This is a genomic window from Streptomyces sp. NRRL F-2664, assembly GCF_000719345.1.
Lineage (GTDB): Bacteria > Actinomycetota > Actinomycetes > Streptomycetales > Streptomycetaceae > Streptomyces.
Genome location: NZ_JOFX01000028.1, coordinates 1 through 55,427, shown reverse-complemented (window position 1 = coordinate 55,427; position 55,427 = coordinate 1). Strand labels below are relative to the sequence as shown.

Genomic DNA, 55,427 nt, shown 5'->3' with positions numbered 1-55,427 from the left:
GGGGCCCGGGACCGGGGGCTTCCCCCTCTTCAACCACCCGTTCCCGGTGCGCCGTGCGAGCCGCCCCTACGTGCTGGTGGGCAGCCGCGCGCAGTGGTCGCCCCGGGACCTGTGGGTGAGCGCGGTGGACGCGGACGGCACGCCGCGGCCGCTGTTCCCGCACGGCCGGCCGCCGGCGGCGGACCACTTCGGCGGTCCGGCCGTGGAGATCGCGCAGTCCCTGGTGTACGCCGGGTCCGTCTACGAGCCGCACGCGCGTCGCCCGGGCAGCTGCTACGTCGTACGGCGCTCCCTGGACGGCGCGGTGCTGTGGGAGCACCGCGGCGACCACCGGGCGATCGCCCTCGACTCGGACGGGAAGGACGTCTACGCCGCCGACGTCTCCGGGGCCCTGACGGTCCTGGACGCCGGGACGGGCGCGGTGCGCCGACGCATGGCCCTCGCCGTCGACGGGGTCCCGACCTGCGCGCTCTCCCTCGCCGTGTCGCCGCAGAAGCGGTTGCTGGTCGGGACGGTCGACGGACGCGTCGTGGAGTACGAGGGGGACCGCCCCCGACCGGCATGACGGGTTCAGGCGGCCTGCGGGCCGCGGAACGTGCGCCTGAAGGCATTCGGCGTGGTGCCCAGGGTCCGCAGGAAGTGGTGGCGCAGAGCGGCCGCGTTGCCGAAGCCGGAGCGGCCGGCGATCGCGTCGACCGTGTCGTCGGTGGACTCCAGCAACTCCTGGGCCAGCAGGACCCGCTGGCGCAGGACCCACTGGTACGGGGTGGTACCGGTCTCCTGGAGGAAGCGGCGGGCGAAGGTGCGCGGTGACATGTGCGCGCGTTCCGCCAGCTGCTCGACGGTGATCTCCTCCGCCAGGTGGCGCCCCATCCACCCGATCACCTCGCCCACCGTGTCGCAGGACGTGCGCGGCAGCGGCCGCTGGATGTACTGCGCCTGCCCGCCGTCCCGGTGGGGCGGTACGACCATCCGGCGCGCGATGCTGTTGGCGACCTCGGCGCCGTGCTCCTGGCGGACCACGTGCAGGCAGGCGTCGATGCCCGAGGCGGTGCCCGCGGAAGTGATCACCGGGCCCTCGTCGACGTAGAGCACGTCCGCGTCGACCCGGGCCCGCGGGAAGCGTCGCGCCAGGGCCGGGGCGTGCATCCAGTGCGTGGTGCAGCGCCGGCCGTCCAACAGGCCCGCCGCGCCGAGCACATAGGCACCGCTGCACACGCTGAGGACCCGTGCACCGCGCCCGACGGCGCGGCGCAGCGCGGCCAGGAGCGGCTCCGGATAGGTGCGCTGCGCGGCGTTGCGGAAGGCGGGCACGCAGATCAGGTCGGCGCTCTCCAGCCGTTCCGGCCCGTGGGCGGGAGAGAGGGCGAAACCGGTTCCCGCCATGGTCAGGGGGCCGTCCTCCGCAGCGCAGACGGCGTAGTCGTACACCGGGAGCCCATGGTCGCTGCGGTCGGTCCCGAAGACCTCGCAGAAGATCCCGAACTCGAAGGGGGCCACTTCGTCGAGGAGGGCCACGGCCACAGTGGTCAGCATGCCCCCAGTGTGGCAGTAATTCGCTCTTTCATGACAGTCCTGCCAGTGGCCGGGTGGCCCGGACGGGGGGACAGTGGAGACATGAACACGTTCCTGAGCTTCCTCGCCGTCCTCGCCCTCGCCGCCCTGCTGCTCGCCCCCAGCCTGTACGGGTTCCGGCACGAGCGGCGGATCGACCGGCAGCTGCGGGCGGTCGAGAACCGGCTCGTATGGCTGCCGCGGCAGAAGGCGGGCGGCATGCCGCCCACCCCGCAGCACGGGCACGGCCCCCGGACCGCCGGCTGGCGCCGGGGACGCCTGGCCCACTGAGCGGAGCCGGTCTGCGGACCGCCCCGGAACGCGAGGAGCCGGGACGCGATCGACTCGCGTCCCGGCTCCCGGTGCACCCGGTGCGACCGGCGGACTAGAAGTCCTCGTCCAGGTCGACCGTGCCCTCGACCGCGACCTGGTAGGCCGACGGGCGGCGCTCGAAGAAGTTCGTGAGCTCCTGGACGCCCTGCAGCTCCATGAACGAGAACGGGTTCTGCGAGCCGTACACGGTCGGGAAGCCGAGACGGACCAGACGCTGGTCCGCGACGCACTCCAGGTACTCGCGCATCGACTCGGTGTTCATGCCCGGCAGGCCTTCGCCGCACAGGTCGCGGCCGAACTGCAGCTCGGCCTCCACCGCCTCCTTCAGCATGTCGGTGACCTGCTGGCGAAGCTCGTCGTCGAAGAGTTCGGGCTCCTCCTTGCGGACGGTGTCCACGACCTCGAAGGCGAAGTTCATGTGCATGGTCTCGTCACGGAACACCCAGTTGGTGCCGGTGGCCAGGCCGTGCAGCAGGCCGCGCGAGCGGAACCAGTACACGTACGCGAAGGCGCCGTAGAAGAACAGGCCCTCGATGCACGCGGCGAAGCAGATCAGGTTCAGCAGGAAGCGGCGGCGGTCGGCCTTCGTCTCCAGCCGGTCGATCTTCTCGACCGAGTCCATCCACTTGAAGCAGAACTGCGCCTTCTCGCGGATGGAGGGGATGTTCTCCACCGCGTCGAAGGCCGCCGCGCGGTCCTCCGGGTCGGGCAGGTAGGTGTCGAGCAGCGTCAGGTAGAACTGGACGTGCACGGCCTCCTCGAACAGCTGGCGCGACAGGTACAGGCGCGCCTCCGGGGAGTTGATGTGCTTGTACAGCGTCAGCACCAGGTTGTTCGCGACGATCGAGTCGCCCGTCGCGAAGAACGCGACCAGGCGGCCGATCATGTGCTGCTCGGCGGGCGTCAGCTTCGCGAGGTCGGCGACGTCCGAGTGGAGGTCGACCTCCTCGACGGTCCAGGTGTTCTTGATCGCGTCCCGGTAGCGCTCGTAGAAGTCCGGGTAGCGCATCGGGCGGAGCGTGAGCTCGAAGCCCGGGTCCAGGAGGTTCTTGACCTCGGAGGTGTCGGCACGAAGTGCCGTCGTCGAGGGGCGGTGGTCGGGTGACGGGTGGGCGGAGCTCATTACTGGCAGGCCTCGCAGGACTCGGGGTTCTCAAGGGAGCAGGCCAGCGCCTCGGCGTCGACGGCCTGCGGGAGCGCCACCGGAGCGGCGGTGGCGGCCTGGGCAGCACGGGCGATCTTCGTCGCCGGGCGCGAGCGCAGGTAGTAGGTGGTCTTCAGACCCTGCTTCCAGGCGTACGCGTACATCGAGCTGAGCTTGCCGATGGTGGGCGTCTCCAGGAACAGGTTCAGCGACTGCGACTGGTCCAGGAACGGCGTACGGGCCGCCGCCATGTCGATCAGACCGCGCTGCGGGATCTCCCACGCCGTGCGGTACAGCTCGCGCACCTCGGCCGGGATCCAGCCGAAGCCCTGCACCGAGCCCGAGGAGTCGCGCAGCGCCTCACGGGTCTGGGCGTCCCACACGCCGAGCTGCTTCAGCTCCTCCACCAGGTAGCCGTTCACCTGGAGGAACTCGCCCGACAGGGTCTCGCGCTTGAACAGGTTGGACACCTGCGGCTCGATGCACTCGTACACGCCGGCGATCGAGGCGATCGTCGCCGTCGGGGCGATGGCGAGGAGCAGGGAGTTGCGCATGCCGCTCTCGGCGACGCGGGCGCGCAGCGCGTCCCAGCGCTCCGGCCAGTTCAGCTCGACGTCGTAGTGGTCCGGGTGCAGGACGCCGCGCGCGGTGCGGGTCTGCTCCCAGGCCGGCAGCGGGCCGCTGCGCTCGGCGAGGTCGCACGAGGCCTCGTACGCGGCCAGCATGATGCGCTCGGAGAGCTTGGTGGACAGGGCCTTCGCCTCGGGGGAGTCGAAGGGCAGCTTCAGCTTGAAGAAGACGTCCTGGAGGCCCATCGCGCCCAGGCCCACCGGACGCCAGCGGGCGTTGGAGCGGCCGGCCTGCTCGGTCGGGTAGAAGTTGATGTCCACCACGCGGTCGAGGAAGGTGACGGCCGTGCGGACGGTCTCGTCCAGGCGCTCCCAGTCGATGTCGCCGTCCACCACGAAGGCGCCGAGGTTGACCGAGCCGAGGTTGCAGACGGCCGTCTCGCCGTCGTTCGTGACCTCGATGATCTCGGTGCACAGGTTCGAGGAGTGCACGACGGTGCCCGGCTCGGCGGTCTGGTTCGCCGTGCGGTTGGAGGCGTCCTTGAAGGTCATCCAGCCCTGGCCGGTCTGCGCGAGGGTGCGCATCATCCGGCCGTACAGGTCACGGGCGGGCATGGTCTTGCGGGCCAGGCCGTCGGCCTCGGCCTTGCGGTAGGCGGCGTCGAACGCGTCGCCCCACAGGTCGACCAGCTCGGGCACGTCGGCCGGGGAGAACAGCGACCACTCGGCGTCGGCGTTCACGCGGCGCATGAACTCGTCCGGGACCCAGTGGGCGAGGTTCAGGTTGTGGGTGCGGCGCTGGTCCTCACCGGTGTTGTCGCGGAGCTCCAGGAATTCCTCGATGTCCGCGTGCCAGGTTTCCAGGTAGACGGCGGCGGCGCCCTTGCGGCGGCCGCCCTGGTTCACGGCGGCGACGGACGCGTCCAGGGTCTTCAGGAACGGCACGATGCCGTTGGAGTGGCCGTTGGTGCCGCGGATCAGCGAACCTCGGGCGCGGATGCGGGAGTACGACAGGCCGATGCCGCCCGCGTGCTTCGACAGGCGCGCGACCTGGTGGTAGCGGTCGTAGATCGAGTCGAGCTCGTCCAGCGGGGAGTCCAGCAGGTAGCAGGACGACATCTGCGGGTGCCGGGTGCCGGAGTTGAAGAGGGTGGGGGAGGAGGGCAGGTAGTCGAGGCGGCTCATCAGCCGGTACAGCGACGCCACCTCCTCGACGGCCTGGACGCTCTCGTCCGCGGCGAGGCCGCAGGCCACGCGCAGCATGAAATACTGCGGGGTCTCGATGACCTGACGCGTGATGGGGTGGCGCAGCAGGTAGCGGCTGTGCAGGGTGCGCAGGCCGAAGAAGCCGAAGCGGTCGTCGGCGCCCTCGGCGAGGGTGTGCTCGACCAGGGCGTCCAGGCGGCTCGCGTGCGTGCGCACGAACGCGGCGGTGCGGTCGGCGATGAGGCCCTCGCGGTGGCCGACCTCGACGGAGGCGGAGAAGGAGGTGGAGCCCTGGCTCGCGGCCTCGTCGCGTACGGCCAGCGTCAGCAGGCGGGCGGCGAGCTTGGAGTACGCGGGGTCCTCGGAGATGAGCCCGGCGGCGGACTCGGTGGCCAGACCGCGCAGTTCGGCCTCGTCGGCGGCGGAGCTGCGGCCGCGGAGCGCGGCGGCGGCGACGCGGCCGGGGTCGGTGTCGGGGAGGTCCGCCGTCAGTTCGGTGAGGGTACGCAGCAGCGCGGCCCCCGGGCCCTCGGTGTTGTCGCCAGAAACGGACTCGGCGCGCGGTGCGGAAGGCGCGATGGTCACGGCGGGAGCTCTCCCTCGCTCGGCCCGGTCGTCTGCGGGCGGGCGCGGGCGCATGCAGGCGTGGCAGGAACGGGCACACCGCATGGCGTCCACCGGCCCAACCGCGAGGCCCGGACGTGTCGGCACCCGGGTCGGTCGATCCGGGCGCGCTGACGGCAGGTCATCGGACTTGGTGTCCGGTTGCCGGACACTTCATACCGTTGCGGGACAGTTCCGGATTCCCACCGGATTCCCCTGCGGCGACAGCAGGCATGAGCATACATGTGGGGGCGGCCTTGTGCGGCAACCCCCACATGTAGTGTCGGCGCGGCTACAGCTTGAGTCGGTACGTGAGGAGTTTCAGGCCCTCGATGGGCGCCCAGTCCCGCTCCGGACTGCGGACGAAGCCCAGGCGGGCGTAGATCCGGTGGGCGCTCGTCATGCTGCGCTGGGTGGACAGGACGACACCCGTGACGCCCTCGACGGCCCGTGCGCGCTCGATGCACGCCCGCACCAGGGCCTCCCCCGCTCCCCGGCCCCGGGCCGCGTGCGCCACGGCCAGCATGCGGAACTCGGCCTCGTCGGGGCCGGCGATGTCGGCGAGCGGGCTGCCGGGTGCGGCGAACGTCACCCCGCCCAGCACCCGCCCGTCGCGCTCGGCGACGAGCACCTCGGCCTGCGCGGCCCGGCCGGCCACGTCGCGCAGCACGGTCAGGTACGCGTCGTCCTCGTTGAAGTCCAGGTGCCCGTCGGCGAGGTAGGCCTGCGCCGTGATCTCGCCCAGCGTCTCGTAGTCGGCGGGCACCGCCGTCCTGATCACCATGTCCATGCGGTCGAGTGTGCAGGACGTCGGTCGGCGCCCGGCGCTATCGTCGGAGGCAGCAGCACCGTCGAGGAAGGTGAGCGAGGCATGACCGTGATGACCGACAGGCCCCACATGCCGACCGAGGACTTCGAGGCCGTCGCGCGCATAGCCGCCAGAGAGGTCGAAGGTCTGCGGCTGGAGTTCATCGACGGGGTCATCAGGAGCAAGGCAGTGCCGGACGGAGATCACGACCGCATCGTTCTGTGGCTCGCACGCATCTGCATGCAGCACCGGCCCGAGCTGTGGCTTCACGTGGAGCGGGGGTTGGCTGTGGGGGACTACCGCTCGGGTCGCGCCCGTCCCGATGCCGCTCTCGCGGTCGATGACGCGTTTGTCGGCCAGGGCGAGTGGGCCGACCCCGCTCCGGTCCTGATGGTCGTAGAGGTCACCTCGTACGACACCGATACGGACCGGCGTGACCGCGTGGAGAAGCCCCTCGCCTACGCCCAGACGGGCATCCCTGTATACCTGCTCATCGACCGGGAGGCATGCGACGTGACCGTGTTCAGCGAACCGGACGGCCGCAGGTATGCGAACACCCGTACGGTGGAGTTCGGGAACGACGTTGAGCTCCCCGATCCGGTCAACGTCACTCTCCAGACCGAGGTCCTCAAGGACTGGGTGCGCTGAGGAACGCCGGAGGGCCCCGCCGCAGGACGCGGCGGGGCCCTCCGGATGTGTCAGCAGCAGCGGAAGCCCTCGCGGGGGTCCGCCTCGCGGGCGTCCGTGCGGGCGCGCTCGAAGGCGCGCCGGGTGAGGACCTCCGCGTCCGGGTCGTGCGAGCGGGCGTGGGCCACGTACCGGTCGTAGGCGGCCTCCCCGGAGAACTCCCGTACGTAGAACCTCGCCCGGGCCAGCGCGCGGCGCACGCCGGTCACGCCACCGGCTCCTTGACCTGCCCGCCCCCGGCACCGCGCTCCGCCGCGGCCGCGAGCTGCGCCCGCTCCTCGGCGGTGGCGATCAGGCCGGCGGGGGCCACGATCTTCGACTCGGTCCACGGGACCTCGGACAGGGTGGCCGAGCCGGGGTCGCGGACGGCCTTCACGCAGGTGCGCAGGGCGTCCGCGAGGACCACGATGATCAGGACCGCGAAGAGGGCGCACAGCACGCCGTCGACCGTGGCGTTGGTGACGATCGTGTGCATGTCGTCCATGCTCTTCGCGGGCGCCAGCACCTTGTCGGCGTCGATGCCCGCCTGGTACTTGTCGCGCTGGGCGAAGAAGCCGACCTTCACGTCCTCGGAGAAGACCTTCTGGTAGCTGGCGGTGAGCGTCACCGTGGCGTCCCAGACGAGCGGGACGCCCGTCACCCAGGCCCATTTCAGCCGGCCGGACTTGACCAGCAGCGTGGTGCACACGGCCAGGGCCACCGCGGCGAGCAGCTGGTTGGCGATACCGAAGAGCGGGAAGAGCTGGTTGATGCCGCCCAGCGGGTCCTTGATGCCGACCCACAGGAAGTAGCCCCACGCGCCCACCACGATCGCGCTCGCGAACCACACGCCGGGCTTCCAGCTCACGTCCTTGAAGGACTTGTGGACGTTGCCGAGGGTGTCCTGGAGCATGAACCGGCCCACGCGGGTGCCCGCGTCGAGCGTCGTCAGGATGAAGAGCGCCTCGAACATGATCGCGAAGTGGTACCAGAAGGCCTTCATCCCGGCGCCCCCGACGACGGAGGAGAAGATCTCCGCCATCCCGAGTGCGAAGGTCGGCGCACCGCCGGTGCGGGACAGCAGGCTGGCCTCCTCGACGTCCTTGGCGGCCTGGGTGAGCGCCTCGGGCGAGATGGCGAAGCCGAAGTTCGTCACCGCCTGCGAGGCGGACTCGACCGTGGTGCCGATGACACCGCCGGGGGAGTTGACCGCGAAGAAGAGGCCGGGCTCGATGATGCAGGCCGCGATGATCGCCATGACGGCGACGAACGACTCGGTCAGCATGGCGCCGTAGCCGATCATGCGGACCTGGGTCTCCTTCTGGATCATCTTCGGGGTGGTGCCCGAGGAGACCAGGGCGTGGAAGCCGGACAGCGCACCGCACGCGATGGTGATGAAGACGAACGGGAACATCGATCCGGCGAAGACCGGGCCGTCGCCGCGGGCCGCGAAGTCGGTGATCGCGGGCATCTTCAGCGTCGGCATCGCGACGACCACGCCGATCGCGAGGAGCGCTATGGTGCCGATCTTCATGAAGGTGGAGAGGTAGTCGCGCGGTGCGAGGAGCATCCACACCGGCAGGACCGATGCCAGGAAGCCGTACACCACCATCCAGATGACCAGCGTCTCCTTCTCCAGGGTGAAGGTCCCGGCGAGGGAGGACTCCGCGACCCAACCGCCCGCGACGATGGCGAGCAGCAGCAGCGCGACACCGATGAGGGAGACCTCGGTGACCCGGCCCGGCCGCAGGACGCGCAGGTAGAAGCCCATGAAGACGGCGATCGGGATGGTCATGCCGATGGAGAAGACGCCCCAGGGGGAGTGTGCGAGGGCGTTGACGATGACCAGGGCCAGCACCGCCAGCAGGATGATCATGATGGCGAACACGGCGACCAGGGCGGCGGCCCCGCCCACGGGGCCGATCTCGTCCCGCGCCATCTGGCCGAGCGAACGGCCGTCGCGGCGGGTGGAGAAGAACAGCGTCACCATGTCCTGGACGGCGCCGGCGAAGATCACGCCCGCGACGATCCAGATGGTCCCGGGCAGGTAGCCCATCTGCGCGGCGAGGACGGGGCCGACGAGCGGACCGGCCCCGGCGACGGCGGCGAAGTGGTGGCCGAAGAGCACCCGGCGGTCGGTGGGGTGGAAGTCGACACCGTTGTCGAGGCGTTCGGCTGGGGTGGCACGGGTCGCGTCGACCTTCAGCACGCGCTGCGCGATGAAGCGGGCGTAGAAGCGGTAGCCGATCGCGTACGAGCCCAGCGCGGCGGCGAGCAGCCAGGCCGCGGAGATCTCCTCGCCGCGCGAGAGCGCCAGCACGCCCCAGCCGAGGGCGCCGACGAGTGCGACGAGCACCCACACGGCGATGGACTTCGGGGAGGGCGAGCCCGAGGGGGTTCCCGGACTCGCCGTGTCCCGTTGTGTCCCTGTTGCTTCCGGTTCGGGCATGATCCTGGTCCCCTCGTCGATCATCTGCGTAAGCAGGCGGAATCTACGGGGGATTGCCTGGTGAACGTAAGACCCCGTCCGCATTCCGGTCCCGGAATTCCGGTGCGCGGGGCGGGCGTGCGGGGGTCAGGCGGCGGGGCGCTTGAGCCTGGCGACGAACTTGTAGCGGTCGCCGCGGTACACCGACCGCACCCATTCCACCGGTTCGCCGTCGGCGTCCAGGGAGTGCCGGGAGAGCATCAGCATCGGCAGCCCGACGTCGGTGCCGAGCAGGCCGGCCTCGCGCGGCGTGGCCAGGGAGGTCTCGATGGTCTCCTCGGCCTCGGCGAGGTGGACGTCGTACACCTCGGCGAGGGCGGTGTAGAGCGAGGTGTACTTGGCGAGCGAGCGGCGCAGCGCCGGAAAGCGCTTGGCCGACAGGTGGGTGGTCTCGATGGCCATCGGCTCGCCGCTGGCCAGTCGCAGCCGTTCGATGCGCAGGACCCGCCCACCGGTGTTGATCTTGAGTAGTCCGGCGAGGGTGTCGTCGGCGGTCACGTAGCCGATGTCGAGGAGCTGCGAGGTCGGCTCCAGGCCCTGTGCGCGCATGTCCTCCGTGTAGGAGGTCAGTTGCAGGGCCTGTGAGACCTTGGGCTTGGCGACGAAGGTGCCCTTGCCCTGGATGCGTTCCAGCCGTCCCTCGACGACCAGTTCCTGGAGGGCCTGGCGGACCGTGGTGCGCGAGGTGTCGAATTCGGCCGCGAGCGTGCGCTCGGGCGGCACCGGGGTGCCGGGCGGCATGGTCTCGGTCATGTCGAGCAAGTGCCGCTTGAGTCGGTAGTACTTGGGTACACGTGCCGTGCGAGTCGCCGCCCCGCCGTCCGGCTCCGTGAGCGCCCCTTCGGTGGCCATCGCCGCCCGCCTTCCCGACTCCAGTTTCGCTGCCGTCACCGGCTCCTCCGATATGTGCGGTCACATGGTGACACGAGTGGGGGTACAGGCCTTCTCTCTCCCCAGGTGTCGGTCCGATAACGGACCGGGCACCCGCTCATTAGACCCTTGACACCCCTAAAGGTCTAGGCCAAGCTCCAGCTACTGGTCTACACCAATATGGATCAGATCCCAGCCCCACGGCAGTACTTCGCGTATGTCACCGCGGCGGGCAAGGGAAGTGCAGGCAGGCATCCCTGAGGAGGGTGGCGTGAAGCGCAAGCTCATCGCGGCGGTCGGTGTCGCGGGCATGATGGTCGGACTCGCGGCGTGTGGCAATGGGGACGACGACAAGGCCAAGGCCGACGCGGGTCCCAAGGAGATCACCGTCTGGGTCATGGACGGCTCCGCGCCGAAGGCCTGGATCGACGAGGTCAACAAGGAGTTCTCGGCCAAGCACCCCGGTGTCACGGTCAAGGTCGAGGAGCAGAAGTGGACCGGCATCCAGGAGAAGGTCACCACGGCCCTCTCCGAGAACAACCCTCCGGACGTCCTTGAGCTCGGCAACACCCAGACCGCCGGCTACGCGGTCACCGGCGGCCTCGCCGACCTGACCAAGGACAAGGCCGCGCTCGGCGCCGACGCCTGGCAGAAGAGCATGCTCGCCTCGGCCGAGGTCGACGGCAAGCTCTACTCCGCTCCCTGGTACGCCGCCAACCGCGTGGTCGTCTACGACAAGAAGGCCTTCGCCAAGGCCGGCGTGACCCCGCCCACCACCCGCGACGAGTGGATCGCCGGCCTGGAGAAGCTGAAGGCGGCCGACCCGGCCACCCAGCCCATCTACCTCCCCGGCCAGAGCTGGTACGTCCTCGCCGGTCTCATCTGGGACGAGGGCGGCGACCTCGCCGTCAAGGACGGCAGCAAGTGGAAGGGCGGCCTCGGCACCCCGCAGGCCGGCGCCGCGATGGAGTTCTACAAGAAGCTCCAGTCCTACTCCACCGCCCCCAAGGACAAGGACGAGGCCAACCCGCAGCAGTCCACCGACATCGTCCCCAAGGGCGGCGTCGCCTCCTGGATCGGCCTCGGCTGGGAGGCCGGCGGTGCCGAGAAGGCCCTGAAGGACGCGGGCAAGGAAGCCGACTTCGGCTACTTCCCGATCCCGGGCAAGACCGCCGACAAGACCAGCACCGTCTTCCTCGGCGGCTCGAACCTCGCCGTGGCCGAGCGTTCCAAGAACAAGGAGCTCGCCAAGGAGTGGCTGGCCCTCGCCGCCGGCAAGGACCAGATGACCAAGTACGCCGCCGAGACCAAGGGCGCGCTGCTCCCGAACCAGGCCGCCGCCAACTTCACCCCCGCCGCGGGCTCCTTCGCCGAGGCCATGGGCAAGGCCGGCGTCAACGGCAGGATCACCCCGGTCACCGCGGGCTGGGCGAACGTCGAGACCGAGCCGAACCCCATCAAGGAGTTCATGACCAAGGTCCTGAAGGGCGAGGACGCGGCCAAGGCCGGCGCCGAGGCGGACGCGGAGATCGCCAAGCGCATCAACAAGTAGTCGCCGCCCCCGCAGTACCCGCAGTACCCGCACGACCCAGCAGTGTGCACGCACCGGGGGGTGCGGCAGGTGCCCGGACACCCGCCGCGCCCCCGGTCGCGCATTTGACTCCACAGTCAACCGCGAGGAAGCCAAGCCATGACCGTGCACTCCCAGGGAGCGGTGACCAGCGCTCCACAGGACGCACCACCGAAGTCCGCCGGACTGCCCCAGACGCCGGCCCCAGCAACCGGCCCCGGCCCCAGGCCGCCTCGCGGGGGCGGGAAGTCGCTCCCCACCGGGTGGCTGCCCTACCTGCTGGTCGCGCCCGCGGTGCTGGCCCTCGCGACACTCCTGCTGTACCCGCTGATCAAGAACGTGATCCTGTCCCTCCAGGACATCAACAAGGTCGAGTTCATCCAGCGGAAGTACCCCTTCGCCGGCTTCGACAACTACACCGAACTCCTCGGCGACGCGGACTTCTGGACCGTCGTGGTCCGCAGCTTCGCCTTCACCCTGGCCAACGTCGCGCTGATCATGGTGCTCGGCAGCCTCATCGGCATCCTGCTGAACAGGCTCGGCAAGAAGATGCGCCTGGTCCTCTCCATGGCGCTGGTGATGGCCTGGGCCATGCCGATCGTCGCCTCTGTGCAGGTCTTCCGGTGGCTGTTCGACGAGCAGTTCGGCGTCATGAACTGGGTCATGCGCACCGCCGGCTTCTCCGGCTATGAACAGCACAACTGGATGGAGACCGGCCTCTCCACCATGGTGATCGTCACGATCCTGGTGGTCTGGGGCTCCATCCCCTTCGTCGCCCTCAACATGTACGCCGGCCTCACCACCGTCGGCGCCGAACTGTACGAGGCCGCCCGCATGGACGGGGCCAACGGCTGGCAGACCTTCTGGAAGATCGTCTTCCCGAATCTCAAGCCCTTCTTCCTCATCACCACCTTCCTTGAGGTGATCTGGGTGTTCAAGGCCTTCACCCAGGTCTACGCGATGAACAAGGGCGGCCCGGACCGCGCCTCCGAGATCCTGCCGGTCTTCGCCTACGTCGAGGGCCAGAGCCAGGCCCACTACGGCCTCGCCGCCGCGATCTCCGTCCTGACGATCGTCATCCTCGTGGTCGTCATGTCCTTCTACTTCCGCCTGATCCTGAAGCAGGAGGAGGAGCAGTGAGCACCAGCACCGCCCCGAAGCCCGCGGCTGCCGCGCGGCCCGCACAGCAGCTCCGCACCCGCCGACCGGTGCGCCCGGCGGCCGTGGCCAAGAACCTCGGCGCCGTACTGCTGGCCCTGGTCTTCGTCTTCCCCGTCTACTGGATGTTCTCCTCGGCCCTCAAGCCGTCCGACCGGATGCTCACGAAGGACCCCGTCTTCGTCTTCACTCCGACGCTGGACAACTTCGGCAAGGCCACCGGGGTCGAGAACTTCTGGACGTACGTCACCAACAGCGTCCTGGTCACCGTCGGCGCCGTCCTGCTGGCCCTGCTCGTCGCCCTCGCCGCGAGCTTCGCCATCGCCCGGATGAGGTTCAAGGGCCGCAAGGGCCTCGTCCTCACCGTGATGATGGCCCAGATGGCCCCGTGGGAGGTCATGGTCATCGCGATGTACATGATCGCCCGCGACGGCGAGATGCTGAACAGCCTCCCGCTGCTCACCGCGATCTACTTCGTGATGATCCTCCCCTTCACCATCTGGACCCTGCGCGGCTTCATCGCCGCCGTCCCGGTGACCCTGGAGGAAGCCGCCCAGATCGACGGCTGCACCCGCGGCCAGGCCTTCCGCAAGGTGATCTTCCCGCTGCTGGCCCCCGGCCTGATGTCCACCTCGCTCTTCGGCTTCATCACCGCCTGGAACGAGTTCGCCATGGTCCTGATCCTCAACAAGGACAAGACCGCGCAGACCCTGCCGCTGTGGCTGACCGAGTTCATGTCCGCCTTCGGCAACGACTGGGGCGCCACCATGGCCGCCTCCTCGCTCTTCGCGGTCCCGGTCCTGCTGATCTTCATCTTCCTCCAGCGCAAGGCCGTCGGCGGCATGACCGCCGGCGCCGTGAAGGGATGACGCCCTCATGACCGTCCTTGCGCACCGCGCCACCGCCTCCGACGAGGTGACCCGCGACGCCCTCGCCGTCCTCCAGCCCGGCTTCGAGGGCACCACCGCCCCCGCCTGGCTGCTCCGCAGGATCGGCGAAGGCCTCACCTCCGTGGGCCTGTTCGGCCGCAACATCGCCTCGCCCGAGCAGCTCGCCGCGCTCACCGCGCAGCTGCGCGCCGAACGCGACGACGTGCTCGTCGCCATCGACGAGGAGGGCGGCGACGTCACCCGCCTGGAGGTCCGGGACGGCTCGTCCTTCCCCGGCAACCTGGCCCTCGGCGCCGTCGACGACACCGGCCTGACCCGGGCCGTCGCCCACGAGCTCGGCCGCCGCCTCGCCGAGTGCGGGGTCAACCTCAACTGGGCTCCCTCCGCCGACGTCAACTCCGACCCGGACAACCCGGTCATCGGCGTCCGCTCCTTCGGCGCCGACACCCACCTCGCCGCCCGGCACACCGCCGCCTACGTCGAGGGCCTCCAGGCCGCCGGCGTCGCCGCCTGCACCAAGCACTTCCCCGGCCACGGCGACACCAACGTCGACTCCCACCACGCCCTCCCGCGCATCGACGTCGACCTCGACACCCTGGCCGTACGGGAGCTCGTACCGTTCAGGGCCGCCATCGAGGCCGGGACGAAGGCCGTGATGAGCGCGCACATCCTCGTGCCCGCACTCGACCCGACCCGGCCGGCCACGCTCAGCCCGCAGATCCTGACCGGCCTGCTGCGCAAGGAACTCGGCTACGAGGGCCTCATCGTCACCGACGGCATGGAGATGCACGCCATCGCCGGGACCTACGGGATCGAACGCGGCTCGGTCCTCGCCATCGCGGCGGGCGCCGACGCCATCTGCGTCGGCGGCGGACTCGCCGACGAGGCCACCGTGCTGCGACTGCGCGACGCGCTGGTCGCGGCCGTACGGGAGGGCACCCTCCCGCAGGAGCGCCTCGCCGATGCGGCCGCCCGGGTCCGCGCGCTGGCCGCCTGGACCCGAGGGGCCCGGCCCGACGCGCGGCCGGAGGGGAGCCGCGCGTCCGGTATCGGCCTGACCGCCGCCCGCCGGGCCCTCGTCGTCACCGGTACGGTCCGCCCGCTGACCGGCCCGTACGTCGCGACCCTCACCCCGGTCGCGAACATCGCGGTCGGCGACGAGACCCCGTGGGGTCCGGCCGCCGACCTGGCGGACCTGCTGCCGGGCACGGCCTCGGACCTCTACCCGCAGGGCGCCACGGCGACGGAGATCCTGGCGGCAGCGGGGGAGCGCACCGTCGTCGCGGTGGTCCGCGACGCCCACCGCCACCCGTGGATGACCGAGGTGCTGGACGCCCTGGTCGAGGCCCGGCCGGACACGGTGGTGATCGAGATGGGGCTGCCGCGCGCCGAGCCGCGCGGTGCCCTGCACATCGCCACGCACGGTGCGGCACGCGTCTGCGGACGCGCCGCCGCCGAGGTCGTCGCGGGGGCCGTCACGGCCGTGTGACGCGCCGCGGAACCGGAGCCGGGCACCTGACACAGGGGTGGTGCCCGGCTCCGCCGTTCACGGCGAAGGGCCGGGCTCCCCTGCGGGGGAAGCCCGGCCCTTCGTCCGTTCCGGGTCCTACAGCCCCTGCCAGGAAGGCTTGTTGGCGTAGGCGTGGCGGAAGTAGTCGGCCAGCTTCAGCTTCGAGGCGGCGGCTTCGTCCACCACGACGGTGGCGTGCCGGTGCAGTTGCAGCGCGGACGCCGGTACGAGGGCGGACAGCGGACCCTCGACGGTCTGGGCGACGGCCTCGGCCTTGCCCTCACCGGTGGCCAGCAGCACCAGGTGGCGGGCGTCGAGGATGGTGCCGATGCCCTGGGTGATGACGTGGTGCGGAACCTGCTCCAGGTCGTCCTCGAAGAACCGCGCGTTGTCCACGCGGGTCTGCTCCGTCAGCGTCTTGATGCGGGTGCGGGAGGCCAGGGAGGAGCACGGCTCGTTGAAGCCGATGTGCCCGTCGGTGCCGATGCCCAGCAGCTGCAGGTCGACGCCGCCGGCCTCGGCCAGGGCCCGGTCGTAGGCCTCGCAGGCCGCGACGAGGTCCTCGGCCGAACCGTCGGGGCCCATGAAGGAGGCCTCGGTCAGACCGAGGGGCTCGACGACCTCGCGCAGGACGACGGCGCGGTAGGACTCGGGGTGCCCGGCCGGCAGTCCGACGTACTCGTCGAGCTGGCATATCCGGGCCCGGGAGGCGTCGACCTCGCCCGCCCCGACCTTGCGCGCGAGCGCCTCGTAGACGGGCAGCGGGGTAGAGCCGGTCGCCACGCCCAGCAGGGCGTCGGGCTTGCGGCGCACGAGGGCGGCCATGGCCTCCGCGATGAGCTCGCCGCCTGCCGTGGCGTCCGGGACGATGACAACTTCCACGCGGTGCCTGCCGATCTGGAGAGGTGGTGTGGTATAGACCAATCTAGCAGAGTGAGCCGGGTGGCGGTGGGAGTCCCGGCGCTTTCCATGGTGGTCCCGATCCCGTCGTCCGGCCTCCCGGGAATCACCCGGGCGGCCGATGCGGTGCACGGTGCTACGGCCGGTCTGACCTGCGATTGATTGCCCTGTCTACAACTCCTTTGTGGCATAAGGTGGCTTTGGTAGGTAAATCGTGCTATGTGCGATTGGAGTGGTAGTCATGGCCAGGAATCCGACCTACGCCTTCGAGAGTTACAAAGCCGTGGCGAGCGCCACGCGCGCCGCCGATCTTGCAGAGACCACCTCCCCGTTCCAGATCGAGGTCCGCTTCATCGGAGGGCTGTCGAACAGCCAGAAGGACGTCTTCGCCGAGGCGGCCGAGCGCTGGGCACGGGTCATCGTGGGCGACCTGGAGACCGCGATCGTCCGCGACTTCAGCGGCGAGGTGATCGTCGACGACATCCTTATCGACGCCGAAGGAGTCCTCCTCGACGGCGTCTTCGGCGTCCTCGGCGAGGCCGGGCCGCGCGTCTTCCGGCCGCAGACGGCGCTCGCCGGGGCGGGTCTGCCGGCGAAGGCCATCATGCGGTTCGACAAGGCCGACCTCGGACAGATGGAAGAAGACGGCTCGCTGCTCGACGTCATCACCCACGAGATGGGTCACTGCCTGGGGATCAGCTCGTTCGTCTGGAGCGCCTTCGGCCTGCTGAAGGACTGGCCTCCGGTCATCGGTCCCGGCAACCCCACCTTCGTCGGGCCGGGCGCCATGGCGGAGTTCGGCATTCTCCGCGGTGCGGGGCAGCCCCTGCCGGTCCCGGTCGCGAACGTCGGCGGCTCGGGCAGTGCGGGCAGCCACTGGCGCGAGACGGTCTTCGGCAACGAGCTGATGTCGCCGACCATCGCCGCGGCGGGCAACCCGCTGAGCCGGCTGACGGCGGCGAGCCTCGGGGACCTCGGCTACGAGGTCGACCTCGACGGCGCGGAACCGTACGAACTGCCCGACCTGATGGCGATCGCGGCGGCCGGCGAAGAGCCGTCCGAGAGCCCGCGGGGCATCGTGCTCCCGACCGTCCCCAGCTCAATCCCCTCCGAACGGCCCTAGGGTCCCGGGTCGTGTCTTCCGGATCGGACCCCTGCATCTCGTCGATCACGCCGGTGAAGCACGGGATCTCGAAGCTGCCCGCCGACATCCCCGTCGAAGACCTCGTCCGCCTGGCACAGCACTACTAGACCAGTGCCAACTGCAGGCCCCCCGTGGCGTCCACATGCTGGCCCGTGACCCAGCGGGAATCCGCCGAGGCCAGGAAGGCCACCACGTCCGCAACCTCCTGCGCCGTGCCCACCCGGTGGAAGACCGAGCGGGCGGCCAGGTGGGCCCGGGTGCCCGGGTCCCCGAGCAGGGCCGCGTTCAGGTCCGTCTCGGTGATCCCGGGCCCGACCGAGTTCACAGTGATCCCCCGCGGCGCCAGCTCGGCGGCCAGCGAGCGCGTCATGGCGTTCGCCGCGCCCTTCGCCATGACCGTCGCGAGGATCGCCGGCAGCGCGAGGTCCGGAGTGCCGGTCACGTTCACGATCCGGCCCCCGTCCCGCAGACGCGCCAGCCCGTGCTGGATCACGAAGAACGGCGCCTTGGCGTTCAGCGCGTGCGCCCGGTCGTACGCCTCCTCGTCGGTGTCCGCGATCCCCGCGAAGGTCGCCGCCCCCGCGTTGTTGACCAGGATGTCCACCGCCTCCGTGTGCGCGGGATGGGCCCCGTACGCCGCCCAGAGGGCCTGCGCGTCCCCCGGGACCCCCAGCTCGGCCCTGATGGCGAAGGCCCGCCCGCCGGCGGCCGCGATCGCCGCGACGGTCTCCTCGGCCGCCGCCGCGTTGCGGCCGTAGTGCACCGCCACCAGAGCGCCGTCCCGCGCCAGCCGCTCCGCCACGGCCCGGCCGATGCCCCGGCTGCCACCCGTGACCAGTGCCGTCTTTCCTTCGAGCACGCCCATGACGCGCCCCCCTCCGCATTCCCTAGTGGTCGCTACAGAAAGGACCGTACCAGATTCCCTAACGCCCGCTATAGAATCTGCGGATGGTGACCGGACAGCGCGGCAGGCCCCGCTCCTTCGACCGTGACGCCGCCCTGGACAAGGCGATGACGGCCTTCTGGGAACGCGGCTACGAGGCGACCTCGATCTCCGACCTGACCGCCTCGATCGGCATCAGTGCGCCCAGCCTCTACGCGGCCTTCGGCGACAAGCGCACGCTCTTCGACGAGGTCGTCGTGGTGTACGGGAGCCGGTACGGCGACTTCGCCGGTGTCGCGCTCGCCGAGGAGCCCACCGCCCGCGCCGCCGTCGCGCGCGTCCTGCGCGAGGCGGCCGAGGTCTACACCGACCCGGCCCACCCGCCGGGCTGCATGGTGATCAGCGCCGCGATCAACACCACATCGGAGGAGGTCGCCCAGGCGCTGCGCGAGCGACGCAACGCCAACCTGGAGCTCTTCGAGAGCCGGATCCGCGCCGACATCGCCACCGGCGAGCTGCCCGCGGACACGGACGCGCGGGCGCTGGCCCGGTACACCGGAGCCGTGCTTCAGGGGATGTCCCAGCAGTCGCGCGACGGGGCGACCCGGGAGGAGCTGGAGGCGGTGGCCGAGCGGGCCCTGCTGGCCTGGCCGTGAAAGGCGCCGCACATTCCTCTGGGCCACGGTGCAGGGCGGGACCCTCAACCCGCCCGGCACCGTAGCCCGGAGTACTTACGGCCGTCAGGTGTGCGGTTCCCGGCGGCCGGTGAGAGGTGCCTGTGCGGTCAGGGCAGAGCGCGCGGCGACCTCGATCCGTCCTCCTGTGCGGGGAGGGCGGAGACCTTGAGTCAATTCTGGACTAGACCAATCTGTTCTGTCCATCCAATGACGGTAGCTGGAAACCCGTCACTTCCTCCAACATTACGCGGCCCGTGCCCCTCCTGGATACTCCTGAGTACCGTCGTGGGGAAAGTCATCGTGCGTACCCGGGGTACGCTCGCACCGTGCCCTCCATGAACGACCTCGTACGCCAGCACACCGCTCTCGGAGAAACCGACCTGGAGTGGCTCCACCTGCTGGTCTCGGAGTGGCAGCTGCTCTCCGACCTGTCCTTCGCCGACCTCGTGCTGTGGGTGCCCACCCTCGACGGCACCCGGTACGTGTCGGTCGCCCAGATGCGCCCGAACACCGGCCCCACCTCGTACCAGGACGACATGGTCGGCCACCTGGTGCCGCGCGGCCGCCGACCGCTGCTGGACGCCGCGCTCGACGAGGGCCGCATCGTGCGCGAGGGCGACCCGGAGTGGCGCGAGGAGGTGCCCGTCCGCGTCGAGTCGATCCCCGTCCGCCGCGAGGGCCGCGTACTGGGAGTGATCGCCCGCAACACCAACCTGCTCACTGTGCGTACACCCAGCCGTCTGGAGCTGACCTACCTCCAGTCCGCCTCCGACCTGGCGCAGATGATCGCGGCGGGCGCCTTCCCGTTCCCCGGCCAGCAGGTCGACATGGACGCCTCCCCGCGCGTCGGCGACGGCCTGATCCGGCTCGACGCCGACGGCGTGGTCACCTACGCCTCGCCGAACGCCCTGTCCGCCTACCACCGCCTCGGCCTCGCCTCCGACCTGGTCGGCCAGGACCTCGGCGCCACCACCGCCGAACTCGCCCCCTCCCGCGGCCCGGTCGACGAGGCACTGGTCAAGCTCGCCAGCGGCTGGGCCCCGCGGGAGACCGAGGTCGAGGGCAACGGCGGTGTCATCCAGCTGCGCGCGATCCCGCTCAAGCCGAAGGGCACCCGGATCGGCTCCCTGGTGCTCTGCCGCGACGTGACGGAACTGCGCCGTCGCGAACGTGAACTGATCACCAAGGACGCGACCATCCGGGAGATCCACCACCGGGTGAAGAACAACCTCCAGACCGTCGCCGCGCTGTTGCGGCTGCAGGCCCGCCGCATGGATTCCCCCCAGGGCCGCGAGGCGCTCAACGAAGCCGTGCGCCGCGTCGGTTCGATCGCGATCGTGCACGAGACGCTGTCCCAGAACCTCGACGAGCGGGTCGAGTTCGACGAGATCGCCGACCGCGTCATCGCCATGGTCTCGGAGATCTCCCCGGGCAAGGTCGACTGCCGGCGCACCGGGCGGTTCGGGATCCTGGACGCGGAGGTCGCCACCCCGCTGTCGATGGTCCTGACGGAGATCCTGCAGAACGCGCTGGAGCACGCCTTCACGCCGGGGGAGCGGGGCGCCGTGGAGGTGGCCGCGCTGCGCAGCGGGACCGGCCGCACGGACGGGCGGCTGCTGATCACGGTGCTCGACGACGGCAACGGCCTGCCCGAGGGCTTCGACCCGCAGCGCGCCGGCAACCTCGGGCTGCAGATCGTGCGGACCCTGGTGGAGGGCGAGCTCGGCGGCACCTTCGACATGGTCCGGGCCGAGCCGCGCGGCACCAAGGTCGTCCTCGACCTGCCGATCAGCCCGCAGAAGTAGCAGCCGAACGGTGACTCAGTGTGAGCGACAGCCTGGGGGCGGCGCGCACGCAGCGTAGTGGCGGCACAGCACTGAGCCCCGGACCGAATGCTTCGGTCCGGGGCTCAAGAGCACCTTGCTGAGCGCTTCTTCCGTTACTGCGCGCTGCGCGTCGAGGCTCGAAAGTCGTTTGTCAGGCGCTGGCGTTGCGCGCCCGGTTGCGAGCGGCGCGGCGCTTCATGGCGCGGCGCTCGTCCTCGCTGAGACCGCCCCAGACGCCGGAGTCCTGACCGGACTCGAGCGCCCACTGCAGGCACTGCTCCATGACGGGGCAGCGGCGGCAGACGGCCTTGGCTTCCTCGATCTGCAGCAGCGCAGGACCGGTGTTGCCGATGGGGAAGAAGAGTTCCGGGTCTTCCTCGCGGCAAACGGCGTTGTGACGCCAGTCCATGGCTGCTCCATCTCCTTGTATTGCGGGCACTTTGCTTGTGAATGTGAACGCTTTCACGAATCCCCCCGTGAGGGAAGGGCGACCGCCCGGTTTCACGCGGGTGATCAGTCAGAGATTCGTGGAGGGGTTCTGGCGGTCTGTGTGGGTGCCGGGTCCTGCGGGCTGTCCCGATCGCCATGAAGAGATTCGCAAACCTCGGACGGGGATACAACCCCTTCCGGAAAGTTTTTTTTGATTCGTCGGTGTCTACTAGGTCACAGCCCTACATCGTGAGGGTGGACCGGCGTGTAAACGTTCGAGTGAAAGGCCTGCGGGCCCTTCTACTCACACAATCACACGCAGTGCACGGCGTACGCCTGTGAACCGAACGCTGGTGCGCAGTCCGAGGTGATCACCGTCCATCTGGAACGGGAGGGGAACCTTCGAATGCAAGGTGAAGTCGGTCAGATCGTGCAGAGACACCGCGTGCTTGCCGTGTGGACCCCGCTCAGGAGTGGAGGTCAGGAGCTGTGTCGCGTAGCGCGCGATGGCCGGAGTTGACAAACGGTTGAGTGCCAATACGTCAAGCGCAGTATCGAACGACGCCTCCGGCGAGGCGTAAAGCGGACGATTCCCCAGATACGTCCAGGGTGAGGTGTTGCACACTATGGACAGCACCAGGTCCCTCACCGGATCGGCGCCGGGGCGCTCCAGCGTCACCGTGCCCTGCCGGCGGTTCGGCTCCTCCCAGAACTGCCGCATCAGCTGTCGTACGTACAGGGCGTGCGTCGAGCGCTTGCCGCGCTCGCGCTGCTGCTCGACCCGCCCCACGACACCCGCGTCGAAACCGAAGCCCGCGCAGAAGGTGAACCAGCGGGCCGGGACCGACTCGTCCTCCGTGCCCGGAGTGCCCGCAGCCAGACCCAGGCCGACCGTCCGCTCGCGTTCCTCGCGCAGCGCGTCGAGCAGCGCGCCCGTCGCCTCGACCGCGTCGTTCGGCAGCCCGAGGGCGCGGGCGAACACGTTGGTGGAGCCTCCGGGGACCACGGCCAGGCGGGGCAGCCGGTCCGGATCGGGCCCGTTGTGCAGGAGCCCGTTCACCACCTCGTTGACCGTGCCGTCGCCGCCGAGGGCGACCACCAGATCCAGCCCCTCGTGGGTGGCCCTGCGCCCCAGGTCCCGGGCGTGCCCGCGGTACTCGGTCGTGACCGCCTCCAGCTTCATTTCGCTGGCCAGGGCATGGATCAGGACGTCGCGCGTGCGCGCACTGGTGGTCGTCGCTGCTGGGTTGGCCACGAGAAGTGCACGCATGTGCGCCAGACTACCCACCCGTCCGCGCGCCGACCCTACTGCCCGTCCCCTCCGGCCCGCGCGGGCCGCCGCTACCCTGCAGGGGTGAGTAAGAAGCAGCCCGCGAACGCCCCCGCCCCCACCGCCGAAGCGCCCACCGCGCTGCCCCGCCGGCTGACCGCCGCGGCCGTGCTCACCGCTCTGGAGGGTCTCGCGCTCGCCGGCCTCGGCGTGTACATGCTGTTCGTCGGCATCGCCGGCGACCCCGACTCCCCGCAGCAGGCCGAGACGGGCGGCATCACCCTGCTGGCGCTCGCCGCGCTGCCGCTGGTCGCCGCCCGCGGGCTGCGCCTGGGCCGCCGCTGGAGCCGCGGTCCGGCCCTGATCACGCAGCTGATGGCCCTGCCCGTGGCCTGGACGCTCTACACCACCGGCGGCGCCATGACCGCCGCCGCAGCGGCCCTCGCCGTCGCCGCGGTGGCCGTCGTGGCCCTCCTGGTGAACCCGACGGCGACGGAGGCCCTCGGTATCGGAGGGCCGTCCGCGTCCTGAGCGCCGTTCACTCCTCGACGAGGAGCTTCTCCCGCAGCTGGGCCAAGGTGCGCGCCAGCAGCCGGGAGACGTGCATCTGTGAGATGCCGACCTCCTGTGCGATCTGCGACTGCGTCATGTTGCCGAAGAAGCGGAGCAGCAGGATCCGCTTCTCTCGTGGGGGCAGCCCCTCCAGCAGCGGCTTGAGGGATTCGCGGTACTCGACGCCCTCCAGGGCCTCGTCCTCCGCACCCAGGGTGTCCGCGACCGCCGGCGACTCGTCGTCGGTGTCCGGGACGTCCAGGGAGAGCGTGCTGTAGGCGTTCGCCGACTCCAGGCCCTCCAGTACCTCCTCCTCGGAGATGCCGAGCCGCTCCGCCAGTTCGTGCACGGTCGGGGAACGGCCGTGCTGCTGGGACAGCTCGGCCGTGGCCGTCGTCAGCGACAGCCGCAGCTCCTGCAGGCGCCGGGGTACCCGCACCGCCCAGCCCTTGTCGCGGAAATGGCGCTTGATCTCTCCGACCACGGTGGGCGTGGCGTACGTGGAGAACTCGACCCCGCGGTCCGGGTCGAACCGGTCCACCGACTTGATGAGGCCGATCGTCGCGACCTGGGTGAGGTCGTCCAGCGGCTCACCCCGGTTGCGGAAGCGCCGCGCCAGGTGCTCGACGAGCGGCAGGTGCATCCGCACCAGCCGGTTGCGCAGCTCCGCCTTCTCCGGCGAGCCGTCGGGCAGGGCCCGCAGCTCGACGAACAGGGCCCGAGCACTGCTGCGGTCGCGCGGATCGGGCAGTGCCACGGGCACCGGGAACGCCGCCGCCGGGACCGCCGCATCGGTCTCCGGTGGCTGTACCGGCTGTGATTGGTCGTGCTGGTTCTCGCTCATAGGGCCCGCCCGTCGCTCCGCCGAGTCCAAAAAGCCGTTGTCCGCATCCGCGTCAGCCGGGTGCGGCCGGGCCTGCTGCTGCTCGGGGATGCCGCCGTCGACCTCGTGCCGTACCCGGGGCCGATCCCCGCCCCGCACCGGGATCTCCCCGCCGCTCACGCCGGGCCTGGCCCCGCGCCGCGTTGTTTGTAGAGGCTGATGCTCACCGTCCGGTTCTCCTCGACCGTGGCCTCGACCTTGCCGGCCAGCGCCGACAGGACCGTCCAGGCGAACGTGTCACGCTCCGGCGCGCGCCCGTCCGTGGTCGGTGCCGAGACGGTCACCTCCAGCGAATCGTCGATCAGCCGGAAGACGCAGCTGAGGACGGAGCCCGGCACGGCCTGCTGGAGCAGGATCGCGCAGGCCTCGTCCACCGCGATGCGGAGGTCCTCGATCTCGTCGAGGGTGAAGTCCAAACGTGCCGCGAGGCCGGCCGTGGCCGTCCGCAGCACCGACAGGTAGGCACCCGCAGCGGGCAGCCGGACTTCCACGAAGTCCTGAGTCCCGGGGTCGCCTGCGATCTGGGACACCCTCACCTCCAAGGTGGTACGAGCTCTTTTCGCCGGTGACGCTACCGCGATCCGGGCGATCGTGTCGCGGCACCCCTCATGACGCCCGCCCCGAGCACCCTGTCCTGTGCCCAGTGACTGATGGTAAGCCCATGGGCACACACGGTGGGTAGAGGTCTGCGGGGATCAAATCAGGGGAACCGGCGGAGGGTTGAACTACCCCCGCCTCAGACGATCGAACCGTCGACAAAACACCATCGCCAGGTCTCTCCCGGCTCGAAGCTCCGCATCACCGGATGGCCGGTCTCGTGGTGGTGCGCCGTCGCGTGCCGGAACGGCGAGGAATCGCAGCACGCCACGTGCCCGCACCCCAGACACATCCGCAGCTGCACCGGGTGGCTGCCGACCGCCAGACATTCTGCGCAGGTCCGTGCAGACGGGACCGGCTCGGGGCGCGGCAGTTCGGCAACGTGGATGCACTCGCTCATGATGGCCAGCGTACGGGCAGGGTGCGGACGCGCGACGACACGGGACGGATCTTCGATGGACGTATTGCAGCTGGTGGCGCTGGTCGCGGGCAGCGCGGCCGTGGCGGGCCTCGCCCGCCGCACGCCGGTGCCCGCACCGCTCCTGCTCGTCGCCGCGGGGCTGGCGGCCTCGTACGTCCCCGGCGTGCCCGCCTATGCGCTCGATCCGCACATCGTGCTGCCGCTGCTGCTCCCGCCGCTGCTGTACACCGCCGCCGTGGACAGTTCGTACCTGGACCTGCGCGCCAACATCAGGCCCATCGCGATGCTGTCGGTCGGCTACGTGCTCTTCGCCACCCTCGCCGTCGGGTACGCGGCGTACCTGGTGGTGCCGGGACTGTCCCTGCCGGTGGCGCTGGTGCTGGGCGCGGTGATCGCGCCGCCCGACGCGGTCGCGGCCACGGCGATCGCCCGCAAACTGGGCCTGCCGAACCGGCTGACCACCATCCTGCAGGGCGAGTCCCTGGTCAACGACGCCACCGCGATCACCGCGTACAAGGTGGCGCTGGCGGCCGCCGTCGGGGTGAGCGCCGGCTGGGCGGGCGGCATCGCCGAGTTCCTGCTGGCCTCGGTGGGCGGGGTCGGCGTCGGCCTGCTGCTGATGGTCCCGATCCACCAGCTGCGCAAGCGGATGCGGGAGCCGCTGCTGCAGAACACCCTGTCGCTGCTGATCCCCTTCGTGGCGTACGCGGCCGCCGAGCGGGTGCACGCGTCCGGCGTACTGGCCGTGGTCGTGGTCGCGCTGTACCTGGGGCACCGCAACTGGCAGGTCGACTTCGCCACGCGGCTCCAGGAGGAGGCGGTGTGGAAGATGGTCGCCTTCGTCCTGGAGTCCGCCGTCTTCGCGTTGATCGGCCTCCAGCTGCCGGTGGTCCTCAGGGGGCTCGGGGAGTACGAGGGTGCCGCCGTGGCCTGGTACGCGGTCGCGGTATTCGTCGTCGTGGTGGTGGCCCGCTTCGTGTGGGTGTTTCCGGCGACCTTCGTACCGCGCTGGATGTCGCCGCGGATCCGGACGCGCGAGCCGGACACCGACTGGAAGGCCCCGGTGATCGTCGGCTGGGCCGGGATGCGGGGTGTCGTCTCCCTGGCCATCGCCTTCTCCGTACCGATCTCCGTACCGCACCGGGACCTCATCCTCTTCCTGACCTTCACGACGGTCATCGGGACGCTGGTGGTGCAGGGGCTGACGCTGCCGCCGCTGATCAAGGCGCTGAAGCTGCCGCCCAAGGACGTCCGGGCGGAGACGCTGGCGGAGGCACAGGCGCAGAGCGAGGCCTCGCGGGCGGCGGAGGAGCGGCTGGCCGAGCTGCTGGAGCAACCGGAGAACTCCACGCTGCCGCCACCGCTGGCCGACCGCCTGCGGACGGTGCTGGAACGGCGGCGCAACGCGGTGTGGGAACGCCTGGGAGAGGTCAATCCGCTGACGGGGGAGTCCGCGGACGACATCTACCGGCGGCTGGCGGGAGAGATGATCGAGGCGGAGCGGGAGGTTTTCGTCGCGCTGCGGGACTCCCGGCGGATCGACGACGAGATGCTGCGGGTGCTCCTGCGCCGGCTCGACCTGGAGGAGGCGGCGGCGTACCGCGAGTCGACCTGACGGCACGTCCTCTGCGGCTCTCGCTACGGGCGGCCGGTGATGACTGCGGTGAGGGTGGTGCCGGGCGGGAAGGTGCCGGTCCCGGTGAGGGTGGTCAGGGCCCAGAGGAGTTTGGCCACGTAGATCCGTTCCACCGGGAAGCCGTGGCGGGCGGCGAAGTCGGCGGCGAAAACCTCCAGGGCGGCCGGGACGCGGGCGTAGCCGCCGTGGTGGAAGTCCTCGGCAAGAGCCCAGTCGCCGACCGGGCCGCCGTACGCCTCGGTCTGGAGGGAACGTATCTCCGCCGACAGGAAGCCGCCGGCCAGGACGGGGACGCCCAGCGCCCGCTGCCCGGCTGCCAGGCCGGCGGCCAGGCCCGCCAGGGTGCCGCCGGTGCCGCAGGCCACCGCCGCCACGTCGGTGACGCCGCGGAGCTCGCGGCCCAGATCCGCGCAGCCCGCCAGGGCGAGGGCGTTGCTGCCGCCCTCGGGGACCACGTACGCGCCGGCCGCGCCCGCCTCCTCCAGCAGCAGGGGGAGCGCCTGCGGGTCGGCCTTGGACCGGTAGCGGGAGCGGGAGACGAAGTGCAGCCGCATGCCGTCCGCCGCGCACCGGGCGAGGGAGTCGTTGAGCGGCCGGCCGGCCAGCTCGTCGCCGCGGACGATGCCGATCGTCCCGATGCCCAGCAGCCGCCCGGCGGCCGCGGTGGCCCGAAGGTGGTTCGAGTACGCCCCGCCGAAGGTGACCAGCCGCTCGTGTCCCGCTTCCAGGGCGGCCCGCAGGTTCGGCGCGAGCTTGCGCCACTTGTTGCCGGGCAGCTCCGGATGCACCAGGTCGTCCCGCTTCAGCAGCAGCCGCACCCCGTGCCGCTCGAACCGCTCGTCACGGACCTCCTGCAACGGGGACGGCGGACGCGGCTGCAGGAGCACGTCACGGTTCGCGGGGCGGTTCACCCGTCCATTGTGAGGGCGCTTCCGTCCCACGCGCCGCGGCTGACGCGGGCGTGACCGCTGAAACCCGCGCCGGACGGTCAGAGGGCCATCCACGGGACGGCGCAGGCCTGGGGGCCCTCGGGGCAGAGGGAGGCGATCACCGTGCGGCGGAGGGACCGCCAGGTGCGCAGGGAGCAGTCAGCCGGACCCGGAGTTCGACCGGTCGGCCCGGCACCGGGAGGGGTGCTCCCGGTGCCGGGCCCCGGTGGTTACTTCAGCCGTTCCGCGATGCGGTCGCGGAGGGAGCCCATCGTGAAGCCGCGGGGGTCGACCTTGCCCGGCTGCCATTCTCGGTGGCCGATGACCGAGCGGGCCGTCCAGCGGTGGACGCGGCACAGGGCCGCCGCCGTGCGGGCTATGGCGTCGATCTGTGCCGGGGGCCAGGGGTCCGCGCCGTCGCCGAGGTTCACGCACTCGAAGCCGTAGAAGTGGCGGTTGCCGTCGGTGGTCGCCTCGTTGTCCGGGGGGAGCCGGCGTTCCGCGATCACCGCCGCCAGGACGTCCGGGTCGCCGAGGCCGGCGTGGTTGGCGCGGCCGTAGCCGACCAGGTGGACACGGCCGTCCTTGGCGATCACGCCGTGGCAGAGCGGTCCCGGGAGGGCGCTGTGGCCGTCGCGGCAGAGATCGACGCTGTACGCGGTGCCCCGCGTGACGGTGTGGTGGATCATCACCCCGTGCACAGGGCCCCAGGGGCCCTTGTGGTTGCGGTTGTGGGTGCGCCAGGCGCCGACCTCGACGACGGTCACGCCTTCGTTCCTCAGTGCGTTGATGAACCGGTCCGCGGACATGGGTGCGGCCATGGCCGCCTCCTTCGTTGCGGTGCGGGGCGGACACCCTGTGTACCCACCCCATCACGCTACGGTGTAGTGGAGGCGGACCTTCCGCGGCTAGTGTGTTCGTACGGTGAGCGAGCCGATCCGGACACGGCTCATGCGGAAGCGAGCCACAGGTCGGGGCCGAACACCTCGTAGTGGATGTCGGCGGCCGGCACGCCCTTCGCGAGCAGCTGCCCGCGCACGGACCGCATGAAGGGCAGCGGCCCGCACAGGTAGGCCCGGGTGCCCGGGGCGACGGCGATCTCGGACAGGTCCATCAGGCCCGTGCCGTCGCCCGGCTCCGCATCCTCCTCGTACCAGAAGCGGGCCGAGGCGTCGGCGAGCTTGTGGGTCAGGGCGCGGTGGTCGGCCCGCAGCGGGTGGTCCGCGGGGGAGCGGTCGGCGTGCAGGACCGTCACCGGGGCGGTGTGCCCGGTCTCGGCCAGGTGCTCCAGCATCGAGAGCATCGGCGTGCAGCCGATGCCAGCCGAGGCGAGCAGGACCGGGCCGACGGAGTCGTCCAGGACGAGGTCGCCGTACGGCGCGGAGACCCGCAGCGTGTCGCCGGGCCGGACGTGCGCGTGCAGGTGGTGGGAGACCTCGCCGTCGGGACCCGAGGCGGCCGGGCCGTGAATCCGTTTGACGGTGATCGCGCGGACCGTGGAGCCGGGTGCGCCGGAGAGGCTGTACTGGCGGATCTGGCGGGCCCCGTCCGGCAGTTCGACCTGGACGGAGACGTACTGGCCGGGCCGGTGGGCGGGTGCGGGGGCGCCGTCCGCCGGGGCGATGCGGAAGGTGGTGCAGTCGGCGGTCTCCTCCGACCGGCCGGTGACGGTCCAGTCGCGCCACACGTCACCGGCGGCGATCCGGTGTCCGGCGTAGAGGCGCTCCTCGATGGCGGCGAGGGCGTTCGCCATCAGCCAGTAGACCTCGTCCCAGGCCCGGGCGACCTCGGGGGTGACGGCCTCGCCGAGGATCTCGGCGATCGCCGCGAAGAGGTACCGGTGGACGACGGCGTACTGCTCGCGGGTGACGCCGAGGCTGGCGTGCTTGTGCGCGATGCGGCCGAGCATCACGTCGGGGCGGGTCTCCGGGTGGTCGACGAGGTGGGTCGCGAAGGCCGCGATGGAGCCGGCGAGCGCCTGCTTCTGCAGGCCGGCGTTCTGGTTGCCCCGGTTGAAGAGGTCCCGCAGCAGCTCCGGGTGGGCATCGAAGAGCTTCGCGTAGAAGAGGTCCGTGATGTCGCCGATGGCCGCCCCCACGACGGGCAGGGTGGCTCGGACGGTCGCGGTCGACTGTTCGGACAGCATGGGACTCCTCGCGTGGTGGAACGGGGCCAATAATTGGCATCGTAGATGCGTATTTTTGCTCGCAGGGGTCCGCAGGGATGCGGACTTGCGTTCGAACTCCCGTCGGAGGTGAGGTTATGGGGCTCGACGGGTAGTGATAACCGGCCATTCGGCCCTGGGGTCAGGGACCTTCGGCCCCCCTTGCCGCCCGGCTCGAAAGGCCCAGCAGGAGCGGGCCCGTCGGGGCTGCCACCAGGTCGTTCACCGTGAGCGGGTCCAGGGCGGCGAAGAACGCCTCCTGGGCACGGCGCAACGCCCCGCGCAGGACGCAGGCGCCCCGCAGCGGGCAGGGTGCGGTGCCGTCGCAGTCCACGACGTCGCCGGCGCCCTCCAGTTCGCGTACCACCGCGCCCACCGATGCGGCCCGTCCGGCGGCGGTCAGCGTGAGCCCGCCGCCGCGGCCGCGCCGCGCCTCGACGAGGCCGAGGTGTTGCAGCCTGGCGACCACTTTGGCCGTGTGGGTGTAGGGGACCTCCATCGTCGCCGCCACGTCCCGCGTGGTCGGCAGGTCCGCCTGCTCGACGGCCAGGCGCATCAGGGTGCGCAGGGCCAGGTCGGTGAATCGCGTCAGCCGCATGGGGCCACCGTAGGAAAGTTGCATCTTGGATGCAAATTCGAGCCCACGCATATCCACTTCTTGGCCGAAAACGATCGGTGGCGCGTGCCTCTCGCGGCCCGTTGCGGGGAGTTCGATCCGAGAGGGTGCCCCGTCCCGGACGGAGTAGTCCCACCCTTTTGTGTAATGGTTCGACCACGTTGCGTGCTGAAAGGCTGCCTCCGCAGACCCATGGAGTGATCGAAAGGGAAAGACATGTCGGTCCAGGCAGGTTCCGAGTCCGAGGCCCAGGCACCGCAGCGCAGTCTGGGGACGGCGGCCGCACGGAACTTGGCAAGCACGACCAAGTCCGCGCCGCAGATGCAGGAGATCACTTCGCGGTGGCTGCTGAAGATGCTGCCGTGGGTGTCGGTGCAGGGCGGCACGTACCGGGTGAACCGGCGGCTCAGCTACTCCGTCGGCAACGGGGTCGTGGAGTTCGTCAAGACCGGCACCCAGGTCCAGGTGATCCCGGCCGAGCTCGGCGAACTCCCGCTGCTGCGCGACTACGAGGACCTCGACGTCCTCGGCGAACTCGCCCAGCGCTGCCGGCAGATCGACTTCGAGGCCGGCCAGGAGCTGACCTCCTTCGGCAGCCCCTCCGACGAGGTCTTCCTGCTCGCGCACGGCCGCGTCGACCAGATCGGCCCGGGCCCCTACGGGGACGACGCCGTCCTGCGGACCGTCGCCGACGGCGCCTATTTCGGCGAGGACGCGCTCGCCGATGAAGAATCGATTTGGGAGTACACCGCCCGCGCCGCCACCCCCGGTACCGCGCTCGTCCTGTCCCGGCAGGACTTCCAGCTGCTGGCCGACCGGGTCCCCTCCCTGCGCGAGCACCTGGACCGCGTGCGCTCCCAGCCCGACCGGCGCACCAACAAGTACGGCGAGGCGGAGATCGACCTCTCGGCCGGCCACGAGGGCGAGGCCGTCCTGCCCGGCACCTTCGTCGACTACGAGGCCCGCCCCCGCGAGTACGAGCTCTCCATCGCCCAGACGGTCCTGCGCGTCCACACCCGCGTCGCCGACCTCTACAACCATCCGATGAACCAGACCGAGCAGCAGCTGCGGCTCACGGTCGAGGCGCTGCGCGAGCGCCAGGAGCACGAGATGCTCAGCAACCGCGACTTCGGCCTGCTCCACAACACCGACTACGACCAGCGCATCCAGCCGCACGACGGCGGACCGAGCCCCGACGACATGGACCAGCTGCTCAGCATGCGGCGCGGCTCCAAGCTGTTCCTGGCGCACCCCAAGGCCATCGCCGCCTTCGGCCGCGAGTGCAACAAGCGCGGGATCCACCCGGGAACGGTGGACGTCGACGGCACCCGGGTGATGACCTGGCGCGGAGTTCCGATCTTCCCCAGCAACAAGATCCCCATCAGCGACGCCCGCACCACCTCCATCCTGTGCATGCGCACCGGCGAGGAGGAGCAGGGCGTGATCGGCCTGCACCAGTCCGGCATCCCGGACGAGATCGAGCCGAGCCTGTCCGTCCGCTTCATGGGCATCAGCGAGCAGGCGATCATCTCGTACCTGGTCACCGCCTACTTCTCCGCCGCCGTACTGGTGCCGGACGCGATCGGCGTCCTGGAGAACGTCGAGATCGGCCGCTGGCGCTGAGCGCGGTGAACGCCGTCGCGACCGGCGAGGGCCAGGAGGCCGCGGCCCTGCTGGAACGGACGAGGGAAACGGTCGACCCCGCGCTGCGCCGCACCGTCGAGAGCCTGCCCGGCGGGATGCGGCGCGTGGCGATGTACCACTTCGGCTGGGAGCACGCCGACGGCACCCCCGCCGAGGGCAGACCCGGCAAGGCCATCCGGCCGGCCCTGGTACTGGCCGCGGCCCAGGCCCTCCAGGGCCCGGGCTGCGGCCCCGCCGCCGACGCCCTGCCGGCCGCCGTCGCGGTGGAGCTGGCGCACAACTTCACGCTGCTGCACGACGACGTCGTCGACAAGGACGTCCGCCGGCGCGGCCGCGCCACCGCGTGGACGGTCTTCGGGACACCGGACGCGATCAGCACGGGCGACGCCATGATGGCGCTCGCCGTGCGACTGCTCGCGCAGGACCCGCACCCCGCCGCCGCGGCGGCCTCGGCCCGGCTCTCGGCCTGCATCATCGAGCTGTGCGCCGGCCAGCAGGCCGACTGCGCCTTCGAGCAGCGCCCGGACGTGTCGCTCGACGAGTGTCTGACCATGGCCACGGCCAAGACGGGGGCACTGCTCGGCTGCGCCTGCGCACTGGGCGCCCTGTACGCCGGGGCCGGACCGGACGAGGTCGAGGCCATGGACGCCTTCGGCCGGGAGGCGGGCCTGGCCTTCCAGCTGATCGACGACCTGATCGGCATCTGGGGGGATCCGGGGCACACCGGCAAAGCCGCCGGGGCCGATCTGATCGCCCGCAAGAAGTCACTGCCGGTGGTGGCCGCCCTCACCTCGGGCACCCGGGCCGGCGAGGAGCTGGCCGCCCTGTACGCCGGCCCCATGACCGGCGACGACGCGCTCAGGGCGGCCGATGCGGTGGACCGCGCCGGCGGCCGCGACTGGGCGCAGGCCCACGCCGCCGACCGGATGGGCCGGGCCGTCCAACAGCTGGCCCGGGCCGTGCCCGACCTGGGGGCGGCAGGCGGGCTGCTGGCACTGGCTGAATTCGTGACGCGCCGTACGAGATGACCGGCCGCCGGGCGCCTCGGCGCCACCGCGCGACGGGGGGGAGGCCCGTTCCGGCACCGCAGGTGCCGGAACGGGCCTTACCGCATGGGGTGCGCCAACTCTAGGATCGCTGACGGTTGTTGACACGTGAGCGAAGGATGTGGCCAGTGGCGCTGGAGATACGCCGGGCGGATCAGTCGGACCGGGACGCGGTGGCGCGGCTGCTCGACGAGGCCTTCCGTACCGACCCGGTGAGCTGCTGGGTCTTCCCCGACCCCGAGCACCGGGCCGCCGTCCATGCGAGGTTCCTGGGCGTCTTCGTGGACGTCGCGCTGGCCGAGGGCCGGATCGACTACGCACGGGACGGTTCGGCGGCCGCCCTGTGGCTGCGTATCCCCGCAGGTGAGCCGGAGGGCGAGGACGAGGTCCCGGCCAGGATGCGGGCGGTGGCCGACCCGGACAACGAGCGGTGCGAGCTGGTCGGCCGGCTGACCGGCGCCGTGCATCCGACCTCGGAGGAGCACGAGTACCTGCTGATGATCGCGGTGGCCCCGGGTCGGCAGGGCGAGGGGCTGGGCACCGAGCTGATGCGGCCGGTGCTGGAGCGCTGCGACCGCGAGGGGGTGCCGGCGTACCTGGAGGCGAGCAGCGAGCGCAGCAGGAAACTGTACGAACGCCTCGGCTGGGAGTTCACGGGGGAGGCGGTGCGGCTGCCGGACGGGCCGCTGATGTGGCCGATGTGGCGCAAGCCGAGGGGCTGAGCGCCGCCGGGAACGGATGCCCCGGGCACCCGCCGCGCGGCGCCGTGACCGGCCGGCGAACCGGGGCGAACGCGACGAAAGCCTGAAAACCGGCCTACCGTGAAGGTATGGCCGGTGGACAGGAGCACGCGCACAAGAGGGTGGCCCCGCAGGCCGGGCACGAACAGCAGACGTGCCCGGCGTGCGGGCTCCGCGTCGACACGGTGGTCGGGCGGCGCAAGTCCCTCGGGGTCTTCATCCCGGTGTGGCGCCGGGGTCCCTGCCGGAACCCCGACTGTACGGAACATGCGGAGGCAGAGCGCGAAGGGCGGTGATCCGGCGGACCGGGGCGCGCTACTTCGTGCCGAGGCCGGAGGCGAAGCCGTTGGCCCAGAGCTGGTTGACGCGTGCCCGCTCGGTGGAGTTCGGGGTGGCGTTCGTGCACGAGGTGCCCGGGCCGCCGCCCGACATCAGCTCGCTGCACGGCCCCGAGTAGTGGTCCGGCAGGCCCAGCACGTGGCCGGTCTCGTGCGAGGTCACCCGGGTGGAGTTGTACTGCTGGTTCTGCCGGTAGTCGAGGAAGATGTAGCCCCGGCCGTGCCCGTCGGTGCTCGCGTACGAGCCGCGGGGGTCGTTCCCCTCGCGGTAGGAGAAGTTGCCGCCGGAGGACACCTCCTGCAGCTTCACGTTGGTCACCGAGCTGTTCCAGATGCGGGTGGAGGTGGCTATCTGGGTACGGAAGCTGGGCGCGTTGCGGGTGTTGTACGTGACGGTGACGGCGAGGGCGCCCGGGTTCGCGGCACGCTGCTCGGCGACCGAGCGCTGCACCGCCTCGAAGAAGGCGCGGTTCGCGGCCTCGTTCTGCGGCGAACGCTCGTAGGCGGCGTAACTGGCGGCATTGCCGACGGGGGCGGGCGCGGCGGCGGCGGTGGGGACGGCGCCGAGCGCGGCGGCGAGACCGATGCCGACGGCGGTCGCCAGCACGGCCTTACGGGAGTGGCGCATGTGGGGGAGCTCCTACTCGTCCGGTGCGGTGGGGGGTGGGTCTTTCGGTACCGGAGTCTGCGGGAGCGGAACTGGCCTGCGGATGATGTCACTGGCCGATAGCGCCGACCTATCGGGAAGATTTCGACAGTCCAACTGGCGTGAGAATGGCGGGATTCGGGGGGCTATCGGCGGCTGGTGCGGTTCCCGGGCCCGGCCTACCCTCGGGGCATGGAGCTTGAGGTCAGGCACCTGCGCGCGCTGTGCGCCATCGCCGACGCCGGCAGCCTGCACAAGGCCGCCCGGCAACTCGGCGTGAGCCAGCCCTCGTTGACGACCCAGTTGCGCCGCATCGAACGGGCCCTGGACGGCGAGCTGTTCCTGCGCGAGCGGACCGGCTGCCGGCCCACGCCCTTCGGCCGCACCGTACTGGGCCGGGCCCGTCCGCTGCTCGCCGAGATGGCCGCGCTGGTGGCAGAAGCCCGGGCGCAGGCACACGGCCCGCGGCTGCGCATCGGCTCGACGGCCAGCCGGGCCCTGCCGGGTTGGCTGCGCCGGCTCCATCGGCGGCTGCCGGAGACCGAGACCTCCCTCCTGGTGGACGTGTCCGCGAACGCACTGCTCAGGATGGTGGCCGCGGGGCAGCTGGACGTGGCCTTCGTGCACGAGGTGGAGGGCAGCCCGCTGCGGGTGCCCGAGGGGCTCCAGACGCACGTACTGATGGACCGCGAGCCGCAGTTCGTCTCGATGCCGCGGGACCACCCCGCGGCGGAACAGGAGGTCGTCTCCTTACGGGACCTCGCCGACGACCGCTGGGCCGTGGACCCGTCGGTCGACGGCGAATGGGACGGCCTGCGCCGGATCTTCGCAGGGGCCGGGCTCGACCCGCCGGTCCTGCACACCGACTACCACACGGCGACCTCGCTGATCATCTCCGGCGAGGCGGTCGCCCCGTGCCAGCCCACGTCCGGGCCGCGCGAGGACATGGCGATCCGGCCGCTGTGCGGGGACCCCCTCGCCGTGCGGCTGCTGCTGGCGACGCGCCCCGGCGCGCACGCCGAGGTCTACGAGGACCTCCGCGCGGCCTACCGCGAGGCCGCCCTGCGCACACCCCCGTACCGGGCCTGGCTGCGCCACCACGCGAGCCCCCTGCTGGAGGCGGCCTGAGGGGCGTCCTGTCGCTCACGCAAGGTCGACCGGCCGGGCCCCCGGGGGACGTGTTCCGGCCGGTTGCGGGCCCGGTCGTAGGCCGTCGTAGGCCAAGGAGAGGACGCCCTGGGCGAGGAGGAGGGTGCCCGCCGCGGCCCACGCGGGGCTGTGCCGCCGGGCCGCCCACACCAGCAGCGGAGCCGCGGCCGCGACCTGTGCCGCACCGAGCAGCCGGGCCCTCGGGCCGCGCACCCACGGGCCCAGCGGGCCCGCCTCCAGCGCGTCGAGCTCCGCCCGCACCGCATCGCGCCGGCCCGACCACTCCACCGTCTCGACGCCCGGGGCCACCCGGCCCGCGCCCCGCAGCCGGTCGGCCGGTTCGCCCGGTGCCAGGCCGGGAGGCAGGGCCAGGCCGGCCCGCGTGAGCAGCGCGACCAGCCCCCGCAGCCGGGTGACGCCGTCCACGTCCGGCCCGGGGCCGGGCCGGGTGAGCCGCTCCAGCTCCTCCAGGTCGAGTACGGGGTCGAGGCCGAGTCGCGCCGCCAGCGTCCGCATCGCGTCGGGGTCGCCCGACGCCTGCCCGGCCGCGTCCCACTCCTGGGCGACGGTCCGCCGGAAGCCGCCGGACAGGGTGAGGCCGGCCCGGCCGTCCTGCCACCACAGGCCCAGCACCGGCCGGTCGGTGCCCATGGCGAGCGCCGCAGCCCAGCCGGAGAACACCTCGGCCGCGGCCTTCCCGCCGTCCCGCCACGGCTTGTCCTCGGGCACGAGCACGGTCCAGGCACCCGCCGGGGCGAGCAGCAGACGTACGCGCAGCCGGTGCGCGGGGGTACGGGCGGCGGGGAGGTCGGTGCGCCAGAGCAGCATCCCGCCGGTCGGGCTCCTGGGAATTGACATGCTCACACGCTAGAGCAAATCACCCCCAAATGGCGGATTCCGGAGCACTGCTTGACTTCGCAAGGCCGCGATATATCGTGTTGTTCGGAAGACGCGATATGTTGCGTGCGTCGAGGCCGGTCCGTGAACGCACGAGGAGGATCAGCACCATGACAGAGCAGTCGTCCCAGCCGTCCCAGCCGTCGCGGTCGACGTGGCACTTCGCCGGACCGCAGAAACTCACCTTCGAAGAGCCGGTGACCGAGCTCCGCGTGCGCGTCGTCAGCGGCACGGTCAACGTGGTCGCCGCCGAAGAGGGCCCGGCCCGCCTGGAGGTGACCGAGGTCGACGGACCGCCGCTGTACGTCGTGCAGGAGGACGGCACCCTCACCGTCGCCTACGAGGACCTGCCCTGGAACGGTTCCCAGGGCCTCAAGCAGTGGTTCGAGGACAAGCCCTGGAAGGCCTGGTCGTCCGGCTCGGCCCCCGGCCGCAAGGTGTGGGAGCGCCGCGCCGTGGTCACCCTCACCGTGCCCGCCGCCACCCGCGTCCACGTCGCCACCGTCGACGCCACCGCCTTCGTCTCCGGCATCCGTGCGACCACCGACGTCAAGGGGGTCTCCGGCGACGCCACGCTGGTCGGCCTGTCCGGTCGGGTCAAGGCGCACACCGTCTCCGGCAGCGTGGAGGCCCAGTCCGTCACCGGCGACCTCGGCTTCCACTCCGTGTCCGGCGGCCTCACGGTCGTCGACGGGGCGGATGTGAGCGTGCGCGCCGACTCCGTCAGCGGCGACATGCTGATCGACCTGGACCCCCGCCCGGCCGCCGAACGACCCGTGGACATCGCGCTGAACTCCGTGTCCGGCGAGGTCGCGATCCGCCTGCCGCACCCCGCGGACGCCCGTGTCGAGGCCAACACCGCCACCGGCGGCGTCTCCAACGCCTTCGAGGACCTGCGGGTCTCCGGTCGGCTCGGCGCCAAGCGGATCACCGGCACGCTCGGCTCCGGCGCCGGCACCCTGCGGGCCACCACGGTCTCCGGCGGCATCGCGCTGCTGCGCCGCCCGCAGGCCGATGCCGATGCGGATGCCGATGCCGGGGCCGCGTCCGGCTCCGCCGCCGCCCCCGCCGATCCGCTCGACAAGAAGGTGCTCTGACATGCCGCCCGTCTTCGCCCACGGCCGCCTCCGCCTCTACCTTCTCAAGCTGCTGGACGAGGCGCCGCGCCACGGGTACGAGGTGATCCGCCTGCTGGAGGAGCGGTTCCAGGGCCTCTACGCCCCCTCCGCGGGCACGGTGTACCCGCGCCTGTCGAAGCTGGAGGCGGAGGGCCTGGTGACGCACGCCACCGAGGGCGGGCGCAAGGTGTACTCCATCACCGGGGCGGGCCGTGCCGAACTGGCCGATCGCAGCGGCGAACTGGCCGACCTGGAGCTGGAGATCCGCGACTCGGTGACCGAACTGGCCGCCGAGATCCGCAGCGACGTCCGGGGTGCGGCGGGGGACCTGCGGCGCGAGGTGCGGGCCGCGGCCTCCGCGACGGCGACCCGGGTGGGTGAGGACGAGTCCTGGCAGGCGGCCAAGGAGGAGCTGCGCAAGGCCAGGCAGGAGTGGAGGGAGCAGGCCCGCCGGGCGAAGGACGAGAGCCGCCGGGCCCGCGAGGAGGCGCAGACGGCCCGCCGCCAGGCCCGGGAGGCCCAGGAGCGGGCCCGCGAGGAGGTCCAGCGCATCGCGGGCCAGCTGCAGGAGCAGTTCGCCAGGTCCGGCGGGGTCCTGGGCAGTCTGGCCGGTGCCTGGCTCGGGGGCGGTACGCAGGGCTCGGGCGCGGCGGGCGGGGAGACCGACTCGGCGCAGGCCGCTGCGAAGGCCGCCCCGGGCTGGGCCGCGGACCTCGTGCCGACCGGTGACCCGGCCCGCGACCTGGACCGGCTGCTGGACCGCTTCCGTGACGAGGTGCGGGACGCTGCGCGGGATCGCGGGGTCACCGCCGCCCAGGTGGCCGAGGCCCGCGACCACCTCGCGGCTGCCGCCGCCCGGCTGGTCCGCGCCCTCGGCACCAGGCCGTAACCCGCCGCCACCGGGGCCCGGGCCCGCACCTCGAACGCCGGTGGAGCTGGGGGGGGCGGGGCTCGGGCGCCGGCGGGCCCAACGGGTGGCGGTCAGGCCGCTAGGCGGGTTTCGGCTGTGGAGTAGGTGATGCCGTGGTCCGTCAGGACTTCGGCAGGGGTGCCGGGGCGGGAGAGCAGGGCCAGGAGCAGGTGCACGGTGCCGATGTGGTGGTCCTTGCGGCCCAGGGCGATGCGGAGGGACTGTTCCAGGACCTTCTTCGAGCCCTCGGCGAAGGGGACATGCCGGCCGGTGCCCCGGAGCGGGGCGAGCAGCCTGCGGCGGCGCGGCGCAGGGGCCGCGAGGGCTCCCTCGCCGTGCGCCTCCTCGACGCGCGAGACGATCTCGGTGAGGTCGATGCCGAGGCCGGCCAGCGCCTCCTCGTCCGCCCGGGACATGCCGCCCCGGCGGCGGGCCGCCGCGAGGTCGGCGGTCACCGCCGCGCGGTCCACGCCGAGGGGGTCCAGGGCGCCGAGCGCCAGCAGGGACAGCAGCAGGTGCTCCTCGGTGACCCTGGGCGCCCCGGCCTGCCGGGCCTCGGCCACCGCCCCGGTCACGGTCGACCGGGCCTCGCGGGTGAAGCGTTCGAACATCACAGCCTCCCGTACTTCTTGTGCACGGCCTGCCGGCTCACGCCCAGCTCCGCCGCGATCTCCTGCCAGGACCACCCCTGCGCGCGGGCGCTGCGTACCTGGACGGCCTCCAGCTGCTCCAGCAGCCTGCGGAGGGCGGCCACGGCGCGCAGGCCCACGCGCGGGTCCCGGTCACCGGCCCGTTGGGCAAGATCGGTCGCTTCGCTCATGCATGTCAATGTAGGTTGACGCGGGAGGTTTCGTCAACCCTGGTTGACGTCGGGCCGGGTGGCTCGGGTCAGGGCTTGAGGACGATCTTTCCGAAGAGGTCGCCCGACGCGAGCTTCTCGAATCCCTCCCTCGCCCGGTCCAGCGGCAGCACCTCGTCGATGACCGGCCGCAGCCCCGTCGTGGCGCAGAAGGCGAGGAGGTCCTCCAGCTCGTCCTTCGAGCCCATGGTCGAGCCGACCACCTTCAGCTCCAGGAAGAAGATCCGGGTCAGTTCGGCGTGCGCCGGACGGTCGCCGCTGGTGGCCCCGGAGATCACCAGGGTGCCGCCGGGCCGCAGGGACTTCACCGAGTGCGACCAGGTGGCCGCGCCGACGGTCTCGATCACCGCGTCCACCCGCTGCGGCAGCCGCGCCCCCGGCTCGAACGCCTCCACCGCGCCGAGTTCCACGGCCCGCTTGCGCTTGGCCTCGTCCCGGCTGGTGGCGAAGACCCGCAGGCCGGCCGCCTTGCCGAGGGCGATCGCGGCGGTCGCGACCCCGCCGCCGGCGCCCTGGACCAGGACGGAGTCGCCCGGGCGGACCCCGGCGTTGGTGAAGAGCATCCGGTAGGCCGTCAGCCAGGCCGTCGGGAGGCAGGCGGCCTCCTCGAAGGACAGCTCGGCGGGCTTGCGCAGGACGTTCCAGGCGGGGACGGTCACCTGCTCGGCGAAGGTCCCCTGGTAGCGCTCGGTCAGGATCGAGCGGGGCTCGTCCGGCCCCACCCCGTGGCCGCTCTGGCCGATCACGGAGTGCAGGACGACCTCGTTGCCGTCCTGGTCGATCCCGGCCGCGTCGCAGCCCAGGATCATGGGGAGGCTCTCCTCGCCCAGGCCCACCCCGCGCAGGGACCACAGGTCGTGGTGGTTGAGGGAGGCGGCCTTGACGTTCACGGTCACCCAGCCGGGGCGGGCCTGCGGGGCCGGGCGGTCGCCCAGCACAAGGCCGTTCAGCGGCTGGTCACGGTCGATTCGGGCGGCATAGGCAGCGAACATGCCGCGACGCTACCGCTCGGTAGGGCCCGGTTCCAGACCTGCCGTGAGCCTGCCGGTGAGGCCTTCGTCGCACCGGGGCCGGTCCGGCACACGACGAGAGGCCCGGCCGGAGTGGATCCGGTCGGGCCTCTTCGCGTTCTGCTCGGGTCCCGGGTCAGGCCAGGCGGGCCACACCGTCCGCCTTCGCGGCGGCGGCGACGGCCGCGGCGACGGCCTCCGCGACGCGCTCGTCGAACGGCGACGGGATCACGTAGTCGGCGGCGAGCTCGTCACCCACGACACCGGCGATGGCGTCGGCGGCGGCGATCTTCATGCCCTCGGTGATCCGGCTCGCGCGCACCTTGAAGGCACCCGCGAAGATACCCGGGAAGGCCAGCACGTTGTTGATCTGGTTCGGGAAGTCCGACCGGCCCGTGGCCACGACCGCCGCGTACTTGTGGGCGACGTCCGGGTGCACCTCCGGGTTCGGGTTGGCCATGGCGAAGACGAACGCGTCCTTCGCCATCGTGGCCACCGCCTCCTCGGCGACCGAGCCGCCGGAGACGCCGATGAAGACGTCCGCGCCGGCCAGGGCCTGCTCCAGGGAGCCGGTCCGGCCCGTCTTGTTGGTCAGGCCCGCGATCTCCGCCTTGACGTCCGTCAGGTCGGAGCGGTCCGCGGACACGACGCCCTTGCGGTCGGTGACGCAGACGTCGCCGATGCCCGCGTCCACCAGGATCTTGGCGATGGCGATGCCCGCCGCGCCCGCGCCCGCGATCACGGCCCGCAGGTCGCCGAGGGTGCGACCGGTGAGCCTGGCGGCGTTGCGCAGCGCGGCCAGCGTCACGATGGCCGTGCCGTGCTGGTCGTCGTGGAAGATCGGGATGTCCAGCGCCTCCTGCAGGCGCCGCTCGATCTCGAAGCAGCGGGGCGCGGAGATGTCCTCCAGGTTCACCCCGCCGAAGGACGGCGCCAGACGGATGACCGTCTCGACGATCTCGTCCGTGTCCTTGGTGGCGAGCGCGATCGGGACCGCGTCCACGCCACCGAACTGCTTGAAGAGGATGGCCTTGCCCTCCATCACGGGGAGCGAGGCCTCCGGGCCGATGTCACCGAGGCCGAGCACGGCCGTACCGTCGGTGACGACGGCGACCACGTTGGACTTCCAGGTGTACTCGTTCACCAGCTCCGGCTGCTCGGCGATGGCGGTGCACACCTTCGCCACGCCCGGGGTGTACGCCAGGGACAGGTCGTCCTTGTCGTTCACCGGAACCGTGGCCTGGATGGCCATCTTGCCGCCCCGGTGCAGCGCGAACACCGCGTCGGGGTTGTTGTCCGTCGCACTGTCGCTGCGAGGGTTGACGATCTCCGCTGCCACTTCGTGTGACCCCTTAATTCCTTTGTTCGTTGAGGGTGGCCACTCCTGGTTAAGGGGTGGGCGGGCACCGCGTCCGTACTCCGCATCGACGGTTGGCCCGTCTCCGCGAAGGGGAGGTTCGTACGCGCGGGCGCGCCGCACGCGCGCCCTGAGCCCCGGATGAGGGGTGTAAGGATCTGTTCTACCCGAAGAACGCCCGCTCAGACGAGTCGATTCCGGCTCAACCGTAGGGCAGCCGCCCGTCTTTTGGCGAAAAGTCCAAACCTTGCCGTCCGGTGGGCGAGACACTCCGTAGAAACTGCGCCCAAAAGGCCTGGTCACGGCAGTATCTGCGGCGTGGAAGCCCCTTCCCCGCAGTCCTGTTGGCCTACCCCCGGCGCCCGTTATGCGATTTTGACCTGACGGGCAGCCTGAATGTCTCAGTCCGAATGGCAAGATGCCGTAATCACACAAGGTCGCGACACTCGATGGTGCGTGTCCGACCGTTTTTCGATGCTTTTCCACCCCTGCCGGAGGAACGAAGCCATGACCGCAAGCACCACCCGTCGTACGACCGCCGCCCGGTCCCGGATCGCCGCGGTCGGCGCGATCGCGGTCGCCGGCGCCCTGATCCTCACCGGCTGTGGCGACCAGACCGACAAGGCGACGTCGACCCCGTCGGGTGCGGCGAACAACAGCAGCGCGCCGCTCTTCTCCAAGCTCCCGAAGAAGATCCAGGACGCCGGTGTGATCAAGGTCGGCACCGACGCGACCTACGCGCCGATGGAGTTCACCGAGGGTGGCAAGATCGTCGGCGTCGACCCCGACATCGCGGCGGCCCTGAGCAAGCAGCTCGGCGTGCAGTTCAAGTTCGAGTCGGGCACCTTCGACACGCTGATCGGCAGCATGCAGACCGGCCGCAGCGACCTGGTGATGTCCTCCCTCACCGACACCAAGGCCCGCCAGGAGGGCCTGGACGACAAGGGCGCCAAGACCGGTGCCGGTGTCGACTTCGTCGACTACTTCTCCGCCTCGACCGGCATCCTGGTCAAGAAGGGCAACCCGGAGGGCATCAAGACCCTCGACGACCTCTGCGGCAAGACGGTCGCCGTCCAGCGCGGCACCACGTACGAGGAGTCGGCCAAGACCCAGGCCGAGAAGTGCAAGACGGACGGCAAGGGCGAGCTGAAGGTCGAGTCCTTCCCGACCGACGCCGAGGCCCAGACCCGCGTGAAGGCCGGTGGCGCCGCCGCCGACCTGAACGACTCCCCGGTCGCCGCGTACATCGCGCAGACCGCCGGCGGCGGCAACGACTTCGAGGCCATCGCCAACCCGACCGACGCCGGCCTCTTCGGCATCGCGGTGGACAAGAAGAACACCGAGCTGCGTGACGCGCTGAAGGAAGCCCTCGACGCGATCATCAAGGACGGCACCTACAAGGCCGCCCTGGACAAGTGGAACGCCGGCTCCGGCGCCGTGACCGAGGCCAAGATCAACGCCGGTTCCTGACCTCCGCGTACCACCGCAGCACACTGAAGGGCAGTCACTGTGACTGACAAGCTCGACAAGGGCCCGGGTCCGGCGGACACCCCGCCGGCCGGGTCCGTCCCCCCCGAGGCGATCCGTGCCATTCCGGTGCGCCACTACGGCCGCTGGATCAGTGCCGTGGTCGTCATCGGCCTGGTCGCCGCGCTCATCGTCGCCTTCTCCCAGGGCAACGTGCGCTGGGCGACCGTTCCGGAGAAGCTGTTCGACCCCAGCATCCTGCGCGGTGTCGTCAACACGATCTGGATCAGCGTCACCGCCATGGCCCTCGGCCTGGCCCTCGGCGTCCTCTTCGCCGTGATGAGGCTCTCGAAGAACCCGGTGACCAGCACCATCGCCTGGTTCTACATCTGGCTCTTCCGCGGCACCCCGGTGTACGTACAGCTCCTCATCTGGTTCAACCTCGCCCTGATCTTCCCGATCCTGAACCTCGGGTTCTACAAGGACGAGATGACCCAGGTCATGACGCCGTTCCTGGCAGCGCTGCTGGGTCTCGGCCTCAACGAGGGCGCGTACATGGCGGAGATCGTCCGCGCCGGCATCCAGTCGGTCGACGAGGGCCAGACGGAGGCCTCGCACGCGCTGGGCATGACCCGGACGCAGACCATGCGCCGTGTCGTCCTGCCCCAGGCCATGCGCGTGATCGTGCCGCCGACGGGCAACGAGTTCATCAACATGCTCAAGACGTCGTCGCTCGTCGTCGCCGTGCAGTACTTCGACCTGCTGCGCGCGGCCCAGGACATCGCCTCCACCTCCTTCGCGGTCATGGAGATGTTCTTCGTCGCCTCGATCTGGTACCTCGCGCTGACCAGCGTGTTCAGCGTCGGCCAGTACTACCTGGAGCGCCGTTACGCCCGGGGTGCGCTGCGCACCCTGCCGCCCACGCCGCTGCAGAAGATCAAGGCGAAGCTGTCCAGCTTCTCGAACAGCAAGGCGGTGGCCTGATGACGGCCATGGTGAAGGCCGAGGGCGTCCACAAGTCCTACGGTGCGGCGCACATCCTCAAGGGCATCGACCTGGAGGTCGCCCCGCGTGAGGTCTTCTGCCTGGTCGGCCCGTCCGGCTCCGGCAAGTCGACGTTCCTGCGGTGCATCAACCACCTGGAGCAGATCAACGCCGGACGGCTGTACGTCGACGGGGACCTCGTCGGCTACCGCCAGAAGGGCGACAAGCTCTACGAGCTGAAGGACAGCGAGGTCGCGGCGCAGCGCCGGGACATCGGCATGGTCTTCCAGCGCTTCAACCTCTTCCCGCACATGACGGCCATAGAGAACGTCATGGAAGCGCCCGTCATGGTGAAGGGCGAGTCCAAGGCGGTGGCGCGCGAGCGCGCGATCCGCCTGCTGGACCGGGTGGGCCTCGGCGAGAAGGGCGGGAACTACCCCTCCCAGCTCTCCGGCGGCCAGCAGCAGCGCGTGGCGATCGCCCGCGCGCTGGCGATGGAGCCGAAGCTGATGCTCTTCGACGAGCCCACCTCGGCCCTCGACCCGGAGCTGGTCGGTGACGTCCTGGACGTCATGCGCGACCTCGCCGAGTCGGGCATGACCATGATCGTGGTCACCCACGAGATGGGCTTCGCCCGCGAGGTCGGCGACAACCTCGTCTTCATGGACGGCGGCGTCGTCGTGGAGTCGGGCCACCCGCGCGACGTGCTGGGCAACCCCCAGCACGACCGGACGAAGGCATTCCTCTCCAAGGTGCTGTAGTCGGCGGCGCCGGGCGCCGCAATGGGACACGTCCGAGGGGCGGTACGGGAATCCGTACCGCCCCTCGGTCTTGCCGTGCTGTCCGGCTCCCCTACTTCAGGCCCAGGACCAGGGCGTCCGACGGCGAGCGCCAGACCGTACGGGCCTCCGCGAAGCCCGCGGCGCGCAGGGTCTCCGCGTGCCAGTCCGCGGACGGCGTGTCGCCGTCGGCGTGCTCCCCGTAGATCTCGAAGCGGCGCGCGGTGGGCTCGGCCAGCGCCGGGTCGGCGGCGGCCAGCGCCCACCAGTCGCGCCAGTCCAGCGCCCCGGCCGCCTTCGCCCGGTCCATGCCGGCGTGCCGGTGGGCGCGCTCGGCGGCGTTGATGCGCGGGGTGGCCGGGTCGGGCATGTGGTCGGCGTTCATGAACACCCCGCCGGGGGCCAGCAGGGGAGCGAGCTGCCCGTACAGCACGGCCAGCTCCTCGCTGTGCAGCCAGTGCAGGGCGGTGGCGGTCAGGACCGCGTCGTAGCCGGCGTGGGGGAGCGCCGAGCGCCAGTCGGGGTCCTTGAGGTCGGCGGTGACGAACGCGACCCGCCCGTCACCGGCGAAGTGGCCGCGGGCGATGGTCAGCAGCGCGGGGTCGAGGTCGACGCCCGTACTGGTGGCTCCGGGGAACCGCTTGAGGACGCGGTCCGTAATACTTCCCGTACCGCATGCGAGATCGAGCACCCGGGGGGTGGGTCCCACCAGTGCCTCGACCATGTCCAGCATCACCCGGAACCGTTCCTCGCGGTCGGGCATGTACCACTCCTGCTGGCGGTCCCAGCTGTCCTGCCAGGCCTGCCAGTCGGTACCGGTCCGCCCGGCGCCGGTCGTGCCGGTCGTGTCCGCCGTGTCCGTCGCATCCGCCATCCCGAACCCCTCCCTACGTAATACCCTCGAAGACGTCTCAGCCGTTACGCGAGACATTAATCCGCAGCCGTAAGGACTACAAGTGGAACTGGCCCATTACTCGGACTTCGCCGTGCGCCTGGTCAACACCGAGGAGCCGGCCCGCAACAAGGACGCGCTCACCTCGGTGGACGCCGTCCGCGCCCTGTTCGGCGGCAGCCAGCAGATGGCCCGCCGCGTCACGGACACCGACGTCACGCGCTTCCGCAACGTCCGCGGCCGGCTGCGGGCCGTCTTCGAGGCCGCCGACGGCGGCGACCACGTCCTCGCCGTCGACCTGCTGAACTCGCTCCTCATGGAGTTCCCCGTCAGCCCCCAGGTCTCCGGCCACGAGACCCTCGACGAGACCGGACGACCCGACTGGCACATCCACCTCGCCGACCACCCCTCGAACGCCTCCGCCGGCTACGCCGCCATCGCGTCCTTCGGACTCGCCTTCCACCTCACCGCGCACGGTCCCGACCGCCTCGGCCTCTGCCAGGCCGCACCCTGCCGCAACGCCTACCTCGACACCTCCACCAACCGCTCCCGGCGCTACTGCTCCGACCGCTGCGCCACCCGCGCCAACGTGGCCGCCTACCGGGCCCGCAAGCGCCTGGAGGCCGAGGCGTCGGCCCGCAGCACGCGCAGCGACGAGAGCGCCCAGGACACCCGCGCCCTCAGCGAGCGCTGACCCTCCCCGCGCGGCCGGAACCGCAGGACCGCCGTCGCCAGCACCAGCTCGCCGGGCACCGGCCCGTAGACGGTGCTGTCGCCGGTCTCGTTGTACGGGTTGTCACCCAGCACCCACCACGCACCCCCGGGACGACGCTCCACGGCGCGCTTGACCACGAGCAGGTCCTGCTGGAACGGGTGGCGCAGCACCACGATGTCGCCCGGCCGGACCCCGGCGCCGTACCGAACCACGAGCCGGTCCCCGTCCAGCAGCGTCGGCACCATCGACGGCCCCGCCACCTCCACCACCTCGAACCGCCTGCGCGGGCGCCCGTTCTCCACCATGGGTGTCCTCCTCGTCACTCCCGCATGCTGCCGCACGGTCCCGTACGTTCGCTCACCGGTCCGGCCGTGGCCCTGGACTTTTGTCCCAAGCCCATGGGGGCGCCCGCGAAATCCGCTTCCCCAGCGAGTAATCTCCCCCTTGAGAAGACGATCACGAGGAGGACAAACTCCATGCTTTCCCGCCTCTTCGCCCCCAAGGCGAAGGTCTCCGCCCACTGCGACCTGCCGTGCGGCGTGTACGACCCTGCCCAGGCCCGCATCGAGGCCGAGTCCGTCAAGGCCGTGCAGGAGAAGTACCAGGCCAACGACGACGCCGACTTCCGCGCGCGTGCCATCACCATCAAGGAGCAGCGCGCCGAGCTCGCCAAGCACCACGTCTCGGTGCTCTGGAGCGACTACTTCAAGCCGCCGCACTTCGAGAAGTACCCGCAGCTGCACACCCTGGTCAACGACACCCTGAAGGCCCTCTCGGCCGCCAAGGCGTCCAACGACCCGGCGACCGGCCAGAAGGCGCTCGACCTCATCGCCGAGATCGACCGCATCTTCTGGGAGACCAAGGCCGCCTGAGCCTTTCCTCCACGCGCAGAGGGGCCCGTCCGCAGCCGCGGACGGGCCCCTCTGCGCACGGACCGGGCCCCACGGTGCGGCCGGCCCCGGCAGTCCCGGCCCGTCAGCACCCCACCCCGGTCCGGCCGATTCGGCCAAACACCGGGCCGGGACGGACCGAGGGGCCGGCGTCCCGGCCGGCCGCTCGGACTACTCGTCCTCGTCGTCCTCGTCGTCCAGCCGGGCCAGCCAGGTGGCCAGGCGTTCCACCGGGACCTCGAAGTCCGGGTTGAGGTCGACGAACGTGCGCAGCTGCTCGGCGAGCCACTCGAAGGTGACCTCCTCCTCGCCGCGCCGCTTCTCCAACTCCTCGATGCCGCGATCGGTGAAGTACAAGTCGGGCTCCGTGCCGTGATGTGGATGTGCAGGGAATGTTTCCCGCCAGGATAATCCGCGGCGTCCGCGAGACCTCCCGGCGCCGGCTCCGCCGGCGCTAGCCTGGACGTCTCACCAGCGGGCGGGGGGCGCGGATGACCGACGGGCGCACGACCGGGACGGCGCGCGCCTTCGAGCTCCTCGAACCCCTCGTCCAGGCGGCGACGGTACGCGTCCACGCCCCGCCGGGCGGGTATGACACCCCCGGCAGCCATCGGACCGGTCCCACCTGGGGGAGCGGTTTCTTCATCGCCCCCGGCTGGGTCCTGACGTGTGCGCACGTGGTCGGCGAAGGGGGAGCCGCCGTGCGTCTGACGGGCCGCGAGGTCGGCATCACCTTCCACTCCGGCAGACCCCGCCACGGCGGCCACGGCGCGCCCGGCGCCGTCACCGGGACGGTCACCGGGCGCGTGGAATGCGTACTGCCCGAGCGCCTGGAGGAACGCCGGCCCGGCCGGCACGCCCTGTGGGACCTGCCCGATCTCGCGCTGATCAGGGTCCTCGCCCCGGTCTCGCACGCCTGCGTCTGGCTCACCGACCGCTCCCGGCCGCGCTTCGACGAGGTCGCCTACTTCGGCTGCACCGAGGACCTCGGCACCCCCGAGATCACCGGCCGCACCACCCGGCTGCGCGGCACCGCCGGGAACGGCGCCGCCATCCGCCTCGCCGACGACGACGAGATCGACCCCGGCATGTCCGGAGGGCCCGTCGTGGACCTCGCCCGCGGCGAGGTCGTCGGCGTCGTCAAGGCCCGCCGGCAGACGGGCGGCGGCGGACTGGCCGTCTCCGTCGTCCAGCTGCGCACCCTCCCCACGGCCGCCCGGGGCCAGGTCGGGCTCTACCGGCGGATCATGCAGGCCCACGACCTCCACCACTACGACCAGCACCTCAGCGACCTCGACAACCGCCGGACCTGGACCGACGTGCACGGCGAACTCCCGCCGCAGGAGCGGGACCCGTACGGGAGCCGCGGCCGGCTCACCCCCGGCGAACGCACCACCCTGTACGGACTCCTCGCCGAACTGCCCCCGCCCAGCTCCTCCGAAGCCGTACGGACCCTGGTCGAGGCGGCCCGCGGCGAGGAGCCGGACCCGCAGCCGCCGGCCCCCCTGAGCTGGCGCGACGGGCTCGGGCTGCTGTACGACCCGCCGGCCGGGACGGGGGAGGCCGCGGCCATGCTCCGCTACGCGACCGACGTCAGCGTGGCCGAATACCGTGAGCCCCCGGCCCCCGGCGCCGACGAGGAGCTGTGGGACTGGGTACGGGCCACGGCCGAGCGGCTGTGGCGGCCCCTGCGGCGGGAACTCGGCGAACGCCACGAGCGGGGCCTCGCCGAGCGGGAGCGCCGCCGCCGCGCCTCGGCCGGGCGGGCGGCGGCAGGTCCGCACCGCCGCACGGGCGGACTGCCGCCCGGATCCTCGGTCCTCCTGGAGGTGTGGGCGCACGGCTGGGAGCACCTCTACGACTGGCGGGTCTCCGTACTGGCCGGCCCGGCCCATCCCGGACGGCTGACCCCCGTGGACTCGGGCGTCCGGGCCACCGTGGCCGGCCTGCCCGAACGGTTACGGGCCCCGCTCGCCGAAGCCTTCCGCAGGTGCGACACCCACGTCGCGGCGGCCCTGCTCGAAGTGGCCGTGGCACCCGAGCTGTTCGGCCTTCCGGTCGAGGACTGGGTGGTCGCCGGCGGCGTACCACTGGGCGTGCAGCGGCCCGTGGTGCTGCGCCACGCCGGAGGCCGCGCGACCGCCCACGGCCCCGGCTGCCCCCACCCGGGCGACCCCGGAACCCACCCGGGCGACCTGGGAACCCATCCGGGCGACCCCGGCCCCCACCCGAGCCGCCCCGGCGCCCGCGCGGGAGCCGCGGACGCCCACCCGGCCGACCGCGAGGCCGCCCGCGCCGCCGACCGGTGGGCCCGGGTCCAGGCGGGACCGCTCCAGGACGAACGGGCCGACTGCGCGGGGGGCCGCCCGCGCGCCCCCTCCGCCGCCTGGCTGTCGGCTCTGCCGGACAACACCGTCCCCGTCCACTGCCGGGCGGCGGACCAGGAGCCCACGCTGGGATCGCTGCACGCGGTACGGGACGCCGGCTACGGGGTCGCCGTCACCCGCAGGCCGCCTCCGGACCCCCGCGCCTCGTGCGCGCCGTTCCACCGCGGGCTGCGGGAGGAACTGGCCGACGCGGGCCGGGCGGAGGTCCTGCCGGTACGGCTGCAGACCCTGCGGGGCAGGGCCTACGGTGCGGACCCCGACGCCTACTGGTCGGCCGGGACCGGGCTGGTGTGGGAGGACCCGGCGCGGCCGCTGCCCGACGTCGAGCCGCTCCACGGCGACCTGTGACGGCACCTGCGACCGCGACCACCGCGCCCCGCCCGGCGGATCCGAGGGAGGGAAACACCACCATGAACGACGAGTGGCTCATCTACCGCGGGGCCGGCGAGCCCCACGACGGCATCGACGCCCTGCCCGACCCGCCGCCCTGGCGGAACTTCGACGGGGGGCCCGTCGGGACACCGGACCGCCCCGCCGTCGGCGCCGAGGGCAACATCGCCCGACGGCTCGGAGCACACCGGCAGGCCGCCGAACTGCACCGGCCCGAACCGGAGGAACTGGAGGCCATCAACGCGGCCCTGTACCTGCGGCGGCCGCTGCTGGTGACGGGCTTCCCCGGAACCGGGAAGTCCACCCTCGCGCACTCCGTCGCCCACGAGCTGAAGCTGGGCCGCGTCCTGCGCTGGCCGGTGGTGTCCAGGACCGTCCTCCAGGACGGGCTCTACCGCTACGACGCCCTCGCCCGGCTCCAGGACGTGCAACTCGCCGCCGGCGGCGCAGCCGCGGCCGGCCGACCGGACGGCGCCGCCGTCCCCGGCATCGGCAAGTACATCCGGCTCGGCCCCCTCGGCACCGCCCTGCTGCCCACCGCACGCCCCCGCGTGCTCCTCGTCGACGAACTCGACAAGAGCGACATCGACCTCCCCAACGACCTCCTGAACGTCCTGGAGGAAGGGGAGTTCGCCCTGCCCGAGCTGGAACGGGTCGCCGACACCGAACCCGAGGTCGAGGTGCTCACCGACGACGGCACGAAGGTGACCGTGCGCGGCGGCCGCGTCCGCTGCCGCGCCTTCCCCTTCATCATCCTCACCAGCAACGGGGAACGGGACTTCCCCGCCGCCCTGCTGCGGCGCTGCATCCAGCTGCGGCTCGGCCAGCCCGGCGAGAAACGGCTCGCCACCCTGGTCCGCGCCCACCTCGGCGAGGAGGCCGCCCGCCGCGGCGGCGAACTGATCCGCGAGTTCCTGGGCCGCTCCCAGTCCGAGCTGGTCGCCGCCGACCAGCTCCTCAACGCCGTCTACCTCACCCACTACGCCTCCCCGGCGACCCGGGAGGACCTCGCCGACCTGCTCATCCAGCGCCTCGACCGCCCCAGGTGACCGACCGTGCCCGAACCCGCCGCACCCGAACCCGGACCCGCCGTACCGGAACCCGGACCCGGACCCTCCGCGCCCCCGTGCTCCACCGCGCAGCACCCGCCGCCCGCCGCACCCGGTGTCCGCGAACTGGCCGTGCTGCTACGGGCCGCCGGCCTCGACCCGTCCGCCGAGGAGCTCGCCGACGCCCTGTGGCTCGCCGGGCACATGCACGGACCCGGACCGGCCCTGCCCGGCGCCCGCCCGCCGGACCGCGAGGCGGACCCCGACGGTCCCGCCGCGGAACCGGCGGAACCCGTACGCGCGGACACCGACACCGATGACCCGCTCCACCTCCACGCCCCCGGGGCCCACCCGGCCGTCGACACCGGCGGCGGGACGCAGGAGGAGTCGCCCGAGGAGCACGGAGTACCCGTGCGCGTGCCCGGCGCCGCCGCCCTGCCCCGCATCCTCGACGTCCAGCGGGCCCTGCGCGCCCTCCAGCGGCACCGCCCCCCGGCCCCGCCCACCCGGCTGGTCGTCGACGAGGGAGCCACCGCCGACGCCAGCGCCCGCGCCCTCGGCCTGTTCATCCCCGTCCTCAGACCGGAGAGCCGCCGCGAGGCGACCGTACGGCTCGTGATGGACGCCTCCCCCTCCATGGCCGTCTGGCAGGACATGTTCGAGGAACTGCGGTCCGTGTGCGAGCGCCTCGGGGCCTTCCGGGACGTGCAGGTGCACCATCTGCACCGCCGCCCGGACGGCACGGCCGCCCTCGGGCGCGGCCCCGTACCGGGCGCCGGACTGCGCTCCGGGGACCAGCTGCGCGACCCGACCGGCCGCGCCCTGACCATGATGGTCTCCGACTGCGCCGGCCCGCTGTGGCGCGAGGGCGCCGCCCAGCGGCTGCTGCACCGCTGGGCCCAGTGCACCCCGTGCGTGGTCGTCCAGCCGCTGCCGCAGCGGCTGTGGGGGCGCAGCTGGCTCCCCACCGAACGCGGCACCCTCGCCCGGCTGGAGGGCGCCGGCCAGAAGCTGTGGTTCCGCCCGGACCGTCCGGCACTGCCCGGGCGGCCCGCGGGCGGACTCGCCGTGCCGGTGCTGCCGCCCAGCCCGACCGCCCTCGGGGCGTGGGCCCGGCTCGTCGCCGGCCTCGGCACCGGGCCGGTCGCCGCCGAGGTGGGCCGCGTACGGGCCGACCACCCCGCCGCGCCCGTCCCCCCGCCTCCCACCGTCCGCCTGCCCCGCGAACTCGTCGCGCGGTTCCGCTCCTCGGCCGCGCCCCGCGCCGTGCAGCTCGCCGTCTACCTGTCGGCGGCCCCCCTCACGCTGCCCGTGATGCGGCTCGTGCAGCGCACCATGCTCCCCGACTCCGAGCCTTCGGACCTGGCGGAGGTCCTGCTCAGCGGACTGCTCCGACGCACCGGGCCGGGGCCGGGGCACTGGTACGAGTTCGTCCCCGGGGTACAGGACGTCCTGCTGGGGCCGCTGGGCCGGGACGAGGCCGCGCTGGTGCTCAAGCACTGCTCCGAGTACGTACGGACGCACTTCGGGGCCGGCGTACGCAACTTCCCCGCGCTCGCCGTCGCACAACTCACCGGTGTACCGCCGGCACCGGCCGTCACGGGCGGCGACGACGACGAGGAACACGCGCCGGAGGGGAGGCTCACCCAGGCCTTCGCACAGGTTTCGGCCAAAGTCGTACGACGCTACCTGCCCGGGATGCCGCCGGAGGGGCCACCCGTACGCGGACCGTCGACGGTCCCCCCGCTCGCACGGGCCGGCGCGGTGCGCACGGCCCGCGACCGGCTCGCGGACGCAGACGCCGACGGTGACGCGGGCGCACGGGCCCTGCACGAGGCCGTCGCGGTCCTGCGCCGGGCGGTCACCGCCCCGCCCGGCCCCGCGGACCCGCCGGAGGAGGCCGAGACGGAACTGGCGGGGGCACTGCTGCGGCTGTGGACGGCCGAACGGGACCCGGAACTCCTCGCCGAGGCGGAGCGGGCCCTGACCGGACTGCGGACGGCCGCGGCGTGGGCGGTCCGCGGACGGGTGCTGTACGAACGGGCGCTGGCCACCGGCCCGGACCCCGACCTCCTCGCAGCGGCCGACCGCGAGTTCGCGGCGGCGGCCGCGGCCGCCACGGCCGAACCGGAACTGCGCCGGGACTGCGCGGTGCGGCGGGCCGAGACCCTGATCCGGCTGAGCGGGCTGCGCGAGGACCCGGGCGCCCTGCGCGAGGCCCGTGCCGCCCTCGAAATCCTGGCGGGCCCGGTTCCGGGCGGCCCCCCTCCCGGCGGGCCCCCGGAACCGGGCACCGCCCAGGACACGGCCCCGGACGCGGCTGCCACCGAGTCGTACCCCGAGCTGCACCTGGCGCTCGGCCGCGTCCTGCTGGCCCTGCTGCCCCGCACCCCCGACCCGGCCGAACGCACCGCCCTGGCCGAACAGGCGGCGGCCCGCCTCGCGGCGGCCCTCGCCGCCGCCCCGCCGGCCCCCGCACAGGTGCGCGTAGAACTGGCCGACGCCCTGCGGCACCTCCCCGCGCGGCTGGAGGACGCCGCCGAGCAGCTGGCCGCCGCCCTGCACGAGACCGGCGGGGACACCGAGCTGCGGGTGGCCGCCCTGCTGTGCCTGGCCCGGGTGCACCGCGAGCGGTACGCGCGGGACGCCGACCCGGCGGCGCTCGAAGACGCGGCCGAGGCGTACGGCCGCGCCCGACGGCTCCTGCCCCGCGACGGGGAGGCCTTCCGGGAACTCCTGCCCGAGTGGGGCGAGGTACTCCTCGACCGGGCCCGGAGCGCCGGCGGACGCCGGTTCACCGGGGCGGCCGTACGCGTCCTGCGCGAGAGCCGGGCCGCCGTCCCGCAGTCCGACCCGGGCGCCGCGCACCGGCTGACGAGGCTGGCGACCGGGCTGCGGCTGCGGCACGCGTACGAGAACGACGCGGTCGACCTCCGGGAGGCGGAGTACCTGCTGGAACTGGCCGTCCGCAACAGCCGCGGCCCGCTGGAGCGGGCCCGCGCCTGGCGCGACCACGGCGACGTGCAGCAGGAGATCCACGGCCACACGCGGGCCGCGGACCGCCTGGACCGGGCGGCCGAGTCCTACCGGCTGGCGTGGCGGGCCGCGCTGGAGGCCGACCGGGAGGGCCGCGACGACCACGAGGGCCGCGAGGAGCACGACGGTCGGGGCGCAGGCCGCGAGGACACCGCCCTCCGCCTCGCGGCCCGCGTGCAGGAGTCCCGCGGGGCCGTGCTGGAACGGCTCGCCCGGCCCAGGGCCGCCCTGGAGGAGTACCGCGCGGCCCTGCAGCTGTGGAAGCGGATCGGCAGCGACCCCGACGGGCGCTCCGAGGGGCTCCGCGCGCGGGTACGGGCCCTGGAGGCGGGGCGGTGACGGCCGTTTCCGCCGCCCGGGCGGCGGGAAAGGGCAGGGGACCGTCCGGAATGCGACGCGACAGGGGGAGCGGCGCCACATGGTGACGAAACGTCAGGACCCGGCCCCGGGCCCGGCCCATGCCCCGGGCTGCACCGGCCGCCTGCCGGACCTGTCCGGCCTCGACCTGGCCGCCCTGCGCGGCATCGACCACCCCGTACTGGCCGAGGTGATCGAAGGCCTGGTCGAACGGGTCACCCACCCGGCGTGGGTCGGGCTGCGCGTGTGCGGTGGTGGTGATGCCGGTCGGTGGTTGCTGGGGCGCTGCCCCAGGCCCCGCGCCTCAAGCGCCGGCGGGGCTGGATTTTGCTGCTCGGTGTCGGTGCTGTGTGGGGTGGTGCCCCGCCGGAGTGTCTCCTCGGCTCGGCGCGTTCGAGCGATCGCGGCTGTACTCGGAGGTCGCGCGCTCGTCCTGCGGGGACACTCCGCCGTGTCCCCACCCCACCGCCC

Annotated in this window: 54 protein-coding genes and 1 riboswitch (1 of these 55 running past the window's edge); of the genes, 27 read left to right on the top strand and 27 right to left on the bottom strand. The window is 72.0% G+C overall.

The annotated features are described in order from the left end of the window. Positions 1-565: the final stretch of a peptide ABC transporter ATPase gene (locus IF89_RS46090; protein ID WP_030771469.1), read on the top strand. Its footprint begins 1,079 nt before the window's first position; only the last 565 of its 1,644 coding nucleotides appear in the window; the start codon falls outside the window, past its left edge; it ends in the stop codon at positions 563-565. 5 nt (positions 566-570) lie between these two features. On the opposite strand, the gene IF89_RS0123500 is transcribed toward IF89_RS46090, so the two are convergent. Beyond that, positions 571-1,536: a helix-turn-helix domain-containing protein gene (locus IF89_RS0123500; protein ID WP_030771466.1), complete on the bottom strand. Its 966-nt coding sequence runs from the start codon at positions 1,534-1,536 to the stop codon at positions 571-573. A gap of 81 nt (positions 1,537-1,617) precedes the next feature. On the opposite strand from IF89_RS0123500, the gene IF89_RS38215 reads away from it, so the two are divergent. Next, a complete protein-coding gene (locus IF89_RS38215; RefSeq protein ID WP_043194307.1) occupies positions 1,618-1,845 on the top strand; it encodes a hypothetical protein in 228 nt (75 codons plus the stop codon). Positions 1,846-1,939: 94 nt separating this feature from the next. Here the strand turns inward: IF89_RS38215 and IF89_RS0123490 are convergent, their stop codons facing one another. From IF89_RS0123490 to IF89_RS0123480, 3 genes are all read right to left on the bottom strand, one after another. Further along, entirely contained in the window at positions 1,940-3,010 is a 1,071-nt protein-coding gene (locus tag IF89_RS0123490; RefSeq protein WP_043194306.1) for a ribonucleotide-diphosphate reductase subunit beta, read from the bottom strand. Then, positions 3,010-5,391, bottom strand: a complete 2,382-nt coding sequence (locus IF89_RS0123485) for a ribonucleoside-diphosphate reductase subunit alpha (protein WP_030771461.1) — start codon at positions 5,389-5,391, stop codon at positions 3,010-3,012. The genes IF89_RS0123490 and IF89_RS0123485 overlap by 1 nt, the downstream gene beginning before the upstream one ends. A 136-nt stretch (positions 5,392-5,527) precedes the next feature. Further along, positions 5,528-5,657, bottom strand: a riboswitch (cobalamin riboswitch). A 44-nt stretch (positions 5,658-5,701) separates the two neighbouring features. Further along, positions 5,702-6,199 carry a GNAT family N-acetyltransferase gene (locus IF89_RS0123480; RefSeq protein ID WP_030771458.1) on the bottom strand — a complete coding sequence of 166 codons (498 nt, stop codon included), beginning with the start codon at positions 6,197-6,199 and terminating at the stop codon, positions 5,702-5,704. A gap of 81 nt (positions 6,200-6,280) precedes the next feature. Here IF89_RS0123480 and IF89_RS0123475 point away from each other — a divergent pair, with 81 nt between their 5' ends. Next, positions 6,281-6,865 carry a Uma2 family endonuclease gene (locus IF89_RS0123475; RefSeq protein WP_030771455.1) on the top strand — a complete coding sequence of 195 codons (585 nt, stop codon included), beginning with the start codon at positions 6,281-6,283 and terminating at the stop codon, positions 6,863-6,865. Between the two features lie 50 nt (positions 6,866-6,915). On the opposite strand, the gene IF89_RS0123470 is transcribed toward IF89_RS0123475, so the two are convergent. The 3 genes from IF89_RS0123470 to IF89_RS0123460 form a co-directional block, all read right to left on the bottom strand. Next, positions 6,916-7,113, bottom strand: coding sequence for a YbdD/YjiX family protein (locus tag IF89_RS0123470; RefSeq protein ID WP_030771452.1), 198 nt, complete (start codon positions 7,111-7,113; stop codon positions 6,916-6,918). Next, complete coding sequence (locus IF89_RS0123465) at positions 7,110-9,356, bottom strand: carbon starvation CstA family protein (RefSeq protein ID WP_234327845.1); 2,247 nt, start codon at positions 9,354-9,356, stop codon at positions 7,110-7,112. Before IF89_RS0123465 ends, IF89_RS0123470 begins: the two co-directional genes overlap by 4 nt. Before the next feature lie 102 nt (positions 9,357-9,458). Next, a complete protein-coding gene (locus IF89_RS0123460) occupies positions 9,459-10,223 on the bottom strand; it encodes a GntR family transcriptional regulator (RefSeq protein ID WP_030771446.1) in 765 nt (254 codons plus the stop codon). A gap of 289 nt (positions 10,224-10,512) precedes the next feature. Here IF89_RS0123460 and IF89_RS0123455 point away from each other — a divergent pair, with 289 nt between their 5' ends. From IF89_RS0123455 to IF89_RS0123440, 4 genes are all read left to right on the top strand, one after another. Continuing rightward, positions 10,513-11,793, top strand: a complete 1,281-nt coding sequence (locus IF89_RS0123455; RefSeq protein WP_030771443.1) for an extracellular solute-binding protein — start codon at positions 10,513-10,515, stop codon at positions 11,791-11,793. A 138-nt stretch (positions 11,794-11,931) separates the two neighbouring features. Then, positions 11,932-12,951 (top strand): carbohydrate ABC transporter permease, encoded by a 1,020-nt coding sequence (locus tag IF89_RS0123450; protein WP_030771440.1) that lies wholly within the window; start codon positions 11,932-11,934, stop codon positions 12,949-12,951. Further along, positions 12,948-13,838, top strand: a complete 891-nt coding sequence (locus IF89_RS0123445; RefSeq protein WP_199820547.1) for a carbohydrate ABC transporter permease — start codon at positions 12,948-12,950, stop codon at positions 13,836-13,838. Before IF89_RS0123450 ends, IF89_RS0123445 begins: the two co-directional genes overlap by 4 nt. Before the next feature lie 7 nt (positions 13,839-13,845). Then, positions 13,846-15,348 carry a glycoside hydrolase family 3 protein gene (locus IF89_RS0123440; protein ID WP_030771436.1) on the top strand — a complete coding sequence of 501 codons (1,503 nt, stop codon included), beginning with the start codon at positions 13,846-13,848 and terminating at the stop codon, positions 15,346-15,348. Positions 15,349-15,465: 117 nt separating this feature from the next. Here the strand turns inward: IF89_RS0123440 and nagB are convergent, their stop codons facing one another. Further along, positions 15,466-16,251, bottom strand: coding sequence for a glucosamine-6-phosphate deaminase (gene nagB / locus IF89_RS0123435; protein WP_030771434.1), 786 nt, complete (start codon positions 16,249-16,251; stop codon positions 15,466-15,468). Between the two features lie 259 nt (positions 16,252-16,510). Between nagB and IF89_RS0123430 the strand changes: the two genes are divergently transcribed. Beyond that, positions 16,511-17,392, top strand: coding sequence for a leishmanolysin-related zinc metalloendopeptidase (locus IF89_RS0123430; protein WP_043194304.1), 882 nt, complete (start codon positions 16,511-16,513; stop codon positions 17,390-17,392). Positions 17,393-17,516: 124 nt separating this feature from the next. Here IF89_RS0123430 and IF89_RS0123420 read toward each other — a convergent pair whose 3' ends face one another. Then, positions 17,517-18,278 carry an SDR family oxidoreductase gene (locus tag IF89_RS0123420; protein ID WP_030771430.1) on the bottom strand — a complete coding sequence of 254 codons (762 nt, stop codon included), beginning with the start codon at positions 18,276-18,278 and terminating at the stop codon, positions 17,517-17,519. An 83-nt stretch (positions 18,279-18,361) separates the two neighbouring features. On the opposite strand from IF89_RS0123420, the gene IF89_RS0123415 reads away from it, so the two are divergent. Further along, positions 18,362-18,952: a TetR/AcrR family transcriptional regulator gene (locus tag IF89_RS0123415; RefSeq protein WP_030771429.1), complete on the top strand. Its 591-nt coding sequence runs from the start codon at positions 18,362-18,364 to the stop codon at positions 18,950-18,952. A 356-nt stretch (positions 18,953-19,308) separates the two neighbouring features. Next, complete coding sequence (locus tag IF89_RS0123410) at positions 19,309-20,778, top strand: sensor histidine kinase (protein ID WP_030771426.1); 1,470 nt, start codon at positions 19,309-19,311, stop codon at positions 20,776-20,778. Between the two features lie 172 nt (positions 20,779-20,950). On the opposite strand, the gene IF89_RS0123405 is transcribed toward IF89_RS0123410, so the two are convergent. Together IF89_RS0123405 and IF89_RS0123400 are read right to left on the bottom strand one after the other, a co-directional pair. Beyond that, positions 20,951-21,208 (bottom strand): WhiB family transcriptional regulator, encoded by a 258-nt coding sequence (locus tag IF89_RS0123405; protein ID WP_003953983.1) that lies wholly within the window; start codon positions 21,206-21,208, stop codon positions 20,951-20,953. 324 nt (positions 21,209-21,532) lie between these two features. Then, complete coding sequence (locus tag IF89_RS0123400) at positions 21,533-22,498, bottom strand: diacylglycerol/lipid kinase family protein (protein WP_030771422.1); 966 nt, start codon at positions 22,496-22,498, stop codon at positions 21,533-21,535. Positions 22,499-22,582: 84 nt separating this feature from the next. Here IF89_RS0123400 and IF89_RS0123395 point away from each other — a divergent pair, with 84 nt between their 5' ends. Next, positions 22,583-23,029 carry a hypothetical protein gene (locus tag IF89_RS0123395; RefSeq protein WP_043194303.1) on the top strand — a complete coding sequence of 149 codons (447 nt, stop codon included), beginning with the start codon at positions 22,583-22,585 and terminating at the stop codon, positions 23,027-23,029. Between the two features lie 7 nt (positions 23,030-23,036). Here the strand turns inward: IF89_RS0123395 and IF89_RS0123390 are convergent, their stop codons facing one another. The 3 genes from IF89_RS0123390 to IF89_RS42305 form a co-directional block, all read right to left on the bottom strand. Further along, positions 23,037-24,032, bottom strand: coding sequence for an RNA polymerase sigma factor SigF (locus IF89_RS0123390; protein WP_051807483.1), 996 nt, complete (start codon positions 24,030-24,032; stop codon positions 23,037-23,039). Positions 24,033-24,049: 17 nt separating this feature from the next. Continuing rightward, positions 24,050-24,463, bottom strand: a complete 414-nt coding sequence (locus IF89_RS0123385; RefSeq protein WP_030771414.1) for an anti-sigma regulatory factor — start codon at positions 24,461-24,463, stop codon at positions 24,050-24,052. A 206-nt stretch (positions 24,464-24,669) separates the two neighbouring features. Continuing rightward, a complete protein-coding gene (locus IF89_RS42305) occupies positions 24,670-24,930 on the bottom strand; it encodes a UBP-type zinc finger domain-containing protein (protein WP_078628457.1) in 261 nt (86 codons plus the stop codon). A 55-nt stretch (positions 24,931-24,985) separates the two neighbouring features. Here IF89_RS42305 and IF89_RS0123380 point away from each other — a divergent pair, with 55 nt between their 5' ends. Beyond that, positions 24,986-26,566, top strand: coding sequence for a Na+/H+ antiporter (locus tag IF89_RS0123380; RefSeq protein WP_030771411.1), 1,581 nt, complete (start codon positions 24,986-24,988; stop codon positions 26,564-26,566). Between the two features lie 23 nt (positions 26,567-26,589). Here the strand turns inward: IF89_RS0123380 and IF89_RS0123375 are convergent, their stop codons facing one another. The 4 genes from IF89_RS0123375 to IF89_RS0123360 form a co-directional block, all read right to left on the bottom strand. Then, positions 26,590-27,498: a 1-aminocyclopropane-1-carboxylate deaminase/D-cysteine desulfhydrase gene (locus IF89_RS0123375; protein WP_030771409.1), complete on the bottom strand. Its 909-nt coding sequence runs from the start codon at positions 27,496-27,498 to the stop codon at positions 26,590-26,592. Between the two features lie 248 nt (positions 27,499-27,746). Continuing rightward, positions 27,747-28,337 carry an N-acetylmuramoyl-L-alanine amidase gene (locus tag IF89_RS0123370; RefSeq protein WP_030771406.1) on the bottom strand — a complete coding sequence of 197 codons (591 nt, stop codon included), beginning with the start codon at positions 28,335-28,337 and terminating at the stop codon, positions 27,747-27,749. Between the two features lie 128 nt (positions 28,338-28,465). Continuing rightward, entirely contained in the window at positions 28,466-29,662 is a 1,197-nt protein-coding gene (locus IF89_RS0123365; protein ID WP_030771403.1) for a globin domain-containing protein, read from the bottom strand. A gap of 160 nt (positions 29,663-29,822) precedes the next feature. Further along, positions 29,823-30,278: an RrF2 family transcriptional regulator gene (locus tag IF89_RS0123360; protein ID WP_030771401.1), complete on the bottom strand. Its 456-nt coding sequence runs from the start codon at positions 30,276-30,278 to the stop codon at positions 29,823-29,825. A gap of 234 nt (positions 30,279-30,512) precedes the next feature. Between IF89_RS0123360 and IF89_RS0123355 the strand changes: the two genes are divergently transcribed. The 3 genes from IF89_RS0123355 to IF89_RS0123345 all read left to right on the top strand — a co-directional run bounded on the left by IF89_RS0123355 (position 30,513) and on the right by IF89_RS0123345 (position 33,708). Beyond that, positions 30,513-31,919, top strand: a complete 1,407-nt coding sequence (locus IF89_RS0123355) for a family 2B encapsulin nanocompartment shell protein (RefSeq protein WP_030771398.1) — start codon at positions 30,513-30,515, stop codon at positions 31,917-31,919. After that, positions 31,916-32,968, top strand: coding sequence for a family 2 encapsulin nanocompartment cargo protein polyprenyl transferase (locus IF89_RS0123350; protein ID WP_030771395.1), 1,053 nt, complete (start codon positions 31,916-31,918; stop codon positions 32,966-32,968). Before IF89_RS0123355 ends, IF89_RS0123350 begins: the two co-directional genes overlap by 4 nt. Before the next feature lie 137 nt (positions 32,969-33,105). Then, on the top strand, positions 33,106-33,708 hold the full coding sequence (locus IF89_RS0123345) for a GNAT family N-acetyltransferase (RefSeq protein ID WP_420706957.1): 603 nt from the start codon (positions 33,106-33,108) through the stop codon (positions 33,706-33,708). Positions 33,709-34,041: 333 nt separating this feature from the next. Here the strand turns inward: IF89_RS0123345 and snpA are convergent, their stop codons facing one another. Further along, positions 34,042-34,692: a snapalysin gene (snpA, locus tag IF89_RS0123335; protein WP_030771387.1), complete on the bottom strand. Its 651-nt coding sequence runs from the start codon at positions 34,690-34,692 to the stop codon at positions 34,042-34,044. A 210-nt stretch (positions 34,693-34,902) separates the two neighbouring features. On the opposite strand from snpA, the gene IF89_RS0123330 reads away from it, so the two are divergent. Then, positions 34,903-35,838 (top strand): LysR family transcriptional regulator, encoded by a 936-nt coding sequence (locus tag IF89_RS0123330; protein ID WP_030771384.1) that lies wholly within the window; start codon positions 34,903-34,905, stop codon positions 35,836-35,838. A 15-nt stretch (positions 35,839-35,853) separates the two neighbouring features. Here IF89_RS0123330 and IF89_RS0123325 read toward each other — a convergent pair whose 3' ends face one another. Next, positions 35,854-36,717, bottom strand: a complete 864-nt coding sequence (locus IF89_RS0123325) for a hypothetical protein (RefSeq protein WP_051807489.1) — start codon at positions 36,715-36,717, stop codon at positions 35,854-35,856. A gap of 149 nt (positions 36,718-36,866) precedes the next feature. Here IF89_RS0123325 and IF89_RS0123320 point away from each other — a divergent pair, with 149 nt between their 5' ends. Together IF89_RS0123320 and IF89_RS0123315 are read left to right on the top strand one after the other, a co-directional pair. Then, entirely contained in the window at positions 36,867-37,853 is a 987-nt protein-coding gene (locus IF89_RS0123320; RefSeq protein ID WP_051807481.1) for a DUF4097 family beta strand repeat-containing protein, read from the top strand. A 1-nt stretch (position 37,854) separates the two neighbouring features. Then, entirely contained in the window at positions 37,855-38,763 is a 909-nt protein-coding gene (locus tag IF89_RS0123315) for a helix-turn-helix transcriptional regulator (RefSeq protein WP_030771375.1), read from the top strand. A 92-nt stretch (positions 38,764-38,855) separates the two neighbouring features. Here IF89_RS0123315 and IF89_RS0123310 read toward each other — a convergent pair whose 3' ends face one another. The 4 genes from IF89_RS0123310 to IF89_RS0123295 form a co-directional block, all read right to left on the bottom strand. Then, positions 38,856-39,395, bottom strand: coding sequence for a Clp protease N-terminal domain-containing protein (locus IF89_RS0123310; protein WP_030771372.1), 540 nt, complete (start codon positions 39,393-39,395; stop codon positions 38,856-38,858). Next, complete coding sequence (locus tag IF89_RS0123305) at positions 39,395-39,604, bottom strand: helix-turn-helix domain-containing protein (protein ID WP_030771370.1); 210 nt, start codon at positions 39,602-39,604, stop codon at positions 39,395-39,397. The genes IF89_RS0123310 and IF89_RS0123305 overlap by 1 nt, the downstream gene beginning before the upstream one ends. A gap of 68 nt (positions 39,605-39,672) precedes the next feature. After that, positions 39,673-40,635 carry a zinc-binding dehydrogenase gene (locus IF89_RS0123300; protein ID WP_030771369.1) on the bottom strand — a complete coding sequence of 321 codons (963 nt, stop codon included), beginning with the start codon at positions 40,633-40,635 and terminating at the stop codon, positions 39,673-39,675. 154 nt (positions 40,636-40,789) lie between these two features. Then, a complete protein-coding gene (locus IF89_RS0123295; RefSeq protein WP_030771366.1) occupies positions 40,790-41,992 on the bottom strand; it encodes an NAD(P)-dependent malic enzyme in 1,203 nt (400 codons plus the stop codon). Between the two features lie 525 nt (positions 41,993-42,517). Between IF89_RS0123295 and IF89_RS0123290 the strand changes: the two genes are divergently transcribed. The 3 genes from IF89_RS0123290 to IF89_RS0123280 are packed head-to-tail and all read left to right on the top strand — an operon-like array spanning position 42,518 to position 45,222. After that, positions 42,518-43,480, top strand: a complete 963-nt coding sequence (locus IF89_RS0123290; protein ID WP_030771364.1) for an ABC transporter substrate-binding protein — start codon at positions 42,518-42,520, stop codon at positions 43,478-43,480. A gap of 39 nt (positions 43,481-43,519) precedes the next feature. After that, positions 43,520-44,461, top strand: coding sequence for an amino acid ABC transporter permease (locus tag IF89_RS0123285; protein ID WP_030771361.1), 942 nt, complete (start codon positions 43,520-43,522; stop codon positions 44,459-44,461). Continuing rightward, entirely contained in the window at positions 44,461-45,222 is a 762-nt protein-coding gene (locus tag IF89_RS0123280) for an amino acid ABC transporter ATP-binding protein (protein ID WP_030036769.1), read from the top strand. Before IF89_RS0123285 ends, IF89_RS0123280 begins: the two co-directional genes overlap by 1 nt. A gap of 91 nt (positions 45,223-45,313) precedes the next feature. Here the strand turns inward: IF89_RS0123280 and IF89_RS0123275 are convergent, their stop codons facing one another. Beyond that, positions 45,314-46,114, bottom strand: a complete 801-nt coding sequence (locus IF89_RS0123275) for a class I SAM-dependent methyltransferase (RefSeq protein ID WP_030771355.1) — start codon at positions 46,112-46,114, stop codon at positions 45,314-45,316. Between the two features lie 82 nt (positions 46,115-46,196). Between IF89_RS0123275 and IF89_RS0123270 the strand changes: the two genes are divergently transcribed. After that, positions 46,197-46,826 (top strand): CGNR zinc finger domain-containing protein, encoded by a 630-nt coding sequence (locus IF89_RS0123270; RefSeq protein ID WP_030771350.1) that lies wholly within the window; start codon positions 46,197-46,199, stop codon positions 46,824-46,826. Here IF89_RS0123270 and IF89_RS0123265 read toward each other — a convergent pair. Beyond that, positions 46,730-47,152, bottom strand: a complete 423-nt coding sequence (locus IF89_RS0123265; protein WP_030771349.1) for a S26 family signal peptidase — start codon at positions 47,150-47,152, stop codon at positions 46,730-46,732. The genes IF89_RS0123270 and IF89_RS0123265 overlap by 97 nt on opposite strands. Before the next feature lie 171 nt (positions 47,153-47,323). On the opposite strand from IF89_RS0123265, the gene sodN reads away from it, so the two are divergent. Next, positions 47,324-47,719, top strand: coding sequence for a superoxide dismutase, Ni (sodN, locus tag IF89_RS0123260; RefSeq protein WP_030036761.1), 396 nt, complete (start codon positions 47,324-47,326; stop codon positions 47,717-47,719). 189 nt (positions 47,720-47,908) lie between these two features. Here sodN and IF89_RS0123255 read toward each other — a convergent pair whose 3' ends face one another. Continuing rightward, positions 47,909-48,094 (bottom strand): DUF6104 family protein, encoded by a 186-nt coding sequence (locus IF89_RS0123255; protein ID WP_010061466.1) that lies wholly within the window; start codon positions 48,092-48,094, stop codon positions 47,909-47,911. Between the two features lie 134 nt (positions 48,095-48,228). Here IF89_RS0123255 and IF89_RS0123250 point away from each other — a divergent pair, with 134 nt between their 5' ends. The 4 genes from IF89_RS0123250 to fxsA form a co-directional block, all read left to right on the top strand. Next, complete coding sequence (locus IF89_RS0123250; RefSeq protein WP_030771345.1) at positions 48,229-50,472, top strand: trypsin-like peptidase domain-containing protein; 2,244 nt, start codon at positions 48,229-48,231, stop codon at positions 50,470-50,472. Positions 50,473-50,534: 62 nt separating this feature from the next. Next, positions 50,535-51,563, top strand: coding sequence for an AAA family ATPase (locus tag IF89_RS0123245; protein WP_030771342.1), 1,029 nt, complete (start codon positions 50,535-50,537; stop codon positions 51,561-51,563). Between the two features lie 6 nt (positions 51,564-51,569). Beyond that, positions 51,570-54,938, top strand: coding sequence for an SAV_2336 N-terminal domain-related protein (locus tag IF89_RS0123240; RefSeq protein WP_051807479.1), 3,369 nt, complete (start codon positions 51,570-51,572; stop codon positions 54,936-54,938). 79 nt (positions 54,939-55,017) lie between these two features. Beyond that, a partial coding sequence (gene fxsA, locus IF89_RS44700) for an FxSxx-COOH cyclophane-containing RiPP peptide (RefSeq protein WP_107047342.1) occupies positions 55,018-55,427 on the top strand: 410 nt, incomplete at its 3' end.

Coding starts and splice junctions, on each gene's coding strand:
- IF89_RS0123460 (WP_030771446.1), bottom strand. CDS start 10,223: ATGGCCACCGAAGGGGCGCTCACGGAGCCGGACGGCGGGGCGGCGACT.
- IF89_RS0123355 (WP_030771398.1), top strand. CDS start 30,513: ATGTCGGTCCAGGCAGGTTCCGAGTCCGAGGCCCAGGCACCGCAGCGC.
- IF89_RS0123250 (WP_030771345.1), top strand. CDS start 48,229: ATGACCGACGGGCGCACGACCGGGACGGCGCGCGCCTTCGAGCTCCTC.
- IF89_RS0123450 (WP_030771440.1), top strand. CDS start 11,932: ATGACCGTGCACTCCCAGGGAGCGGTGACCAGCGCTCCACAGGACGCA.
- IF89_RS0123360 (WP_030771401.1), bottom strand. CDS start 30,278: ATGCGGCTGACGCGATTCACCGACCTGGCCCTGCGCACCCTGATGCGC.
- IF89_RS0123265 (WP_030771349.1), bottom strand. CDS start 47,152: ATGGTGGAGAACGGGCGCCCGCGCAGGCGGTTCGAGGTGGTGGAGGTG.
- IF89_RS0123365 (WP_030771403.1), bottom strand. CDS start 29,662: ATGCTGTCCGAACAGTCGACCGCGACCGTCCGAGCCACCCTGCCCGTC.
- IF89_RS0123490 (WP_043194306.1), bottom strand. CDS start 3,010: ATGAGCTCCGCCCACCCGTCACCCGACCACCGCCCCTCGACGACGGCA.
- IF89_RS38215 (WP_043194307.1), top strand. CDS start 1,618: ATGAACACGTTCCTGAGCTTCCTCGCCGTCCTCGCCCTCGCCGCCCTG.
- IF89_RS0123305 (WP_030771370.1), bottom strand. CDS start 39,604: ATGAGCGAAGCGACCGATCTTGCCCAACGGGCCGGTGACCGGGACCCG.
- IF89_RS0123475 (WP_030771455.1), top strand. CDS start 6,281: ATGACCGTGATGACCGACAGGCCCCACATGCCGACCGAGGACTTCGAG.
- IF89_RS0123430 (WP_043194304.1), top strand. CDS start 16,511: ATGGCCAGGAATCCGACCTACGCCTTCGAGAGTTACAAAGCCGTGGCG.
- IF89_RS0123245 (WP_030771342.1), top strand. CDS start 50,535: ATGAACGACGAGTGGCTCATCTACCGCGGGGCCGGCGAGCCCCACGAC.
- IF89_RS0123290 (WP_030771364.1), top strand. CDS start 42,518: ATGACCGCAAGCACCACCCGTCGTACGACCGCCGCCCGGTCCCGGATC.
- IF89_RS0123310 (WP_030771372.1), bottom strand. CDS start 39,395: ATGTTCGAACGCTTCACCCGCGAGGCCCGGTCGACCGTGACCGGGGCG.
- IF89_RS0123410 (WP_030771426.1), top strand. CDS start 19,309: ATGAACGACCTCGTACGCCAGCACACCGCTCTCGGAGAAACCGACCTG.
- IF89_RS0123300 (WP_030771369.1), bottom strand. CDS start 40,635: ATGTTCGCTGCCTATGCCGCCCGAATCGACCGTGACCAGCCGCTGAAC.
- snpA (WP_030771387.1), bottom strand. CDS start 34,692: ATGCGCCACTCCCGTAAGGCCGTGCTGGCGACCGCCGTCGGCATCGGT.
- IF89_RS0123400 (WP_030771422.1), bottom strand. CDS start 22,498: ATGCGTGCACTTCTCGTGGCCAACCCAGCAGCGACGACCACCAGTGCG.
- IF89_RS0123380 (WP_030771411.1), top strand. CDS start 24,986: ATGGACGTATTGCAGCTGGTGGCGCTGGTCGCGGGCAGCGCGGCCGTG.
- IF89_RS0123330 (WP_030771384.1), top strand. CDS start 34,903: ATGGAGCTTGAGGTCAGGCACCTGCGCGCGCTGTGCGCCATCGCCGAC.
- IF89_RS0123315 (WP_030771375.1), top strand. CDS start 37,855: ATGCCGCCCGTCTTCGCCCACGGCCGCCTCCGCCTCTACCTTCTCAAG.
- IF89_RS0123325 (WP_051807489.1), bottom strand. CDS start 36,717: ATGTCAATTCCCAGGAGCCCGACCGGCGGGATGCTGCTCTGGCGCACC.
- IF89_RS0123415 (WP_030771429.1), top strand. CDS start 18,362: ATGGTGACCGGACAGCGCGGCAGGCCCCGCTCCTTCGACCGTGACGCC.
- IF89_RS0123280 (WP_030036769.1), top strand. CDS start 44,461: ATGACGGCCATGGTGAAGGCCGAGGGCGTCCACAAGTCCTACGGTGCG.
- IF89_RS0123275 (WP_030771355.1), bottom strand. CDS start 46,114: ATGGCGGATGCGACGGACACGGCGGACACGACCGGCACGACCGGCGCC.
- IF89_RS0123480 (WP_030771458.1), bottom strand. CDS start 6,199: ATGGACATGGTGATCAGGACGGCGGTGCCCGCCGACTACGAGACGCTG.
- sodN (WP_030036761.1), top strand. CDS start 47,324: ATGCTTTCCCGCCTCTTCGCCCCCAAGGCGAAGGTCTCCGCCCACTGC.
- IF89_RS0123500 (WP_030771466.1), bottom strand. CDS start 1,536: ATGCTGACCACTGTGGCCGTGGCCCTCCTCGACGAAGTGGCCCCCTTC.
- IF89_RS0123420 (WP_030771430.1), bottom strand. CDS start 18,278: ATGGGCGTGCTCGAAGGAAAGACGGCACTGGTCACGGGTGGCAGCCGG.
- IF89_RS0123370 (WP_030771406.1), bottom strand. CDS start 28,337: ATGGCCGCACCCATGTCCGCGGACCGGTTCATCAACGCACTGAGGAAC.
- IF89_RS42305 (WP_078628457.1), bottom strand. CDS start 24,930: ATGAGCGAGTGCATCCACGTTGCCGAACTGCCGCGCCCCGAGCCGGTC.
- IF89_RS0123440 (WP_030771436.1), top strand. CDS start 13,846: ATGACCGTCCTTGCGCACCGCGCCACCGCCTCCGACGAGGTGACCCGC.
- IF89_RS0123405 (WP_003953983.1), bottom strand. CDS start 21,208: ATGGACTGGCGTCACAACGCCGTTTGCCGCGAGGAAGACCCGGAACTC.
- IF89_RS0123345 (WP_420706957.1), top strand. CDS start 33,106: ATGTGGCCAGTGGCGCTGGAGATACGCCGGGCGGATCAGTCGGACCGG.
- IF89_RS0123320 (WP_051807481.1), top strand. CDS start 36,867: ATGACAGAGCAGTCGTCCCAGCCGTCCCAGCCGTCGCGGTCGACGTGG.
- IF89_RS0123465 (WP_234327845.1), bottom strand. CDS start 9,356: ATGATCGACGAGGGGACCAGGATCATGCCCGAACCGGAAGCAACAGGG.